This is a genomic window from Gordoniibacillus kamchatkensis, from assembly GCF_000829455.1.
Lineage (GTDB): Bacteria > Bacillota > Bacilli > Paenibacillales > NBRC-103111 > Gordoniibacillus > Gordoniibacillus kamchatkensis.
The window spans coordinates 1-56,759 of sequence record NZ_JXAK01000013.1 but is presented as its reverse complement, the minus strand read 5'-3'; the positions used below and the strand labels follow the sequence as shown (position 1 = coordinate 56,759).

At 58.8% G+C, this 56,759-nt stretch carries 57 protein-coding genes, 4 pseudogenes and 1 other annotated feature (1 of these 62 running past the window's edge); of the genes and pseudogenes, 6 read left to right on the top strand and 55 right to left on the bottom strand.

The features are described from left to right. From SD70_RS09560 to SD70_RS40270, 11 genes are all read right to left on the bottom strand, one after another. Positions 1-606, bottom strand: partial view of an FAD-dependent oxidoreductase gene (locus tag SD70_RS09560; RefSeq protein ID WP_041047397.1) — the 5' portion only. The gene continues 1,353 nt to the left of window position 1, outside the view; only the first 606 of its 1,959 coding nucleotides appear in the window; the start codon lies at positions 604-606; the stop codon falls past the left edge of the window. 389 nt (positions 607-995) lie between these two features. Continuing rightward, complete coding sequence (locus SD70_RS09555) at positions 996-2,531, bottom strand: coproporphyrinogen III oxidase (RefSeq protein WP_041047349.1); 1,536 nt, start codon at positions 2,529-2,531, stop codon at positions 996-998. Positions 2,532-2,659: 128 nt separating this feature from the next. Next, on the bottom strand, positions 2,660-2,839 hold the full coding sequence (locus tag SD70_RS09550; RefSeq protein ID WP_041047348.1) for a hypothetical protein: 180 nt from the start codon (positions 2,837-2,839) through the stop codon (positions 2,660-2,662). A gap of 86 nt (positions 2,840-2,925) precedes the next feature. Beyond that, positions 2,926-3,369: a D-aminoacyl-tRNA deacylase gene (dtd, locus tag SD70_RS09545; protein WP_041047347.1), complete on the bottom strand. Its 444-nt coding sequence runs from the start codon at positions 3,367-3,369 to the stop codon at positions 2,926-2,928. A gap of 19 nt (positions 3,370-3,388) precedes the next feature. After that, on the bottom strand, positions 3,389-5,575 hold the full coding sequence (locus SD70_RS09540) for a RelA/SpoT family protein (RefSeq protein WP_041047346.1): 2,187 nt from the start codon (positions 5,573-5,575) through the stop codon (positions 3,389-3,391). Positions 5,576-5,989: 414 nt separating this feature from the next. Beyond that, positions 5,990-6,505 carry an adenine phosphoribosyltransferase gene (locus SD70_RS09535; RefSeq protein WP_041047345.1) on the bottom strand — a complete coding sequence of 172 codons (516 nt, stop codon included), beginning with the start codon at positions 6,503-6,505 and terminating at the stop codon, positions 5,990-5,992. After that, entirely contained in the window at positions 6,502-8,973 is a 2,472-nt protein-coding gene (gene recJ / locus SD70_RS09530; protein ID WP_052487218.1) for a single-stranded-DNA-specific exonuclease RecJ, read from the bottom strand. The genes SD70_RS09535 and recJ overlap by 4 nt, the downstream gene beginning before the upstream one ends. Positions 8,974-9,164: 191 nt before the next feature. Further along, positions 9,165-10,118, bottom strand: coding sequence for a cation diffusion facilitator family transporter (locus SD70_RS09525; protein ID WP_041047344.1), 954 nt, complete (start codon positions 10,116-10,118; stop codon positions 9,165-9,167). A 70-nt stretch (positions 10,119-10,188) separates the two neighbouring features. Beyond that, positions 10,189-11,103 (bottom strand): protein translocase subunit SecF, encoded by a 915-nt coding sequence (gene secF, locus SD70_RS09520; protein WP_041047343.1) that lies wholly within the window; start codon positions 11,101-11,103, stop codon positions 10,189-10,191. Next, positions 11,093-12,337 carry a protein translocase subunit SecD gene (gene secD / locus SD70_RS09515; protein ID WP_041047342.1) on the bottom strand — a complete coding sequence of 415 codons (1,245 nt, stop codon included), beginning with the start codon at positions 12,335-12,337 and terminating at the stop codon, positions 11,093-11,095. The genes secF and secD overlap by 11 nt, the downstream gene beginning before the upstream one ends. A gap of 336 nt (positions 12,338-12,673) precedes the next feature. Continuing rightward, positions 12,674-12,919, bottom strand: coding sequence for a post-transcriptional regulator (locus SD70_RS40270; protein ID WP_394297948.1), 246 nt, complete (start codon positions 12,917-12,919; stop codon positions 12,674-12,676). A gap of 163 nt (positions 12,920-13,082) precedes the next feature. Here SD70_RS40270 and spoVB point away from each other — a divergent pair, with 163 nt between their 5' ends. After that, complete coding sequence (gene spoVB, locus SD70_RS09505) at positions 13,083-14,654, top strand: stage V sporulation protein B (RefSeq protein ID WP_041047341.1); 1,572 nt, start codon at positions 13,083-13,085, stop codon at positions 14,652-14,654. 202 nt (positions 14,655-14,856) lie between these two features. On the opposite strand, the gene SD70_RS09500 is transcribed toward spoVB, so the two are convergent. From SD70_RS09500 to SD70_RS36820, 3 genes are all read right to left on the bottom strand, one after another. Then, complete coding sequence (locus tag SD70_RS09500; RefSeq protein WP_041047340.1) at positions 14,857-15,561, bottom strand: DUF421 domain-containing protein; 705 nt, start codon at positions 15,559-15,561, stop codon at positions 14,857-14,859. Positions 15,562-15,661: 100 nt separating this feature from the next. Beyond that, positions 15,662-16,687 (bottom strand): ArsB/NhaD family transporter, encoded by a 1,026-nt coding sequence (locus SD70_RS09495; protein ID WP_041047339.1) that lies wholly within the window; start codon positions 16,685-16,687, stop codon positions 15,662-15,664. A gap of 41 nt (positions 16,688-16,728) precedes the next feature. Further along, the gene (locus SD70_RS36820) at positions 16,729-16,959 is read right to left on the bottom strand and encodes a hypothetical protein (protein ID WP_041047338.1); all 231 of its coding nucleotides are present in this window, start codon (positions 16,957-16,959) and stop codon (positions 16,729-16,731) included. 141 nt (positions 16,960-17,100) lie between these two features. On the opposite strand from SD70_RS36820, the gene SD70_RS09485 reads away from it, so the two are divergent. Next, positions 17,101-17,490: a TIGR04086 family membrane protein gene (locus SD70_RS09485; RefSeq protein WP_041047337.1), complete on the top strand. Its 390-nt coding sequence runs from the start codon at positions 17,101-17,103 to the stop codon at positions 17,488-17,490. Between the two features lie 113 nt (positions 17,491-17,603). Continuing rightward, the gene (locus SD70_RS09480) at positions 17,604-18,443 is read left to right on the top strand and encodes a phosphatase PAP2 family protein (RefSeq protein WP_041047336.1); all 840 of its coding nucleotides are present in this window, start codon (positions 17,604-17,606) and stop codon (positions 18,441-18,443) included. A 488-nt stretch (positions 18,444-18,931) separates the two neighbouring features. On the opposite strand, the gene yajC is transcribed toward SD70_RS09480, so the two are convergent. From yajC to SD70_RS09430, 11 genes and pseudogenes are all read right to left on the bottom strand, one after another. Further along, positions 18,932-19,342: a preprotein translocase subunit YajC gene (gene yajC, locus SD70_RS09475; protein ID WP_082053235.1), complete on the bottom strand. Its 411-nt coding sequence runs from the start codon at positions 19,340-19,342 to the stop codon at positions 18,932-18,934. Positions 19,343-19,360: 18 nt separating this feature from the next. Next, positions 19,361-20,506 carry a tRNA guanosine(34) transglycosylase Tgt gene (gene tgt, locus SD70_RS09470; RefSeq protein ID WP_041047394.1) on the bottom strand — a complete coding sequence of 382 codons (1,146 nt, stop codon included), beginning with the start codon at positions 20,504-20,506 and terminating at the stop codon, positions 19,361-19,363. Positions 20,507-20,528: 22 nt separating this feature from the next. Further along, positions 20,529-21,578, bottom strand: a complete 1,050-nt coding sequence (queA, locus tag SD70_RS09465) for a tRNA preQ1(34) S-adenosylmethionine ribosyltransferase-isomerase QueA (protein ID WP_041047335.1) — start codon at positions 21,576-21,578, stop codon at positions 20,529-20,531. Positions 21,579-21,582: 4 nt separating this feature from the next. Then, on the bottom strand, positions 21,583-22,440 hold the full coding sequence (locus tag SD70_RS33085) for a hypothetical protein (RefSeq protein ID WP_052487217.1): 858 nt from the start codon (positions 22,438-22,440) through the stop codon (positions 21,583-21,585). Next, positions 22,437-23,696, bottom strand: a complete 1,260-nt coding sequence (locus SD70_RS33080; RefSeq protein ID WP_052487216.1) for a SpoIID/LytB domain-containing protein — start codon at positions 23,694-23,696, stop codon at positions 22,437-22,439. The genes SD70_RS33085 and SD70_RS33080 overlap by 4 nt, the downstream gene beginning before the upstream one ends. A 48-nt stretch (positions 23,697-23,744) precedes the next feature. After that, on the bottom strand, positions 23,745-24,749 hold the full coding sequence (ruvB, locus tag SD70_RS09455) for a Holliday junction branch migration DNA helicase RuvB (protein ID WP_041047334.1): 1,005 nt from the start codon (positions 24,747-24,749) through the stop codon (positions 23,745-23,747). 17 nt (positions 24,750-24,766) lie between these two features. Then, entirely contained in the window at positions 24,767-25,408 is a 642-nt protein-coding gene (gene ruvA, locus SD70_RS09450; RefSeq protein ID WP_041047331.1) for a Holliday junction branch migration protein RuvA, read from the bottom strand. Further along, positions 25,405-25,908 carry a crossover junction endodeoxyribonuclease RuvC gene (gene ruvC / locus SD70_RS09445; RefSeq protein ID WP_041047329.1) on the bottom strand — a complete coding sequence of 168 codons (504 nt, stop codon included), beginning with the start codon at positions 25,906-25,908 and terminating at the stop codon, positions 25,405-25,407. Before ruvC ends, ruvA begins: the two co-directional genes overlap by 4 nt. Before the next feature lie 142 nt (positions 25,909-26,050). After that, positions 26,051-26,433, bottom strand: a pseudogene (locus SD70_RS37840) (BofC C-terminal domain-containing protein). Positions 26,434-26,819: 386 nt separating this feature from the next. After that, positions 26,820-28,262, bottom strand: a complete 1,443-nt coding sequence (locus SD70_RS33075) for a LysM peptidoglycan-binding domain-containing protein (RefSeq protein ID WP_052487215.1) — start codon at positions 28,260-28,262, stop codon at positions 26,820-26,822. 134 nt (positions 28,263-28,396) lie between these two features. After that, on the bottom strand, positions 28,397-30,091 hold the full coding sequence (locus SD70_RS09430) for an MFS transporter (protein ID WP_041047328.1): 1,695 nt from the start codon (positions 30,089-30,091) through the stop codon (positions 28,397-28,399). A 185-nt stretch (positions 30,092-30,276) separates the two neighbouring features. On the opposite strand from SD70_RS09430, the gene SD70_RS09425 reads away from it, so the two are divergent. After that, complete coding sequence (locus tag SD70_RS09425) at positions 30,277-30,861, top strand: TetR/AcrR family transcriptional regulator (RefSeq protein ID WP_041047327.1); 585 nt, start codon at positions 30,277-30,279, stop codon at positions 30,859-30,861. A gap of 953 nt (positions 30,862-31,814) precedes the next feature. Here the strand turns inward: SD70_RS09425 and ilvE are convergent. The 7 genes from ilvE to SD70_RS09395 all read right to left on the bottom strand — a co-directional run bounded on the left by ilvE (position 31,815) and on the right by SD70_RS09395 (position 37,681). After that, complete coding sequence (gene ilvE / locus SD70_RS09420; RefSeq protein ID WP_041047326.1) at positions 31,815-32,696, bottom strand: branched-chain-amino-acid transaminase; 882 nt, start codon at positions 32,694-32,696, stop codon at positions 31,815-31,817. Between the two features lie 8 nt (positions 32,697-32,704). Then, positions 32,705-32,902, bottom strand: coding sequence for a hypothetical protein (locus SD70_RS39750; RefSeq protein ID WP_331436759.1), 198 nt, complete (start codon positions 32,900-32,902; stop codon positions 32,705-32,707). Beyond that, positions 32,899-33,597, bottom strand: coding sequence for a prephenate dehydratase domain-containing protein (locus SD70_RS09415; RefSeq protein ID WP_331436758.1), 699 nt, complete (start codon positions 33,595-33,597; stop codon positions 32,899-32,901). Before SD70_RS09415 ends, SD70_RS39750 begins: the two co-directional genes overlap by 4 nt. After that, positions 33,594-34,574, bottom strand: coding sequence for a homoserine kinase (gene thrB, locus SD70_RS09410; RefSeq protein ID WP_041047325.1), 981 nt, complete (start codon positions 34,572-34,574; stop codon positions 33,594-33,596). The genes SD70_RS09415 and thrB overlap by 4 nt, the downstream gene beginning before the upstream one ends. After that, complete coding sequence (gene thrC, locus SD70_RS09405; protein WP_041047324.1) at positions 34,571-35,644, bottom strand: threonine synthase; 1,074 nt, start codon at positions 35,642-35,644, stop codon at positions 34,571-34,573. The genes thrB and thrC overlap by 4 nt, the downstream gene beginning before the upstream one ends. 74 nt (positions 35,645-35,718) lie before the next feature. Beyond that, a complete protein-coding gene (locus tag SD70_RS09400; protein ID WP_041047323.1) occupies positions 35,719-36,999 on the bottom strand; it encodes a homoserine dehydrogenase in 1,281 nt (426 codons plus the stop codon). Between the two features lie 235 nt (positions 37,000-37,234). Further along, complete coding sequence (locus SD70_RS09395; protein ID WP_041047322.1) at positions 37,235-37,681, bottom strand: ACT domain-containing protein; 447 nt, start codon at positions 37,679-37,681, stop codon at positions 37,235-37,237. Between the two features lie 175 nt (positions 37,682-37,856). Between SD70_RS09395 and SD70_RS09390 the strand changes: the two genes are divergently transcribed. Continuing rightward, the gene (locus SD70_RS09390) at positions 37,857-38,369 is read left to right on the top strand and encodes an NUDIX domain-containing protein (protein WP_041047321.1); all 513 of its coding nucleotides are present in this window, start codon (positions 37,857-37,859) and stop codon (positions 38,367-38,369) included. A 346-nt stretch (positions 38,370-38,715) separates the two neighbouring features. On the opposite strand, the pseudogene obgE reads toward SD70_RS09390, so the two are convergent. The 23 genes and pseudogenes from obgE to SD70_RS09285 all read right to left on the bottom strand — a co-directional run bounded on the left by obgE (position 38,716) and on the right by SD70_RS09285 (position 55,532). Next, positions 38,716-40,015: pseudogene (gene obgE / locus SD70_RS09385) on the bottom strand (GTPase ObgE). Then, positions 40,006-40,788, bottom strand: coding sequence for a Spo0B domain-containing protein (locus SD70_RS33070; RefSeq protein WP_156157947.1), 783 nt, complete (start codon positions 40,786-40,788; stop codon positions 40,006-40,008). The pseudogene obgE and the gene SD70_RS33070 overlap by 10 nt, the downstream one beginning before the upstream one ends. 119 nt (positions 40,789-40,907) lie before the next feature. Beyond that, entirely contained in the window at positions 40,908-41,219 is a 312-nt protein-coding gene (gene rpmA / locus SD70_RS09375) for a 50S ribosomal protein L27 (protein ID WP_041047320.1), read from the bottom strand. A gap of 6 nt (positions 41,220-41,225) precedes the next feature. Further along, positions 41,226-41,561 carry a ribosomal-processing cysteine protease Prp gene (locus SD70_RS09370; protein ID WP_041047318.1) on the bottom strand — a complete coding sequence of 112 codons (336 nt, stop codon included), beginning with the start codon at positions 41,559-41,561 and terminating at the stop codon, positions 41,226-41,228. 10 nt (positions 41,562-41,571) lie between these two features. After that, on the bottom strand, positions 41,572-41,883 hold the full coding sequence (gene rplU, locus SD70_RS09365) for a 50S ribosomal protein L21 (protein ID WP_041047317.1): 312 nt from the start codon (positions 41,881-41,883) through the stop codon (positions 41,572-41,574). A 15-nt stretch (positions 41,884-41,898) separates the two neighbouring features. Then, positions 41,899-41,999 (bottom strand) — a sequence feature (ribosomal protein L21 leader region). A gap of 110 nt (positions 42,000-42,109) precedes the next feature. After that, entirely contained in the window at positions 42,110-43,399 is a 1,290-nt protein-coding gene (locus SD70_RS09360; protein ID WP_052487213.1) for an Rne/Rng family ribonuclease, read from the bottom strand. Between the two features lie 17 nt (positions 43,400-43,416). Beyond that, complete coding sequence (locus SD70_RS09355; protein WP_231571136.1) at positions 43,417-44,337, bottom strand: M50 family metallopeptidase; 921 nt, start codon at positions 44,335-44,337, stop codon at positions 43,417-43,419. Continuing rightward, complete coding sequence (locus SD70_RS09350) at positions 44,327-45,211, bottom strand: M23 family metallopeptidase (RefSeq protein ID WP_052487211.1); 885 nt, start codon at positions 45,209-45,211, stop codon at positions 44,327-44,329. The genes SD70_RS09355 and SD70_RS09350 overlap by 11 nt, the downstream gene beginning before the upstream one ends. Positions 45,212-45,578: 367 nt before the next feature. Further along, positions 45,579-45,740: a hypothetical protein gene (locus tag SD70_RS09345; protein ID WP_156157946.1), complete on the bottom strand. Its 162-nt coding sequence runs from the start codon at positions 45,738-45,740 to the stop codon at positions 45,579-45,581. Positions 45,741-45,870: 130 nt separating this feature from the next. Next, positions 45,871-47,019, bottom strand: coding sequence for an FtsW/RodA/SpoVE family cell cycle protein (locus SD70_RS09340; protein ID WP_331436757.1), 1,149 nt, complete (start codon positions 47,017-47,019; stop codon positions 45,871-45,873). Beyond that, positions 47,019-47,812 (bottom strand): annotated as a pseudogene (gene minD / locus SD70_RS09335) (septum site-determining protein MinD). Before minD ends, SD70_RS09340 begins: the two are co-directional and overlap by 1 nt. Before the next feature lie 52 nt (positions 47,813-47,864). Next, positions 47,865-48,539, bottom strand: coding sequence for a septum site-determining protein MinC (gene minC / locus SD70_RS09330; RefSeq protein WP_041047314.1), 675 nt, complete (start codon positions 48,537-48,539; stop codon positions 47,865-47,867). 69 nt (positions 48,540-48,608) lie between these two features. Further along, positions 48,609-48,827 carry a hypothetical protein gene (locus tag SD70_RS37835; RefSeq protein ID WP_231571135.1) on the bottom strand — a complete coding sequence of 73 codons (219 nt, stop codon included), beginning with the start codon at positions 48,825-48,827 and terminating at the stop codon, positions 48,609-48,611. Further along, a complete protein-coding gene (gene mreD, locus SD70_RS37830; protein ID WP_231571134.1) occupies positions 48,824-49,144 on the bottom strand; it encodes a rod shape-determining protein MreD in 321 nt (106 codons plus the stop codon). The genes SD70_RS37835 and mreD overlap by 4 nt, the downstream gene beginning before the upstream one ends. Next, a complete protein-coding gene (mreC, locus tag SD70_RS09320; RefSeq protein ID WP_331436756.1) occupies positions 49,141-50,025 on the bottom strand; it encodes a rod shape-determining protein MreC in 885 nt (294 codons plus the stop codon). The genes mreD and mreC overlap by 4 nt, the downstream gene beginning before the upstream one ends. 24 nt (positions 50,026-50,049) lie before the next feature. Then, a complete protein-coding gene (locus tag SD70_RS09315) occupies positions 50,050-51,075 on the bottom strand; it encodes a rod shape-determining protein (protein ID WP_041047313.1) in 1,026 nt (341 codons plus the stop codon). 286 nt (positions 51,076-51,361) lie between these two features. Further along, complete coding sequence (radC, locus tag SD70_RS09310; RefSeq protein WP_041047312.1) at positions 51,362-52,054, bottom strand: RadC family protein; 693 nt, start codon at positions 52,052-52,054, stop codon at positions 51,362-51,364. 163 nt (positions 52,055-52,217) lie between these two features. Next, entirely contained in the window at positions 52,218-52,664 is a 447-nt protein-coding gene (locus SD70_RS09305) for an Rrf2 family transcriptional regulator (protein WP_041047311.1), read from the bottom strand. Between the two features lie 78 nt (positions 52,665-52,742). Continuing rightward, positions 52,743-52,877: pseudogene (locus SD70_RS34680) on the bottom strand (Maf family protein); the annotation flags it as partial. A 39-nt stretch (positions 52,878-52,916) separates the two neighbouring features. Continuing rightward, the gene (locus tag SD70_RS09300; protein ID WP_041047310.1) at positions 52,917-53,507 is read right to left on the bottom strand and encodes a Maf family protein; all 591 of its coding nucleotides are present in this window, start codon (positions 53,505-53,507) and stop codon (positions 52,917-52,919) included. Positions 53,508-53,562: 55 nt separating this feature from the next. Further along, positions 53,563-54,642, bottom strand: coding sequence for a hypothetical protein (locus SD70_RS36815; RefSeq protein WP_197080970.1), 1,080 nt, complete (start codon positions 54,640-54,642; stop codon positions 53,563-53,565). 77 nt (positions 54,643-54,719) lie between these two features. After that, a complete protein-coding gene (locus tag SD70_RS09290; protein WP_052487210.1) occupies positions 54,720-55,271 on the bottom strand; it encodes a Maf family protein in 552 nt (183 codons plus the stop codon). Positions 55,272-55,289: 18 nt separating this feature from the next. Then, on the bottom strand, positions 55,290-55,532 hold the full coding sequence (locus tag SD70_RS09285; protein ID WP_041047309.1) for a DUF4321 domain-containing protein: 243 nt from the start codon (positions 55,530-55,532) through the stop codon (positions 55,290-55,292). A gap of 148 nt (positions 55,533-55,680) precedes the next feature. Here SD70_RS09285 and SD70_RS09280 point away from each other — a divergent pair, with 148 nt between their 5' ends. Further along, complete coding sequence (locus SD70_RS09280) at positions 55,681-56,685, top strand: N-acetylmuramoyl-L-alanine amidase (protein WP_197080969.1); 1,005 nt, start codon at positions 55,681-55,683, stop codon at positions 56,683-56,685. Positions 56,686-56,759 lie beyond the last annotated feature (74 nt).

The window sequence follows — 56,759 nt, the reverse complement described above, 5'->3', positions numbered from 1 at the left end:
TGTTTGCTGCGAGCCGTCTGCTTTCGTCAGCTTCACACCTTGCACGACCGAAGCCGCATTGCCGCCGGAGGCCGGGGCCACCACCGGCTCGATGCTTTTCGCCTTCAGCAGCAAATCGATGTTCGGTTCTTTTTTGACCATGTCGTAGAACGCGTTAGCCGCCGTGGTGACGTCGAACGAGTCGCCCTCGATATGCTTGAACCATTCCGAGAACAGCCCTTTGTTCAGCGGCTCATGCTGGCCGAGACTGTTTTTTTCCGTTACCATATCGATGCTGTTCAGCCAGCCGAGCGTCATGAGCCCGCCGAGAATCGGCCGGTCGCGGCCGTCGACGAGCAGCGTTTTGAGTCCGTTGCGCGCCCCGGATACCGCCGCCGCGATTCCTTCCGGGTCGGTGCCGACAACGATCAGGTCGTAGCTGTCTTTGACGTTTTTTACCGATTGCACTTGCTCAAGCTTTTGCGGCACGCCCGGCTTGCTCACCGCATGCCTGTGGCTGTACCAGTAATACAAGGCCGCACAGGCTGCAAGCGCTGCAAGTAAGATGGCGATGAGAATAACTGTCCGCTGTTTCGATGTATTGCTGCTAGTCGACTCCGAGCCCATGATCCACCTGCCGATAAATGATATGAGGTCCCAATGCGCATGGAAAATGCCGTTTGGCGCAGCTGTACAGCGCATCTCCGCGAAAATCCCGGGAGGCATTTTCCACAGCCGCAATTACAGACGCCGATTGCCCACCCGAAGTTGCAGAAGCACTTTGCAATTGCACATGCGTTATGGCGCTTGTGTCATAAAAATGCTGCTGTAAGTGCGCCAATTGCAACTGCAGCGGGCCGTTGCCGGGAGAGCCGCTCTGCAGTTGCCCTCAGCGCAATTGCACGCGGCGGCACGGCCCGCCTAACCGTCCGAGATGCAGCGCCCGATTCCTTCTACTGCCAGCCATGCAATCACCGCACCGGCCGCCCCCGCTCCGGGCCGCCGCTGCGCCAGTCCTACACTCCGCTAAGCGCCGCGCCGTAAGCTTCGTCCAGCAGCCGCAGTTTTTTGTCCACGTACTGTTTGTACGCCTCGTTGTAGACGCTCGGCTCCTTCGGATTCGGGAACCGCTCGATGCGCTGCGGCCCCTCCTCCCCGCCGCGGACGGGAAACACCACTTTGGAGACGGCGCCGCAGCCGAGACCGATGACGGTCTGGCGCTCCTCCATCATCAAAATGTTGTACAGGCTTTCCCGTCCCTCCAACGCGTAGCCGATATTTTCGAGGTTGCCGAGAATGTTTTTTTGCCGGTACAAATAGTACGGCACATAGCCGTGCCGCTCCGTCCACGCCGTAGCTCGCGCCATCATCTCGGCGATTTCGTCGCGTTCCGCCACCTCGTAGGCGTCGCGGTTTTTCGTCATTTTCGAGGCGCGCTTGAACGATAGCGTGTGGACGGTGAGCGACTCCGGCATCAGTTTCTCCGTCTCGGCAAGCGACAGCTCCAGCTCCGCCAAGCCTTCGTTCGGCAAACCGATGATCAGGTCCATGTTAATGTTGTTCATGCCCATCTCGCGCGCCAGCTTGAACTTTTCGACCGTCTCCTTCACCGTGTGGTGGCGGCCGATCGCATCGAGCGTCTGCTGCGTGAAGCTTTGCGGGTTGATGGAAATGCGGCCGACGCCCCATTTGCGCATAACGTCCAGCTTCTCCGGCGTAATCGTGTCCGGGCGCCCCGCTTCCACGGTCAGCTCGCGGACGAGCGAAAGGTCCGGGAACGAATCGCGAATCGTAGCGAACAGCGCATCCATTTCGTGCGCTTCGATGCTCGTCGGCGTGCCTCCGCCCCAATAAATCGTCGTGACGGCCAGACCGGCTTGCTTCAGCCAGCGGCCCGTTTCGCGAATCTCATAATGGAGCCCTTCCAGAAACGCCGCCACCGAGCCGTTCTGGCCGCGAATGTCGTAGGCCGGGAACGTGCAGTACGCACATTTTGTCGGACAGAAGGGGATGCCGATATAAATGCTGACCTCGCGGTCAAGCGCGAACAGGTCGGGAATCACTTTGAGCTGGCGTTCGGCAATGTCTGTGAGCAGCTCTGCCTTGCGCTCGGTGACGAGGTACTCTTCCATCAGCATCCGCTTCGCTTCGGCGCGCCCGTGCTTTAGCAGCAAATTGTGCATCAGCTTGGTCGGCCGGACGCCCGTCAAAATGCCCCACGGCTGCTCGATTCCGGTAGCGTCCTGCAGCGTTTGCAGCATCGCCGAGCACACCGCTTTGCGGAACGCCCGTTTGCGGCCGTCGGCCTCCGTACCGACCGTCAGCTTGGACGTACGCTCCCATGCGCCGGCGGGCCCGCCAACGCGCTCGAGCTTGGCTGCGGCTTCAATTAAGTCCTCTTCGTCCCGAACCCGAATATCCCATCTATAATCGACCGGCGCCTCCGCCGAATCGTCTTCCACCAGCGTGACGTCTTCAAAAAAGAGCTTATGCAAATGAAACATTTCCGGGGAAATAGTCTCGAATCCGACGCGCGACAATAATATGTTCAAATCGTTTCACTCCTTACCGGCCTGGCCGTTCCGCGGCAAGCCTACCTAAGTGTAACACAACCGCACCCGCAGGAAAAAGCCCTTTGCCGTTCGGACAAGACGGCAAAGGGCTTCTGTTCGCTGCATGATTAAGGCCGAAACGACTTGTTCGGCGTCTGCTTCAATTGCTCGCTTACGGACGTGTATGCCGCGCCCAGCTCGGCATCGCCCAAAACGGGCGAAGCCAATGCTATAGCCTCCGTATACGAAGGCTGCAGCAGCTGCGTATCAAGGTTAGTCAGCACATGTTGTTTCGCGGACCGGCGCATGAGGGACAAATCTCCTTCTGTAATAGACTGTCTGACTCTAGACTGCCTACTTCCAGCATGGCCAAAATCCGCGCAATATATGCCGTTTATGCCCGGCTGTCCACGATGAGCGTAACCGGACCCCAGTTCGTAAACGAAACGCCCATCATTTCGCCGAACGCCCCGGTCTCGACGACAAGCCCATGCCCGCGCAGCAGCTCGTTAAATCGCTCATACAAAGGGAGGGCATGATCGGGCTTCGCTGCGGCCATAAAATTCGGGCGCTTGCCTTTTCGCGTATCGCCGTAAAGAGTAAACTGCGACACCGACAGCACCGCGCCCCCCACATCAACAACCGACAAATTCATTTTTCCTTCTTCGTCCTCGAAAATGCGCAGCCCCGCCACCTTGTCGGCGACGTACTTCGCATCCTGCTCCGTATCGTCGTGCGTAATGCCGACAAGCAGCATAAGACCGTGCCCGATGCGGCCGACAACGCGGCCGTCCACCGTCACTTGCGCTTCCTTGCTTCGCTGCACCACTACCCGCATCGCTTTCCGCTCCCGCCTTCTATGTCTGCATAATGCGCTGGACGGAATAAACGTCTTTGACGCGCTTGATTTTCTCCACAACCATATGCAGATGATCGATATTTCTGATGAGAATCGTCATATGAATTTGCGCCATCTTGTTTTTGTCAGAGCGTCCGGACACCGCCGACATGACCGTCTTCGACTCGGATACGGCCTGCAGCACCTCGTTGAGCAGCCCGCGCCGGTCGTGGCCGGTAATCTCGATTTCGACATTGAAGCTGGCTTCGACCGAATCCGCCCACTCGACTTCGATGACCCGGTTGCCCTCCTCGCCGTCAGCAGGTGGAATGTTGGTGCAGTCGGAGCGGTGCACGGAAACGCCGCGGCCGCGCGTAATATATCCGATAATGTCGTCGCCCGGCACCGGATTGCAGCAGCGAGCAAAGCGGACAAGCAAATTGTCGACGCCTTTGACGGTAACGCCGCTCGCCTGGCGCGACTTTTTCTCCGCAGAAGGGGCCTTGGCTTCCTTCTTCTCCGCCGTAAGCTGCTGCAGCGTCAGCGCTTCCTCCGCCTCGCGCCGCAGCTTCTCCGTCAGCCTCGTGCATATTTGCGCTGCCGTTATGCCGCCAAAGCCGACGGCAGACAGCATATCTTCGATGTCGTTAAAATTGAACTTTTTGGCGGCTTCCAGCATTTTTTCGTCCGCCATCAGCTCCGCGGCGTCGTAGCCGAGCCGCTTCAGCTCGCGCTCGATCGCCTCGCGGCCTTTTTGCACGTTTTCTTCGCGCTTCTCTTTCTTGAACCATTGCCGTATTTTGGAGCGGGCGTGCGAAGACTGGGCGATTTTGATCCAGTCCGTGCTAGGGCCGTACGAATGTTTGGAAGTGAGAATTTCCACAATGTCGCCGGTCTTTAACCGATGGTCAAGCGGCACGATGCGGCCGTTCACCTTGGCGCCGATCGTGCGGTTGCCGACTTCGGTGTGAATGCGGTACGCGAAGTCGAGCGGCACCGACCCGGCCGGCAGCTCGATCACTTCCCCCTTCGGCGTAAACACGTAAACGAGGTCGGTGAAGAAATCCATCTTGAGCGATTCCATGAACTCGGCTGCATCCGTCGTTTCCTTTTGCAGCTCGAGTATTTCGCGGAACCAGTTCATCTTGTCCTCGAACGAGCCGGACGGCACCATCGCGCCTTCCTTATATGCCCAGTGGGCGGCGATCCCGTACTCGCTCGTGCGGTGCATTTCCCATGTCCGGATCTGCACTTCGAGCGGCTCCCCGCTCGGGCCGATCACCGTCGTATGGAGCGATTGGTACATGTTCGGCTTCGGCATCGCGATATAGTCTTTGAACCGGCCCGGCATCGGCTTCCACAGCGTATGGATGATGCCGAGCGAGGCGTAGCAATCCTTCATGTTTTCCACGATGACGCGTATCGCCAGCAAGTCGTAAATTTCGTTGAATTGCTTCCCTTTCGACGTCATCTTTTTGTAAATCGAGTACAAATGCTTCGGCCGGCCGGAAATGTCGCCGTGAATGCCCATCTCTTCCAGCTTCTCGCGAATGGTGCGGATGCAGTCCTCGATGTACTGCTCGCGCTCGGCCCGTTTTTTCTGCATCATATTGGCGATGCGGTAATACTGCTGCGGGTTCAGATAGCGGAGGCAGATGTCCTCCATCTCCCACTTGATCGCCGACATCCCGAGCCGGTGCGCAATCGGGCAAAAAATTTCCAGCGTCTCTTCGGCGATGCGGCGCTGGCTCTCCTCCGACTGGTATTTGAGCGTGCGCATGTTGTGCAGCCGGTCCGCCAGTTTAATGAGAATGACGCGAATGTCGCGGGCCATCGCCACGAACATTTTGCGGTAATTTTCGTTCTGCTGTTCTTCTTTCGACTGGAATTGGATCCGTTCGAGCTTCGTCAGTCCGTCGACCAGCATCGCGCAGGTGCGGCCAAAATGCTCCTCCACCGCCTCCAGCGATACGACCGTATCTTCCACAACGTCGTGCAGCAGCGCGGCGATAATCGAGGTGGCGTCCATCTGCATGCTGGCAATAATATCAGCCACGGCCAGCGGATGCAAAATATACGGTTCGCCCGATTTGCGGACTTGGCCGGAGTGCGCCCGATCGGCGAACTCGTACGCTTCGCGGATGCGCGCGAGCTCGGCTTCTTTCAAATACGTGCCCGCCTTCTCCAGCAGCTGCTCAATTCCCATGGATGTTTCCTTTCCGTTAGTCGATTTTTATTCATTATGCGCCTGAATCGTGCTTTGCGTCAAGGTTTGGCGGGTCGTGCGGCGTATCTTGACCTCGAATTATGTCGAACGAAGTCCGGCAACATCGCAGCGAGGATAAGCGGTTTGCGCCGCTCTTATGGACGATTGCGTTTGCCCGCGTAAGCCGGCTGCGAGACGCCCGGCACGCTGCTCGCCGTTACGCCTCCAGCTTAACGCCCTGGCGTTAAGCCGGCTGCGGGGAGCCAGGCACTCTGCTCGCTTTTACTCCTCCAGTTAAACCCCTGGCAGCAGGTTCAGCAGACTATAAACGCAGCTAGAACTCCCTGGCGGAGCAAAAAAGCCAAAGTCCCCGCGTTGAGCAGGGGCCTTTGGCTTTATGCGTGATGCGCCGTATTACGAATACTGAATGAGCGAAACGACGTCGATCCCGTCCAGCTTGCGGCGGCCTTCCAAGTACGTCAGCTCGATCAGGAACGCCGCCCCGACGATTTGTCCGCCGAGCTGGCGAACGAGGTTGATCGACGTCTCAATCGTGCCGCCGGTGGCGAGCAAATCGTCGGCGATCAGCACCTTTTGTCCCGGGCGGATGGCGTCCTTATGCATCGAAAGCTTATCTTTGCCGTATTCCAGCGCGTAGTCCGCTTCGATCGTTTCGCCGGGCAGCTTGCCGCTTTTGCGGATCGGCACGAAGCCTACGCCGAGCGCATACGACAGCGGAGCGCCGACGACGAAGCCGCGCGCTTCCGGGCCTGCAATCAATTCGATCTCGTGATGCGCGACGAGCCTTTTCATCTCGTCGATCGCCGCGCGGTAGGCGGCGCCGTCCTTAAGCAGCGTTGTAATATCTTTAAAGCGGATACCCGGCTGCGGAAAGTCGGGGATGACGCGAATATAATCTTTGAAATTCATATAACTTCCTCCCATGCGGAATCGGTAGATTTGGTTTTGGCGTCTAGCAAAGGTTCAGCCGCGCCGGACGCAGCGCTTCCCGCTCCGAGTCTGGCGACGATCCAGGCTTCCAGCTCCTTCGTCGAAGCGTACGTGCAGAAGCGCTCGGCTTCTTCCTGCAGCTGCCGCTCCTGGTACAGGCGCGAAGAAGCCAGGTCGCGCTTGGCCGGCGACGGCACGGCCGCGTACGCGTCCGATCCGGCGGCGCGAACGAAGCCGAGCTCCTCGAACACACGCAAAATGAACTGTACCATGTGCGGCGACAATCCGGTGCGGCGGCTCAGCTCGCGCACTTCGCGCGGCGGCGCGGCGCCCCCCGCCGTTTGCTGCAGCAGCGTGGCGTACACGGCCTTGAACATGTCCCGCCCCGGCATGGCACCGAGCGCTTCTGACGGGTCATCGTGCCAGACGACGTAACATCGCTTAACGCCGCGCAGTTGGGAAAGGACGGCACTGAGCGTGTCAAGCCGGTGCGGCATGTCGTACAGGACGACGTCGCTCAGCGAAGACGGATCCGGTTCGCCTGCGGAGGCGGGCTCATTCCATGGCGCAAGCCGGCCGATCGCCGCCTCGTATCGCCATACCGGTACGCCTGCAGGCATGCCGCCGAAAACATCGCGCGCCTGCAGCAGCACAATCGCCGGCTTCAGTCCGGCTGCCGCCGTCTCCTGCAGCTTGCTCTCCAGCCGCTGCCCCGCACCGCGCCAGTCGAACACTTGCACGTGCGGAATGCGCAAGTCGTGCAGGATAAGCTGCGGCTTGCGCCGCCCGTTCCATTCGTTGATCGACACTTCGCCGATCGCATCGAGCCGGGCCGTAGCCGACATGGCCGCAAGCAGCGCGCCTTTGCCGAAGCCGACCGCGTCGACCGCCGCTCCCCCCTCCATCCCGTCTTGCGTGACCGTCAGCTTCAAATGCTGCTTGTCTTTGCCGATCAACCGCTGCTCCTCCATCCGCAGCTCCTTGAACAGAAACCGCGGCATCGGATTGCCCATGCCGAACGGGGCGAGCTTGTTCAATTGTTCGATGAGAGGCACCGTCACGTCGCTGAGCGAGCATGCCAATTCGGCCTTGGCCACAGGTACGAAATCGTCCGGCTGCAGCCAGCATCGCGCCAGCTCGTCAAGCTTTGCGGCGAACGCCGCGATCCGGCCTTGGTGAAGCGACATGCCGGCCGCCCCTTGATGCCCGCCGTAATGGTCAAGCCACTCGCTGCAATGCGTGAGCGCTTCGTACAAGTCGAAGCCGGAGATCGAGCGCGCCGACCCTTTGGCCATCCCCGTCTCCGCGTCGATGCCGAGAATGACGGTCGGACGGTAAAACGTCTCCGTCACCCGCGAGGCGACGATGCCGATGACGCCGACGTTCCAGCCTTCCTTCGCCAGCACGATCGCCAGCCGTCCTTGCTCGTGCTGTTCGGACGCCATTTGCATCGCTTCCTTCGTCATCTCTTCGACGATGCGCTGCCGCTCTTTGTTCAGCGCATCCAGCTCGCCGGCGAGCTGCTGCGCCTCCGCAGCGTCGCCTGCAGTGAGCAGCTTGACGGCCGCATCCGCTGCCTCCAGCCGGCCGCTGGCGTTGATGCGCGGGCCGATGGCGAAGCCGATGTGCCCTGCGCTCACTTCCTTGCGGTCGATGTCCGCCACATCGAGCAGCGCGGCGATGCCCGGGTAGGCGGTGGCACGCATCCGTTCGAGGCCCAGCTTCACTATGAGCCGGTTCTCGCCGGTAAGCGGCATGAGATCCGCAACCGTGCCGATGGCGGCGATTTCCAGCAGCTCCTCGGGGAGCCGCCCAAGCAACGCGTGGGCCAGCTTCAGGGCGACGCCGACGCCTGCCAAATGCTTGAAAGGGTACGGGCAGCCGGGCTTTTTCGGGTTAATGACGGCGAGCGCGTCCGGCAATATTTCCGGCGGCTCGTGGTGATCGGTTACGATAACGTCCATGCCGAGCGTGCGGATATAGGCCACTTGCTCCACGGCGCTGATGCCGGTGTCGACGGTTACGATCAGCGAAACGCCGCTGCTTTTGGCATGGTCGGCAGCCGCGTCGTTCAAGCCGTAGCCTTCGCGCACACGGTGCGGTATATATGTATCGAAATTAGCGCCCAGCTGTTTCATCAAATGGACCATAAGCGATGTTGAGCTGACGCCGTCAGCGTCATAATCGCCGTAGATGCGTATTTTCTCGCCGCTGTCCAGCGCTTTTCGAATTCGTTCCACCGCCGGCTGCATCCCGTCCAGCAAATACGGATCGTGAAAATCGTCCTTCCCGCCTTGCAAAAACAGGGTGGCCGCTTCCGGCGAACCGATGCCGCGCTGCACAAGCAGCCGGGCGATGAGCGGCCCTACGCCGAGCGCGGCGCAAATCGCCTCGGCGGCAGCTTCGTCCGCTTCGCCGACGAGCCAGCGTGCTTTAGATTCGAGCAATAGGATTCCCTCACCTTACAGTCAGTTTGTTACTCTAGTTGTGCTGCGGCGGTACGTAGGATGGAAAAGGGGATGGAGAAGCGACTTTTGAACTCGTGTTCCTTCCACTTCATCAATTCTCGGGAACACGAGTCGGGCGGTGCCGGAATCCCCTTTTCCAATCCGTAGTACCGCCGCCCCCCTGCTTCGGATCAATGGAGAAGCGTAGGCGCGTCGTCCTGATCCGAATCGACGTTGTTTTTGTAAGGATAGCCCGGGTCATAAGGATTGACATGAATGAAGACGTCGGAAACGTGCACAAACCGGTCCATCAGATGCTGCTTTACCGTCTTGGCGATATCGTGTCCTTCCATGACGGTAATGCGCGGGTTGACGCTGATTTTCACGTCGACGATGACATAATGGCCGTGTTCCCGCGCGCGCAGATCGTCGACTGTGATGACCCCCTTCACGCGCTGCACCGCCTGAACGAGCTCTTGCGCGTCTTCCCGGTGAAGAACGTGGTCCATCGTATTATGAATCGATTCCATGATCAGGCCGTAACCCATTTTCAGCACGAGCGCCGACACGACGAGGCCGGCAACCGGATCCAGATAATAAAACCAGGGCAGATCAAGCGCTTGCCCGAGCATCGCTCCGCCTACGCCGACGACAGCGGCAAGCGACGAATACACATCCGAGCGGTGCTCCCAGGCGTTGGAAATAAGCGCTTGGCTGTTCAGTTTGTTCCCTAGGCGGTATTTGTACTGGAACATCGCCTCCTTGGCGACGATCGAGATGAGCAGCGCAACGAGCGCCGGCCAGCGGGGCGGTTCGGCGACGCCATGGGCAATAGCCTTAATGGACGAAATGCCGATTTCCACGCCGACCACCATGAGTAAAACGGAAACGATAATAGCAGCAATCGGTTCGGCCTTGCCGTGGCCGTACGGGTGGTCGTCGTCGGGCGGAAGCTTGGCGGCTCGGATGCCGACCAGCACGGCAAGCGAGCCGGCTACATCGGAGGCGGAATGCACGGCGTCGGCGAGCAGCGCTTTACTGTTCGCGAACCAGCCGATCGCCCCTTTCAGCAAGGCTAGCGCGATATTGCCGACGATGCCGACCCAAGCCGCGAATTCCGCTTTGCGAAAACGATCGTCTGTCAATGAAGGCCACTCCTCTGTGAAGTGAATAAAAGCTGGAAAGCCGCGGCAAACGAGTCGCGCGGCTCACTTATTATTTTTCTACGGCAGGTTTGGCGGCTTTAGAACCTAGCGTTCGGTTCTTCAGCAGCAGCCAGATCGGGCTGGCGATAAAGACGGACGAGTAAGTGCCGCTCACGAGCCCGAAGATCATCGCCAACGAGAACAGGCGAATGGCCGGGGAACCGAAGATGAACAAGCAGAGCGCGGCGATAAGGACGGTGATGACCGTGTTGATCGAGCGCGTCATCGTCTGCCAAATGCTGCGGTTCACGAGCTCGGCCAAATCGTCGAACGTCTTCAGCTTGGCGAAGCGCAAGTTTTCGCGGACCCGGTCGAAAATAACGATCGTATCGTTAATCGAATAGCCGATAATCGTCAGTATGGCAGCGATGAACGGCAAGTCGACCTCGAGCCGGAAAATCGAGAACAGGCTTACGACGATGAACGCGTCGTGCAGCAGCGAGATAATCGCGGCGATGGCGAAACGCCATTCGAAGCGGATGCTGACGTAGATGACGATTCCGATCGTCGAGGCCAGCACGGCGTAAATCGCTTTGACCGCAAGGTCTCGGGCGATTTCCGTATCGACGGTGTTCACTTCCATCGAAACTTTGTCGCCGTAAACGGCTTTGAATGCCGCCTGCACCTTGGTCTCGTCCGCCTGTCCAAGCACTTTGTCGAAACGGGCGGTGACGCGGTCGTTGTTCGTTCCGCCGACCGTAAGCGTAGACGGATCGTAGCCGGCATTTTTGAAGATATCGGCCGCTTTCGCCTGGTCGGTCGCCTGGCCGACGGTAATATCGAAGTTGGTGCCGGCACGGAAGTCGACGCCGTAATTCAAATTAAAAATGGCGAGCATCACGATGCCGATCAAAGTTATCGCAATGGAGACTGCGAAAAACTTGCGCCGGTGCCTGACGATATCGAACTTGAAATTATAGCGCATGAATTTCGGACTCCTTTACCCCGTAGTATCCCGGCTTCTGCGCCAAATTGCTGCGAACGATCATGTGCAGCAGCCATCTGGAGAAAAAGACGTTCGTCAAAATGTTCAGGACGATACTGAGCAGAAGCGTGAGCGCGAAACCTTTGATCGAGCCCGTACCGATAATGTAAAGCACGATGCCGGCAAGCGCGGTCGTCACGTGCGCGTCGATAATCGTCCGGAACGAGTGTTTCGAGCCCGACTTGAGCGAAGACAGGATGCTTTTGCCGCTGCGCATTTCGTCCTTGATCCGTTCCGCCATAATGATGTTGGAGTCGACGGCGATGCCGACGCTGAGCACGAACGCGGCGATACCCGGAAGCGTCAGCGTCGCATGCATCAGGACGGAGACGGCCAGCAGCAGCCACGTGAACGAGATCAGGGCGATAGAAGCGACGATGCCCGGCACCCGGTACCAGATGAGCATGAACAGCAAAATGAGCACGGAAGCGATCGCCGAGGCGATGCCCGTTTCCTTCAGCGACTGCTGGCCGAGCGATGCGCCGACCGATTGCGTGTACTTCTCCGTCAGCTTCAGCGGCAGCGCGCCGAGGTTGATCGTATCCCTGATTTTGTTCGCTTCGGCGAGCGTATAGTTGCCCGTAATGACGGCTGTGCCGCCGGATATTTCACCGCTGACGTTCGGCGCCGACAGCAGCTCGTCGTTCAAATAAATCGCCAGCGGCTGATTCGTCAGACGCTTCGTAATGGCTTGAAACTTGGCCGGATCCTTCACTTTGATTTGCACCATCGGCCGGTTCGTGCCTTGCTCGAAGCCGACGGTCGCGCCGTGCTCGACGAAGTCGCTGCCGCGCATTTCGATCGTTTTGAAATCCGGGGGGCCGCTGCGGAACGTGAGCTGGGCAGGCTCCTGAAGAATTTTGCGTAACTCTTCCTGGTTGGCTACGCCGGCGAGCCGGACGCGAATGCGGTTTTTGCCCTCCGTCGTGACGTCGGGCTCGGCCACGCCGCTCGCGTTCGCGCGCTGCGCGACACTTTCGGCCGTTCGTTTCAGCACATCCGGCGTAACGGCTTGTCCCGCTTCAAGCGGTTCGGCCACGTACAATATTTCAAAGCCGCCTCGCAAATCGAGTCCCAAGCGGACGTTTTTCAATAACCATGGGGTTGTGGCCCCGATGATGCCGAACGTAATGACTACCACTAGCAAAAAAGCGGTAAAGCGTTTGCCGTTCATCTGCGAGCAAGTCTCCTCTCGATACTCAATAGTAGTATTATACCTACCCGTGAAAATCGAGTCAATTTAAGGCGAAAACTGCGAAAACCGCCGTTTCGAGATAGGCGGCGGTACTGCGGATTGGAATATGGGATTCCGGCTCCATTGAACTCGTGTTCCCGTGAATTGAACAAAAGGCAGGAACACGAGTTCAAAAGTCGCTTCTCCATCCCATATTCCATCCTGCGTTCCGCCGCAGTCAAAAACGAAGCCCGCGCCGTTACGGCTGGGCTTTCTTGTAAATGCTCATCGTCATATAGTTCATCAGCTGCGTCACTTTGAGCGACAAAATATCGTTCACGATTGGTGCAGCGGCGGATAACCTTTCTTCCCGTATTTGTCGCTGACGCACTCCCACACTTCGCGGCCTGTCACGTGCTCGTAGCCGAGCATGCGGAACTCTTCCGCCTTGCTGTGGCACAAGCCTTCGATCATTTCGTTCAGCTCGTTTTCGTCAAGCGCCGTTTCGCCGTCCCCGGCTTCTTGCTGCGCCGCGGATTCCGCTTCGTCTGCGGCCGGAACGCCGTCCTCATGTTCGCTCATGCGCCTTTCTCCTCCGTTCCTGTCCGTACGTATCAGCTACATTCGCCATGGTCCGCCCTTTCTCCTGCCGCAGCGCCGCCTTGTCCGCAAAATATGTGCATGAGCTCGTACATCTTTCGCATATGGTGGTACAAGACTGTTTTCGACGGAAGAGGGATGACGTTTGAGCAAGCAATCGTTTATTAAAGGGACGATGATACTGCTCGCCGCAGGTCTCATCAACCGCCTTCTCGGCTTCATACCGAGAATTACGCTGCCGCGCGTCATCGGGGCCGAGGGGGTCGGCCTGTATCAGATGGTATGGCCGTTTCTCATCGTCGTGTTGACGATCATTACCGGCGGCATCCCGGTCGCCGTCGCCAAGCTCGTCGCGGAGGCGGAAGCGGAACGGAACGAGCGCCGCATCCACAGCGTGCTGAAGCTGGCGATGGCGCTCACCTGCTCGCTCAGCGTCGTTTTCTCGGCGCTTTGCCTGTTCGGAGCCGAGTGGATCATCGGCCGCCTGCTGACGGACAAGCGCGTCTACTCGACGTTCATCGTCATGACTCCGATCATTCTGATGATCGGCGTTTCGTCCGTGTTCCGCGGCTATTTCCAAGGCCGGCAAAATATGATCCCGACAGCTACATCACAGACAGCCGAAACGATCGTCCGCATCGTCATGGTGCTGGTCTGCTCTTCCGCGCTGCTTCGTTACGGAATCGAGCTGGCCGCCGCCGGAGCGATGCTCGGCGTCCTCGCGGGAGAACTGGCGGGCATGCTCTTGCTGCTGTTCCATTACCGGCAAAATCGCAAGCATCGCCCTGCCTCCGTTCACGCAAGCATCGGCTCGTCGCAGGCCCCCCGCCGCTTGTCGGGCCTGCGCCGAATGCTCCGCATCTCCGTGCCGATTACGGGCAGCAAGCTCGTCGGCGCGACGTCGTACTTGCTCGAATCGATTTTCATCGCCCAGGCTCTTGCTGCCGCCGGCATTTCAACGGCTATGGCGACTGCGCAGTACGGTGCGCTGCAAGGCATGGTAATGCCCATTTTGCTGCTGCCGAGCGCCCTCACTTCGTCTCTTTCCGTATCGCTCATTCCGTCGCTGTCCGAAGCGGCGGCGCGCAAAGACATGCTGACGATCCACAAGCGGCTGCACCAGTCGCTCCGCCTCGCCCTTGTCGCCGGAGCCCCGTTCGCCGTGCTTATGTTTGTGCTGGCCGATCCGATCTGCCTGTATATGTATAACCAGCCGGAAGTCGGAGTGCTGCTCAAAATGATGGCGCCCGTCGCGATCTTCATTTATTTTCAGGCGCCGCTGCAAGCCGCGCTGCAAGCGCTCGACCGCCCCGGCTCGGCGCTCGTCAACACGCTCATCGGCTCCGTCGCCAAGCTCGCGCTCATTGCGTTTCTCGCCAGCAAGCCGGAGCTCGGCATCCGCGGCGCCGTATTCGCCATCAACATCAATATCGTGCTCGTCACCTTGCTCCATTGGAGCAGCGTCGTGCGGGCGCTCAAGTTCTCGATGAACATGGCTGATTTCGTTAAAATCGGCGGCTCTATGGCTGTCAGCGGCTTGTGCTGCTACGTCGTCATGGCCGTTCCGTGGCACGACAGCAATTTGCTCCGGTTCTTCTCCGCATCCGCCATCGCCTTGCTCGTGTATTTGTTGTTCGTCTTTCTGCTGCGGCTCATCGATCTCGACGATATGCAGCGGCTTCATCGCTGGTCGCGGAAAATATGGCGGCGGACGTAACTTACTGGGACAGGTTGAGAAATGCCCAGGCTCCGCTGCGGTGAAATACGGGGCTCCGGTCGCTCTTGAAATCGGGTTGTCCAATTGTACCTTGGCGGTAACAACCCGATTTCAAAGGCGACGCGTAAACTCTCCGCTCCCGTATTTCATCCTCCGCTCCGCAAGGATTTCACCGCATCGGAGCCACGGCATTTCCTCCCGCTCACCGCTTTTTGTCCAGAAACACTCTCCCCCGGTGGTCGATCGAGCAAAAAAACACGTCCTTGAACTCCCGGACGCCTTTGGCCTGAATTTCGTTTTTTAGCCAAAATCTCGTCTTGCCAAGCTTCTTCAAATTGTCGTCCTGCACCTTCCCGTCCATTATGAGCGGCAGCGGCAAGCCTTCGTATCGAAACTGCGGCGGAGCTTCCGTCTGTTTCGTCCGCGCCGCATCGGGAGCCTCTTCCGCCGTCCCGGCCTGCTCTTTCGTCACTGTGGTCAGCTTGCCCGACGGCTCGAGGATGGCAAACTCGACGTCGGCGACGTTGACGATGTTGTTTTCCCGCAGCTGCAGCAAAAGATCGTTCAGATTGTAACGCTGGCGCGCCATCTCTTCCCGGTTCAGCTCGCCTTTATGAATGAGGACGCTCGGCTTGCCGTCGATCCAGCCGCGCAGCTTTTGGCTTTTGAGGCCCGCAAAGGCGAGCGTTACCTGGATCGCAACGAGCGTGAACATCGGCAGCAGCCCGTCCAGCATCGGCCGGTGGACGTCCTCCAGCACGAAGACGGCGATCTCCGCGATCATGATCGAGATGACGAGGTCGAACAAGGACAGCTTGCCGATTTCCCGTTTCCCCATTATGCGCAGCACCGCAAACACGGTAACGTAAATGAGCACGGTACGCAAAATAACGGTCAGATGTTCCAATTGGACCCGCCTCCCGGAAAGGTTTCGAGTTCACTGGTATTCTGACCGCGCTTTTCCCGCGCCATGCGGCGCTTTGCTATTGAAATGCTGGCAGCGTTCCCTAAACGAGGAGCGCATACCAGGTAGCCAGCACAAGGCCGACAAAGGCTGCCGGCACTCCCCAGCGGAGAAAGTCGGCGACTCCCGCCGACTCTTTGGCGCGTGCCGCCAAAGTGAGGGCGACGACATGGCCGGGGCTGCCGAGCGGCGAGGCGGCGGCGCCTATGGCGCTGCCGAGGGCGAGCGACCACCAGAGCGGATGCAGCTGCAGCCCGCCCGCCCCCGTAGCGGCGCCGATCGCCGGCACGAGCTGCGTTAACAGTGCCGCGACCGGCAGCGGGCCGATCGCCGCCGACAATACGGCGCTCAGCCATAGCAGCAGTGCGGCCAGCAGCGGCAGCGAGCCGCCTGCCAGCTCGGCCGCGCGCTGCGCGAGCCCGGCGGCGGCGCCTGTGTCGGTCAGCGCGCCGGCGACGACGAACAGCCCGAGCAGCGCTCCTAGCGTACGCCAGTCGACGTCGTCGACGAGCTCGCGCGGGTCGTAACGCTTGCGGCTAACGGCGACGAGCAGCACCGCGGCAATAAGCGCAATCCAGCCGGGATGCACGCGAATCCAGTGATGCAGCGCAAAAGCGAGCGTAACCGCGCCGAGCGCGACAGCGCTGTTTCGCATCAGCACCGGGTCGCGAAGCCAGGCGCGCGCTCGCCACTCCGGCGCTACCTCCACGAGCTTCGGATTAGGGCGGCCGCGATAAAAGAGCGCCATCAGCCCGGCAAGCAAAAGCAGCAGCGCGAGCGCCGGGATGCCGATATGCAGCAATATTTGCACGTATGTGAAAGAGCCGGCGGCAGCGACCAGCATGTTGACAGGCGATCCGGTCAGCGTCATCGCCCCTCCAAACGAGGCGGCGAGCATTTGCCCGAATAGCAAAGGTCCCCGTTGCAGACCTAGCAATGACCCTAGCTGCAGCCCGACAGGCACGAGCGTTATTGCCGCCGCGAGCGGATCGAGCAGCGCGCCGGCGGCGCCGGTCGCGAGCAGCAGCACCCCTGCCGTGCGGCCCGGACCGCCGCGGGCGAACCGCATGAGCCGGACTGCCGCATAGGCGGGCAAGCCGGATTTTTGCGTTACCCCGCGATCGCCGTCATTCCGATCACCAGCGCGAGCGTCGGCCAGTGGATCCACACGCCGAGCCGGGACAGCTTGACCGCCCCGAGCAGCGCAACGAGCAGCGCCCCCGCAAGAGCCGCATAAGCGCGGTTCCACCGTTCCCATACGAAGCCGAATGCGACCGCCGCAAAAACAAACGACGCCGCTGCCGTCTGCCAGACGGCCGCCTGTGTATATGTGCCGAACATGGTGCCAACCCCTCTCTTGTCTTGGTGAAATTATACAAGACGAACGGAAAAGTCGTCTATAAAACTTGTACTATTTTTATGTGCCAAGCCATAAGATGATGACAAAACGAGTCCCGGTCGAAAGGAACGGTGGTTGCTCTTATGAACCCGATAAATAAGGTAAGCCAAGTTCGCATCTCCTCCCCGCTGCTGTCCGGACTGCTCTACTCCCTGCTCATGATGGCGCTAGGCACCGTCATCGTATCGCTCTTGCTCGTCTGGACGGGCGTGCAGGAAAGCTCGCTGCCGACTTACGGCAAAATGATCCACGGCCTCTCCGTGTTCGTCGGCGGCTGGGTGTCCGGCAAGCGGGCCGGCAGCCGCGGCTGGTACCACGGCGGCATACTCGGGGCGCTGTATGCCATCGTTCTCGGCATCGTCGGCTTTCTCGCCTATGACAACGGGCTAAGCCTCGCTTCGTTGGCGCTGCTCGGCGGAGCGTTTGCGTCCGGCGCTCTCGGCGGCATGCTCGGCGTCAACTCGCGCAAATAACCGAACCGGCAGCTCGTATGAAACTCCCCCCTGCGAACCAAATTAAGCAATAAGGCCTGCAGCTTACCAATGAGGCGAACGTTTAGTTTGCCAAACTCGCAGGGGGCACACCGATGAATCCTTTTCAATCGATGACTCATGCCATCGCATATATGGCTGTTACCGTTTTTTTGCTGCTGTGGTACGCACTGCGCGCAAATCCGCTTGCGGCGGCGGGAAGCTTCGTCCGCGAGTTGGCGGCGACGCGCAAATATTTGCTGCATTTTATCGTCATGATGGCCGTCCTGTACATGAACAAAATCGAGCTGCGGCTCGAGGAGCGAATGGCCGCCAAACCCGATTTCACCCCGTTCATCGCCCGTCTGGACGGCGAGTTCATAGCCTTTGTCCAGCATGCGTTCTACCACCCGCTCCTGACGTACGCAGCCGTCTACGCTTATGTCGTCATGTTTCCGGCCTTTATCATTGCCGCGGTTGCCATCTATACGCATTCAAAGCAACCGAAGCTTGTTTGCGCTATTTGTTACGCGCTCATTTTCAACTACACGCTGGCGATTCCGTTCTATCTGTTTTTCCCGGTGAGCGAAGTGTGGGCGTACCATCCGCATGTGAAGTTTTTGATGCTGGACGCATTCCCGCGCTTCGAAGCCGAATATCGCCCGCTTTCCGGTTTGAACAACTGCTTTCCGAGTCTGCACACGTCGATTTCCGTCTCGATGGCGCTTATCGCGTTCAAGTCGAACAACAGCCGCTGGAGCGGGCTTGCTGCGGCCGTAACGGTTTGTATCGTTTTCGCGATTTTTTACCTGGGCATCCATTGGCTGCTCGATATGTGCGGCGGCCTGCTGCTCGGTTACGGTTCTGCTGCGATGGCTTTGCGGCTTAGCGAGGGCAAGTTTCCCATTGGCGAATATACAGTGCCGTGGCGCAAGCAGCGTATGATGCTGAAGTGAGCTTCGGTATCAGCCCGCAGCCCCCTTACCCGGCGATTAGCGGAAATCTGTTCCGTTATCGGCTAATTTCCCGGTTATTTCCCAAAAATAGCGGAACGGGAGTTCGTTATTCCCGCATTTTGAATGACAGTCGCACGTATTTCAGTCCGATAACGGAACCGTGTTCCGTTAAGATGCAGCCGATGCCCGTCTATCCGTACTTTAACGGAACTACGTTCCTTTAAGTCAGCCCCCGTTCCGCCTTTTTAGCGGTTATTGGCCGATAAGACGAACGCCCCGCGACATAGCGAATTTCTTGACGCTGGCCAGAGGCAATTTTACCGGAATTATCTTTTAGCGAACAGAGATTCCGTTGATGCACATCTGGCCATGAAGACGCATCACCCGCACACGGCCAATTTCAACTTGCACGATGCTCCTCCGGCCTTTCAATAGACAAAAAAAGCAGGCGCCCATGACGGGCTGCCTGCTTCTCTATTTGGGACTTATTAGCTCTTAACTTCGCCTTCCGCCTTCTCGGCAGCTTTATCGGCTTTGTCGCTCTTCTCCGCCTTTTCCGCTTTTGCGGACGCCGGCGCCTGGGCGGTGACGGAATTGATCGCCGAGCGGTCGAACGTCATGCGGGTGACATCGTTCACGAGCAGCACGACGGTGTCGTCGGTAATTTGCTGAATCGTGCCGTGCAAGCCGCCGATCGTGACGACTTTGTCGCCTTTTTTCAAATTGGAGAGCATCAGGTTGCGCGTTTTTTGGCGCTTTTGCTGCGGACGAATAAGTAAAAAGTACAGCACGACGAACATCAGAACGAGCGGTCCCCAAGTGTAGAGCATGCCTGCTCCGGAGTTTGCGTTAGCGGCCGTACCGTCGGCAGCCAAAAGCAGCGTGTTAAACGTGTTCATGAACCCAACCCTTTCCCCTTAAAATCCTTTGTCGTTGTCGAATAGCCCGTAGCGGGCGAAAAACTCGTCCCGGAAATCGAGCAGGCGGTCGTCCATAATCGCCTGCCGCACCTGCTTCATCAGCTCCAGCAAAAAATGCAGGTTATGATATGTAGTGAGCCGGATGCCGAACGTTTCCTCCGCTTTGATCAAGTGACGAATGTAGGCGCGGCTGTAGTTGCGGCAAGTGTAGCAGGAGCATTCCGGATCGAGCGGACCGAAATCGTCCGCATGCTTCAAATTGCGGATGACGAGCCGCCCTTGCGACGTCATGCATGTCCCGTTGCGGGCGATGCGCGTCGGCAAGACGCAGTCGAACATGTCGATGCCGCGGATAGCGCCTTCAATCAGCGCGTCGGGCGAACCGACCCCCATCAAATAACGGGGCTTGTTCGTCGGCAGCAGCGGCGTCGTGTATTCGAGCACTTCGTACATCATATGCTTCGGCTCGCCGACGCTCAGTCCACCAATAGCATAACCCGGGAAATCCATGGAAGTCAAATCGGCGGCGCTTTGCTTGCGCAAGTCTTCATGCATGCCGCCCTGCACGATCGCGAACAGCGCCTGGTCACGGCCGCGCGCGTGGGCGGCCAGGCACCGTTCGGCCCAGCGGCTCGTCCGTTCCGTCGACTGCTTCACGTAGTCATACGACGCCGGATACGGCGGGCACTCGTCGAACGCCATCATGATATCCGAGCCGAGCGCGTTCTGGATTTCCATCGCTTTCTCCGGCGACAGAAACAGCTTATCCCCGTTCAGATGCGACCGGAACTCGACGCCTTCCTCGCTGATTTTGCGGTTTTCGGACAAACTGAACACCTGAAAGCCGCCGCTGTCGGTCAGGATCGCCCGGTCCCAGTTCATAAACTTGTGAAGACCGCCCGCCCGCCGAATCAGCTCGTGACCCGGCCGCAAAAACAGGTGGTACGTATTGCTCAAAATGATGCCCGCGTTCATCTCTTTCAGTTCCTCGGGGCTCATCGTTTTGACGGTCGCTTGCGTGCCGACCGGCATGAACGCCGGCGTGTCGAACGACCCGTGCGGCGTATGGACGCGGCCTAGCCGCGCCCCCGACTGCTGGCACGTTTTGATATGTTCATACGTTACTGCTGCCACTGTGGTCATCACGTCCGATCCAAATCTCTTTTTAATGAATGAACATCGCGTCGCCGAAGCTGAAAAAACGGTAGCGCCGCTCCACCGCTTCGCGGTATGCCGCGAGCACCCGCTCCCGCCCGGCGAGCGCGCTGATCATCATGATCAGTGTCGATTTCGGCAGATGGAAATTCGTCAGCATCGCATCGACGAGCCGGAACGTATAGCCGGGATAGATGAAAATGCTCGTCCACCCTCGCATTTCGTGCACTTCCGAGCCTTCCTCCTCGCAGCGCTGCGCGACCGTTTCCAGCGTCCTTGCCGACGTCGTGCCGACGGCAATGACCCGCCGCCCGTTTTGCTTCGTCTCGCGAATGAGCGCCGCCGTCTCCTCCGGCATCGTATAAAATTCGGCATGCATCTCATGCTCCTCGACCGTATCCGCCGACACAGGCCGGAACGTGCCAAGACCGACGTGGAGCGTCACGAACGCGATCCGTACGCCCTTGTCCTTCAGCTTGTCCAGAAACGCCTCGGTAAAATGCAGCCCCGCCGTCGGCGCCGCCGCCGAACCTTCATGCTTCGCGTATACGGTCTGATACCGTTCGCGGTCCGGCAGCGTCTCCTTGATGTACGGCGGGAGCGGCATCGACCCGAGCCTGTCCAATATCTCGTTGAATATTCCCGCGTACTCGAAACGGACGACGCGGCCGCCCATGTCCCCCTCTTCTTCGACAACCGCCGTCAGCACCGGCTTGCCGGGCTCGCCGCCGAAATCGATGACAGTGCCTGCGCGCAGCTTTTTTGCAGGCTTCGCCAGCGTCTCCCAGCGGTCGCCTCCGAGCGCCTTGAGCAGCAGCAGCTCCGCCTTCGCCCCGGTATCCCGTTTCACGCCAAAAAGCCGGGCGGGAATGACTCGCGTATCGTTCAGCACGAGTAAATCGCCGGCTTGTATGTATGCCGCCAAATCTTCGAATTGCCGATGCTCCGTCTCGCCTGTCTCCTTGTTCAGCACAAGCAGCCGCGACGAAGTCCGATTCGCCAGTGGCGTCTGCGCGATGAGCTCCTCCGGCAAATCGAAATCAAACAAGTCCACCTGCATCGTATCAAGAACCGTCCTTCACGATCGAAACGCCGCTGTAGTACGTTTGCAAAATTTTCCGATAGTCGTAGCCGAGCTCGGCATAGCCGCGCGCGCCCCATTGCGACATGCCGACGCCGTGGCCGTAGCCGGTGCCGGTCATAACGTACTGCGGCTTTTTCGTCAGTACGCGGACCTGACCGTCTGCGGACATCGCGACCATATTGTCGCCAAGCGGCGCGGGGCCGGACGATCCGGCGCCAAGCGCGTACAGCGGTCCGCCGGCATCAGGCAGCTCGCGGGTCGCCCCGTCTGCCCCGACAATAGTATACCGTCCCGTTTGTTCAATTTCAAACCGCGTGCTGGGTAAGCCGCCAAGCGCCGTGCGGATCGTATCCGGATTCGGCAAGGACAGCGGCTGGCCGTTCGCCTTCAGCTCCGTGACCCTGCCGGACGGGCCGCGCTGCGAAACTTCAAGCGTCGCCAGCGGCCCGCTCAGGCCGTAAGCGCTGAGCTTGCTTTGCAGCGCAGCCGCGTCCAGCGGTCCGCGCTGCCACGAATACGCATTCGATTCCTTCACCTGTCCGATGACGGTGACGAGGTCGCCGGCATTCAGCTTGCCGAGCGGAACGCTCGACGCGTCGGTAGACGGCGCCGGCCGGATGTTGACGCCGTCCTCCGTACCCGCATAGACGGGGAGGCCGGCGGCGTTCTTCGTTCCCGTATCCCGCAAATAATCGGAACGGACGTAGCCGAACGTGCCGTCCGCCAGCGCCACGCGGCACCACATCAGCTTGGATGCGGCCGCGCCATCGTCGGGGCTCGGCACGCTTTTCAAATAAGAAACCGGTTTGCCCCATGCTTCCGTCGCGTCCGCTGTCATTCCGCCGGCGTTGGACGAATAGTACGGCGTAATGAGCCGGATGCGTCCGCCAGCAATTCGCCCTGCGTCGCCGCCGCCGCAGCGATGGCATCCGCCGATTCGGAGGAAATGCCTTTGTACGCCTGATCGAGCGTCGAATCGGTGACGTTCGCCACCTGGTATTTCATCCCTTGCTTGAGCGCGTAAGTGCGGGCGGCGACGGCTTGCGCCTTGAGCGCCTCCGTCGGCCAGCCGGCGCCCATCTCCGCGCCTGTGACGGAAGCGACGTACGACTCGAACGGCACTTCGTTGATAACGGCCAGCGAGTCGCCTTGCTGGCTGAGCTCGATCGCGCCGCGGTAGCTGCGTTCGAACCGTTCCTTGACGGTGACGCCTGCGGCGTCCTTCGGCTGCGCCCACAGCTTGGCGCCGGCGCCGCCGAGCACGTAGTGGGCAGTGGCGGACGCCGCCGAAGCCGCCTCGGTGCGACGCACCACGTACGGCGCCGCCGCCGCTGCCGGCTGCAGCTGCACGCCCGGCAGCACCGCAGCGGCCTGCTGTTGCAGCGCCGTAAGCGCCTGCTGCGTCGGCTCGCTGCCGATCCAGACGGCGTAGCTGACTTTGCCGGCCGCGTCAGCCTGCAGCACGACGTCGGCGGTAAGCCCGGCTTGCGCCGCCGCGGCCTGCTGCTTCACCGCGTCCGCCTCGGCGGCGAAAGTGCCGGCGCTCAGCCGATACGGACCGACGAGCGGCAGCGAACCGGGCTTGATCAAACCCGCCAGCTGCGGGTTAGCGGATAGCTTGGCCTGCATCGCCGTCGCCGTGCCGACGTCGGGGAACGTGCCGAACGTGACCTGGTATACAGTTTTGCCCTGTTTGGAGCGAGTCCATACGACGGCCTGCTGTTGCCCGTCCGCAGGCAGCTTGTCCGCCGCAAGGCGCGCCTGCGCAAAGTCGGACGTCTCCAGCACGAGCACGGCGAATTGATCCAGAGAGAAACGCGTATTCGCTCCGGCTGCCGTGCTGAACAATGCTTGAACAGCTGATGGTGTGCGGAGGCCGATGTCGAGCCCTTGCGGCGCCGACAGCGTCACGTACGGGATGCCTCCGCCGGCTTTGCCGTCCAGAAACAGCGCGACCCGAATTTGGTCGAGCTTCGGAACGGCGGCGGCATAACCGGCGGTGCTATACGGAGATGCGGAGATAAGCAAGGCAGCCGCAGCCAGCGCTGCGGCGGTCTTTTTCCAATGAGTGCGAGAGAACAAGCTGCGTACCATGCTGCCATTCCTTTCGTAACCGGGCCGGAGCCGAGCCAAGCGTGAGGCTTAGCGGCGGTCCGGCATCGGGAGATTCAAGTGTTGATACGCCTGAGGCGTGACGATGCGTCCGCGCGGACTGCGCTGAAGGAAGCCGATTTGCAGCAAATAGGGCTCATACACGTCTTCAATCGTCTGGCTTTCTTCGCCGATCGTAGCGGCGATCGTATCGAGGCCGACAGGGCCGCCTTGAAAATTGGCGATGATAGCGCGCAGCATTTTGTGGTCGATTTCGTCGAGACCGAGGTCGTCCACCTGAATGAGCTTCAGCGCCGCTCGTGCGATGTCGAGCGTAATGATGCCGTCGCCGCGCACTTGCGCATAGTCGCGCACCCGTTTCAGCAGCCGGTTGGCGATCCGCGGGGTACCCCGCGAGCGCATGCCGATTTCCCGCGCCGCTTCGCCGACGATGTGCACCTGAAGAATGTCGGCCGCCCGCGTTACGATATACGTCAGCTCGTCGATCGTGTAGTACTCCAGGCGGCTGACGACGCCGAACCGGTCGCGCAGCGGCGCGGAGAGCAGCCCGGCGCGCGTCGTGGCGCCGACGAGCGTGAACTTCGGCAGGTCGAGCCGCACCGAGCGGGCGCTCGGGCCTTTGCCGATAATGATGTCGAGCGCGTAATCCTCCATCGCCGGATACAGCACTTCCTCCACCGTGCGGTGCAGGCGGTGAATCTCGTCGATGAACAGCACGTCGCCTTCCTGCAAATTGGTCAAGATCGCCGCCAAATCGCCGGGGCGTTCGATCGCCGGGCCGCTCGTCGTGCGGATGCCGACGCCGAGCTCGTTGGCGATAATGTTGGACAGCGTCGTTTTGCCGAGCCCCGGCGGTCCGTACAGCAGCACGTGGTCGAGCGCTTCTTTGCGCAGCTTGGCCGCTTCTATGTATACTTTGAGGTTTTCCTTGGCCTGCGACTGGCCGATATATTCCGCCAAATAACGGGGACGGAGGGAAAACTCGACCGCCTGATCCTCCATCATGAACTGTGCCGAAATGAGCCGGTCTTCCACCCTTGTCACCTACCCGTCTATCCTTGATAGAGCGCCTGCAGCGCCAGCTTCACCAGCGTGTCGGCGGAAGCGCCGTCCGCCTTCGCCTGAACGCGCGCCCAAGCGCGGTCCGTCTCAGCCTCCGTATAGCCGAGGGCCAGCAGCGCTTCCTTCGCTTCGCCCCAAGCTCCTGTACCTCCGCCGGCCAAGCCGCTGCCGTCCGCCGCAGCCAAACCGGCCGCGCCGAGCGCCGCCGCCGCTTCCAGCCCGCCGGCCGAAGCGCCGGCCAGCTTGTCCTTCAAGTCGAGAATGATGCGCTGCGCCGTCTTGCGGCCGATGCCCGGCAGCTTCGTGAGAAACGCGACGTTTTCCTGCTGGATGGCCGCCACGATCGTCTCCGGCCGGCCTCCGGCCAACACGCCGAGCGCCACCTTCGGACCGATGCCCGTTACTTCCAGCAGCTTGCGGAACAGCGACTGCTCCTCGCGCGACGGGAAGCCGAACAGCAAGTGCGCGTCCTCGCGGACGTGATAATGAATGTAAAACGTCGTCTCTTCCCCGTCTTTAAGCGGCGCCGCAAAAGGGTTCGGGCAAAAAACCCGGTAGCCGATGCCGTGCACGTCCAGCACGATATAATCCAATTCCCGGGCGACGAGACGCCCGCGCAAATAATCGATCATCGCAACGCTTCTCCATTCAATTTGCTCAGCAGGACCGCCGAATGCGCGTGGCACACCGCTACCGCCAGCGCGTCGGCGACGTCGTCCGGCTTCGGTATGGCGGCCAGCTTCAGAAACATCCGGACCATTTCCTGCACTTGCTTTTTCTCCGCTTTGCCGTAGCCGACGATCGCCTGCTTCACTTGCATCGGCGTATATTCCGCAACCGGTATGCCCCGCTGCACGGCGGCGAGAATGAGCACTCCGCGCGCCTGACCGACGGTGAACGCCGTCGTCACGTTGCGGTTGAAAAACAGCTGCTCGATCGCCACCGCATCCGGCTTGTACGTCTCCAGCAGCTGCACGGCCGAGTCGTACACCTGCTTCAGCCGCAGGCCGGGATCGGTGTGCGCCTCCGTCGTGATGCAGCCGTACTGCACCGGCGTCAGCTTGCTGCCGAGCTTGTCGATAAAGCCGAAGCCGACGATCGCAATGCCCGGATCGATCCCCATAATGCGCAAAATAAGTCCAACTCCCAGCGCCAACCGGCCTCGCACGGCCGATAAGCGAACATATGTACACGTCCCATTATAGCAGATGTGCGGAGCGTCGGCTACGCTGTCTTGGCGGCACAAAAAAAGAGATAGCTTCGGGAATTCCCGGCTACCTCTCGCTAGGCTGCGCCTTCATCGCTTTCTGCGTCTCTTCGACCGCATAATCGCTGAACGTGGAAAGCACGCTGTTGTATTCCGCCAAATCTCTCACGCGAATGCCGCTGTACAGCTGGCCCACGGCATCTCGCGGCAAGCTGCTTTCCAGGTGGCGAATGTTGAGCTGGAAAAAGGTGCGAATCACATTGTCCTTGCCCGGCACCCGTCGAACAGCGTCAGATTGCCTTTCTCGTCGATGCCGAAAAACGCCGTCTGCTTGCACGCCGGGGACAAATCGTCGATGCTCTGCGTGAACACGACAGTCCCGTCGCCGCCGAGCCGCAGCGCCCATTCGGGATGCTCCTGATGCAGCTTCCGCACGCCATCCGGCTTCATCAGGCCGAGCTTCTGCTTCTCTTCGCCGCATACATACGATTTCAGCAAAACGGTTTCGCGCTCCTTCCCGTTGCGCTCAATCGTCTCCATCACATCCGCCTGCCGTATCGCGTCGCCGCTTTGCGCAGCCGGCGCGAACGTGCTCCGCGCAGCGGCTCCGTTCCAGTCTTCGCCCGCATCGCGCGGGCCGCGGACTGCGGACGCGGCGGCGATTCCGGCTGCCGCCAGCACGAAAACGCCGAGCGCCAGCCAGCGCCTTCTCGTACGCAGCCGTTTCTTCAGCTGTTTCCATAGGGTCATCATCAGCAAGCGAATCCCCTCCACCGTTGGTATTTTTTCAATAGTTTTACCAAATGGGGAGGGGTTATACGCGCTATGTCAAAGCGTCATACGTTGATCCACGGCGTGTTCGGCCGGTGCTCGAACCTTGCGCCCGTCCGCTGCCGTTCCGACCGCAAAAAGGCGGCGATCCGCTCGCGCTGGCTCGGCTGCTTCGCGCGCTTGCCGGACGAAACCGTTTTTGCCCGCACGGCAGCTTTTTCTTCGTCTACGGAAATATCCACTTCCTCTTGCTTCTGTTCCAGCGCCACCGCTCCGGTCCCTTCCGGGTACTTTGGAATGTCCGGGTACGCCGCATAAGGCTCATGCATCGGCATATACGGCATCATCGGCATGAAGGGAGCCTCTGCCGCCCCCGGCCAACCGGACGTATAAGCCATTGAAGGATCGGCTCCTTCGGGCGCTCCCTGTCCGTAACTGGGGGCGCCCGGCATGGCGTAAGCCGGATAAACGTATCCCGGGACAAACAGCGGCATCGACGGAGCTGCGTACGGCAGCGTGCCCGGTCCGTAAGCGCCGTAGCCGCCCGGCATATCGAGCTTGGGTCCGGAGCAGCAGTCCGGCAAATGGCTGTACGGGTACGGAACCGGCGGCATATCGTGAGCCGGAGCCGCCGTCTCGGAGCCGGCCATGTATGGATACGATCCGTAGCCGTGCATATAATCGGCGAACGGCTGCTCCGGTATGGCAGGCAGTTCCGGCTGCTGCTGGGCGAACGCTTCCGTCGCGGGCACGTACGCCTGCGCGAACGGGTGCACCGCCTCCTGTCCTCCGTCGTGGACGCCGGCGAACGGCTCTGTGAGCGACGGCGCTTGCGGCATAGCCGGCATGAACGGCTCGTAAGCCCACGGGCCGGGCTGCGCTCCGGCTTGCTCCCCCGGCGCTTCGGCGCCGACCGGAGCTTGTTGCGGCAGCGGCGTATAGCCTGCTGGCGTTTCAGGCGCTTCTATCGGCCAGCCGGCATGCATCCCCGGCCATTCCGGCACGCCGCTTCCGGCATGCGCCCCGGGCCATTCCGGTACACCGCTTCCGATTTGCGGACCCGGCGCTTCAATCGCCCATGTCGGAGCCGGAAGCTCGTACTCGCCCAGAACGGCGTCCGGCATCGGCGACGTCCCGCTGGCGGTGCCGGCCGGTGCCGCATGTCCGTCGGCGGCCGTTTTCGGGATATAGACGATCTCGCCGGTGAGCAGCACGTTCGGATTTTTCAGCTGCGGATTGGCGGCGATCAAGTCCGCCAGCGGCACGTCCCACGCCTTGCCCAGCTTCCACAGCGTATCGCCCTGCTTCACGACGTGTTTGAATTTGTACGTTCCTTCCGCGGGTGCAAGCGGCTTCGGCGCCGTCGGAATTTTTACCTTCATGCCGATATCGAGCTGGTCGGGATTGACGATGTGCGGGTTGGCAGCGATCAGTTTATCGAGTTCGACGTTGTATTTTTTCGCCAGCTCGTATAAGGTATCCCCTGATTTCACAATATGGATTTTCAAGGCCAAACCTCCTTTGATATATGCGTTAAGCCTGACCATGGCGAAGAACGCGAGAACCGCTTCCGTCCCACGCGAGCAGCATCACAATACATCCTATGCGGAGATTAGGCGTTTGACCTCTTTTTTCCGAAAAATTAACGAGCGCTGCCTGACGTCTGCCCTGGCGCTCTCCTGCCTCGAAGCAAAACGAGCACAAGCGGAGTTAAAAAGGCGGTAAAAGCTCCCAGCGCATACAGGCACAGTTCGAAGGAAGCGGCGTAATTCAGCGAATTGGCGCGCTTCATACTTGCTGAAAACAAGCTTTTGACTTGTGCGCTGGCGCCGCCGCCGCTGCAGCTGGCCGGCAGAGCCGCCGGGTCGGTTGCGCGCGCATAATCGCCGTAACAGCTGCGGAACTGCTGCACGACAATTTCGCGCTCGCTGGCGGGCAATTGCGCCGCCGTCAAGCTTTGCCGCAGCTGCGGGGCGATTTCGCCGCTGACCGTATCCGCATGACGGCCGAGCGCACTGAGGAACACAACTCCAATCAAGGCGATGCCGATCGCGAACGCCACCTGCATCCCGGTTGCCAAAATCCCCGACGCGGAACCGACATCGCCGCTGCGGATTTTGGCCAAAATCGTGTTCGTGAGCGGAGCGGCGACCGTGCCTTGACCGAAACCGAGCGCGAACAGCGCGGGTATCCATTCGTATCCTGCGGCGGTAACACCGGTAACATGAACGGACCAAGCGAGGGCAAAATATCCGGCTGCCGTCAAAACCGCGCCGAACGTGAGCACGTGCGGCCCGAATTTGGCGACGGCTTTGGCGGAATACAGCGACGCCGCAAAATAGCCCATGCCCATCGGCAAAATGACGAGCCCCGCTTTGAGCGCGCTAAAGCCGAGCCCGATTTGCAGAAAATAGGCGGATACGAGGAAGTAGGCGGCCTGCGAGCAGAGCAGCAAAAAGACGATCAGCATGCCTACCGTAAACACCCGCTGCCGGAATAAGTCCACGTTCATGAAAGGAACGGCGCCCGAACGGGCCACTCTTTTTTCATGCCAGACGAAGCCGGCCAGCACCGGGAACGAAAGCAGCAAACAGGCGATGAGCGCGGGCGGCCAGCCTTCTTTCTGGCCCTGTACGAGCGGATAAATGAGCATCAGCAGCCCGCTGAGTGCGCCGATCGCCCCGATCCAGTCCAGCTTGGCGTGCGACGCATCCTTCGATTCCCGCACGAAAGGAATCAGCGACAGGATCAGCAAGCCGACAGGCACGCTGAAGAAAAATACCGTCCGCCAATCGAGTTCGAACGGATTCCACCGCAGCAAAAGGCCTCCGATGAGCTGCCCAGTCGATGCCGCCAGCCCCTGCGCCGCCCCGTACATGCCGAATACGGCGCCGCGCCGCTCCGGGGGATAATTGACCTGAATCAAGGAAAGCACTTGCGGTGCCATCATAGCTGCGGAAAGTCCTTGCACGATCCGGACCGCAACGAGCATCGCCACGCCGCCGGCCAAACCGCAAAGCAGCGACGCCAACGTGAAGCCCGCCACGCCGAGCAGCAGCATCCGCTTGCGCCCGAACCGGTCGCCCAGCCGGCCGCCGATGATGAGGGCGACGGCGTACGCGAGCGTATAGCTGGTAATGACGAACTGAACGCCGGAAAAGCTGGCGTGAAGGCTGCGCTGGATCGATGGAGTGGCCACGTTGACGATGAAAATGTTAGCCACCGACATAAACACCGTAAGCAGCATAACGGCAAGCATGATGCGCGGTCTGGAGCGGATCCGAACCTCGGTTGCGGCTTGCAGTGAGGAGGTTAAAGTTTTGCTGGACGCGGACATATTCTTGCATTCTCCTTTTCCCGAATGATCCATTGCCGGCGGGCAGCGGCCGCACCGATTGACACGGCGCAGCAGCTTTGGCTACAATGGATGAGACAGTTCTGTCTCGTTGCTTATGTATGATACAGACCGATCTGTCTCATGTCAACCTGGATTATGACATTTTTTCGAGGTGAGCCTTTGCTATGGAAAAAAGGGAGCCGGTCAAAGAACGCATTTTGCATGCAGCATCGGATTTGTTTTATCGGGAAGGCATTCGCGCCGTCGGCATCGACCGCATCATCGCCGAATCCGGCGTCGCCAAAGCGAGCTTTTACCGCAGCTTTGCGACGAAGGACGATTTGGTCGTCGCTTATTTGGAGCAAAAGTTTCAGCGCAGCTTGCAGCGGATTGAAGCGGCGCGGAGCCGGCATCCGGACGATCCGCTCGGGCAGCTGCGCCATTTGTTCGGGCAGCTGGCGCCGAGAATCGCCGAGCCCGATTTTCGCGGCTGTCCATTCATGAATGCGGCTGTCGAATTTCCCGACACGAGCCATCCGGGCTATGTCAAATCGACCGAATGCTGCAGGACGCTATGGAGCCACGTCACCGAAATCGCTCGGGAAGCGGGCGCGAGAGATCCCGAAGCGCTTTCCGCGCAGCTGGAGATCGCGTACCGGGGCACGATTATGACTTCGTATTTGTATAAAGGCGAGCGGGGGGCCGATCATTTTTTGCATATTGCCATGCTGCTGATCGAAGATCATATTCCGCATGGAACGCGCCGTTGACGGTTGGCCGATTCGCATTGTCGCGGGCTAAGAGGGGCGCTCCTTTTATAGGACGCAGCAGCTTCATTATCCCTTGCAGTCAGAATCTCGGCACCTGCGTGTTGTAGACAGTGTGCCTTGGTTGGCTATGCTTTGGTTGGCTGTGCCTTGGTTGGCTTTGCCTCGATTGGCTATACCTTGGTTGGCTTTGTCTTGGTTGGCTGTGTCTTGGTTGGCTTTGCCTTGGTTGGCTATGTCTTGGTTGGCCCATGCTTTGTTGTCGAGGCCACAGTCGGCCAGGCCTTTGTTGGCTATGCATTGTTGGCTTTGTTGGCTTTGCCTCGATTGGCTATACCTCCATGGCCGATAAGGCAAAAGGTTCGATGGAAGTCCGAAAAATCAGCCTCTGACCCGATGCCCTGTCCCAAACAACCCGACCTGATAATGCAACAGAGCCCATGTTCGCTAAACAGCGTCTTTACGGTCGTTGATTTTGAGCCAAAGTGGAAAAACTGGCCCTTAGCGCCTCGAAGGTCGCTCCGTGCGAATTTTCGTCGCTATGTTGCGAACAATTGGTCTATGCACCGTCCTTTCGTCAAATCGGTCTTTAACAACGACCCGCAAGACGCTGCATAGCGAATCGGTTCTTTAAACGGAGCAGAACTGGCCGGCCTGCCGAATCAAGCGCGAAAGGTGGAGCGGAGAATGGGGATGTGGTGCGGAGAGCTGAAAGTTTTGCGCAGCAAAACTCGCATCGTAACCATCAGCCTTTGAACTTGTGTTCCCACCATGTTTTAAATTCAAAGGAATACAAGTGTGGGCGAAGCCGGAGACACGCATCCCCAATCCGCAGCTTAGCCTTACTTTCGTCGTCATCCGGGACGCTTTTGCCACAACGAAAAACAGAAAAACCTCCGCACCCGCAAGCTGGCGGATTCGGAGGTTTTGTTCCATGACCGACTGCGACGCGGCGATTATGCGTACACCTTCACGCCGTCAATTTCAACGATTTTGCGGAACTCCTGCAGCAAATGCGTCGTCACCGGGCCGGCTTTGCCGGAACCGATAATCCGGCCGTCGACTTCGCGCACGGCGATAACCTCGGCGGCGGTTCCCGTGAAAAACACTTCGTCCGCCACGTACACGTCATGCAGCGTGAACGGCTCTTCCTTCAGCGTATAGCCCAGCTTCGCGCACAGCTCCATGATCGCGCCGCGGGTAATGCCTTCGAGCGCGCCGCAATAACAAGGCGGAGTAAAGACGACGCCCCGCTTCACGATAAAAATGTTGTCGGACGAACCTTCGGCGACGTAGCCCTGCGAATTGAGCATGATCGCTTCGCCGACTCCGGCGAGGTTCGCCTGGATTTTCACAAGAATGTTGTTCAAGTAGTTGAGCGACTTGATTTTCGGATTGAGCGCGTCCGGAATGTTGCGCCGCTGCGATACGGATACCGAGCGCAGGCCGTCGCGGTACGCTTCCTCAGGGTAAATGGCGAGCTGCTCGACGATGATGATGACCCACGCTTTCGGCGAGCGGCGCGGGTCGAGCCCGAGGTCGCCGGGACCGCGCGATACGACGAGGCGAATGTACCCGTCCCTGAGCTCGTTTTTGCGGATCGTCTCGACGAGCGCCCGCTCCATTTCGGCAGGGGCAAGCGGCACGTCCAGCATGATCGATTTCGCCGAATCGTACAGCCGGTCCAGGTGCTCCTTGCATTTGAAAATGTTGCCGTTATACACCCGAATTCCTTCAAAAATGCCATCCCCGTACAAGAACCCATGGTCGTACACCGACACCTTGGCGTTCTCCTTGGTTACGTATTCGCCGTTTAAATAAATCCACTGCTGTGCCATAACCGCCTTTACACCTCCGATTGTTGGTTGGCCGTTTCGTACGTATAGCTCGGGTAGCTGCCGAGCAGCCGCACCTGGCAGCCCATGGCGCGTATTTCCTCGAGCGCCGCCGGGATGAGCACGGAATCGAGCGCGCCTTCCACTTCAATGTAAAAATAGTAGCTGCCGAGCTTTTTCTTCGTCGGCCGCGACTCGATCCGCGTCAAGTTGATGCGGCGCCAAGCGAAAGCCGCCAAACTTGATTCAGCGCGCCCGGAAAGTTTTCCGCCAGCGTGACGAGCATCGTCGTTTTCGGCAGCGACGGCCGATTAAGCTCTATCTTCTCGCGTCCGATCAAAATAAACCGCGTCACGTTGTCGTCATGATCTTGAACGTCCGGCGCCAGCACGTTAAGCCCGTACAGCTTGGCCGGCGCGAGCGGGGAAATCGCGGCGATCGTCGGGTCCCCCGACTGCTTGACGAGCCGCGCCCCTTCCGCCGTGGAATCGACGATTTCGATGTCCGCGTGCGCGAGCTCTTTTTTCAAAAACAGGCTGCACTGAGCCGGCGCGGCGTGGTGCGTCAGCACTTTGCGGATGTGCGCGTAAGGCCGGCCGGGACTAGTCGCAGCGGAGCCGGCCGGCGGGGCGAAGCCAAGCAAATTCATCCTGATCGGATAAAGCCACTCCGCCTGAATCGGCAAATCCACTTCGTGCACAATCGTATCAAGATGGTGGCGAACCGTGCCTTCGAGCGTGTTCTCGATCGGTATGACGCCGTAATCGGCCTCCCCGTCAACCGTCATGCGAAACACGTCGTCGATCGCCCTGCAAGGCAAATAAGCGAACTGTTCCGTTCCGAAATAATGCTGGACCGACTCCTCCGAAAATGTGGCGGGGCCCAGCGTGGCGATCCGTTTCATGCCCGAACTTCTCCTTTGCGAATGGCGATTTGATCCAATGTACCGGAATCCGGGCCAAGTGTCAATACGCGAACGCCTTGCGCAGCCGGCTTCAGCCACATGGTCTCCGCCTCGACGCCGGCGGCGCGGAACGTCTCGCGCAAAAACCGTTCGAGCCCGTCCTTGTCCGGCTGCGGCGCGTCCCCGTCGACCAGGGCCAGCATCGTCGGGCCCGCGCCGCTGAGAGCGACGCCGAGCGCGCCGTGCTCCGTCGCCTCGCGCAATATCGTTTCCATTCCCGGCACCATTGCGGCCCGGTACGGCTGATGGAGCTTGTCCTTCATCGCATGCCGGATCATGCCGAGATTGCCTGTGGCCAGCGCGGCGACGAGAAGCGACGAATGGCTCAGGTTGAACACGGCGTCGCCGGTCGTTACTTGCTGCGGCAAAGCGTGGCGCGCCTTCTCCGTCGACAGCTGGAACGACGGAATGGCGACGAGCGTTTCGAGCCGCGGGTCGGGCTCGAGCCGGATCGCCTCCGCCCGCTCGCCGTCCCAGAAAGCGACGACGATGCCGCCGAACAGCGAAGCCCCGACGTTGTCGGGGTGCTTCTCCAGCCGCGAGGCGATCTGAAACAGCTCTTGCTGCGACAGCTTGCCGCCGATCAGCGCATTCGCTCCCGCCAGCGCGCCGACGATAGCCGACGCCGACGAGCCGAGGCCGCGCGTCAACGGGATGTCGCTGTACATCGCAATGTCGAGCTCGCGCTCCGGCTCTCCTGCCGCTTCGAACACGAGCTGGGCTACTTGATAGACGAGGTTGCTTTTGTCGGCAGGCAGGCCGTTCGTCTGCTCGCCGTAACCGCGAACGTGCGTCGCCGAAGCGAAGCCCATGTCAATCCATAAGTACAGCTCGAGCGCCATGCCGAGCGAGTCGAAGCCGGGACCGAGATTGGCGGTGGAGGCAGGCACTTGCACCCGCACCCTGGCGGGGTTCATCGCGCTTCACCTTCCAGCTTGGCGATCGCTTCCATGACGGCGGCTTCGTTGTCCTTCACGACGAGCGGTTCGCCGCCTGCCACGCTCTTGATGGCGATATTCGGATCTTTCAGGCCGTGTCCCGTCAGCACGCAGACGACGGTTTGCCCTTTGCTGAAATAGCCTTCCTTATGCAGCTTCATGACTCCGGCGATCGACGCCGCCGACGCAGGCTCGGCGAAAATGCCTTCCTTGGCCGCGATCGTCCGGTACGCATGCAAAATCTCGTCGTCGGTCACAAAATTGATTTGCCCGCCGGATTCGCGCGCCGCGTTTACCGCGCCGTCCCAGCTTGCCGGGTTGCCGATTCGGATCGCCGTCGCCACCGTTTCCGGCTCGCGGATCGGCTCGCCCTTCACGATTGCCATCGCGCCTTCGGCCTCGAAGCCGATCATTTTCGGCAGCTTGGACGATTTGCCCCGCTCCTTGAATTCTTTGAAGCCTTTCCAGTACGCCGTAATGTTGCCCGCGTTGCCGACCGGAATCGCGAGGAAATCCGGAGCGTTCCCGAGCTGTTCGCACACTTCGAACGCCGCCGTCTTCTGCCCCTCGATGCGGTATGGGTTTACGGAGTTGACGAGCGTGATCGGATGCTTGGCGGTAATTTCGCGCACGATTTCCAGCGCCCGGTCGAAATTGCCCTCGATAGCAATGACTTTGGCGCCGTAAATGATCGCCTGCGCCAGCTTGCCGAGCGCGATGTTGTTGTTCGGGATCAGCACGATGCAGTTCAGGTTGCCGCGCGCCGCATAGGCAGCCGCAGCCGCCGACGTGTTGCCCGTCGAAGCGCACATAATGGTTCGGGAGCCTTCCTCCATCGCTTTGGCGACGGCCATCACCATGCCGCGGTCCTTGAACGAACCTGTCGGATTGAGGCCCTCGTACTTGAAGTAAATGTCAAGCTGCAGGTCGTCGGACAGCTTCTCGGCCCGCACGAGCGGCGTATTGCCTTCCTGAAGCGTAAGGAGCGGCGTGCGCTCCGTCACCGGCAAATAATCTTTGTACGTTTGCAGCAAGCCCATATAACGCATGGTTCGTGTCTCTCCTCTATATTGTGGTCATCCTCTGGCCATCGGGCCCGGCTTCCGGCCTCCGGCCGTTAGTCTCAGCCTTCGACGCGGTAAACGCTTTTGATCGCATGAATGACGTCCATCGACTCGAACTGCTTCAGCACCTTTTTCATGCTCGCCCGGTTGGCGTCGTGCGTAATGATGATGATTTCCGCCTTCGGATTGTTCGGATTCGGATGCTGCAGCACCGATTCGAGGCTCACTTCGTACTGGGCGAAAATTTGCGTAATTTGCGCCAGAACACCCGCCTTGTCCTCCACATGCAGAAGAATAAAGTTTTTCGAAGCGATCTGCTCGTCGCTTTTCAGCTTCTTTTCCTTGTAAGGCACGAACGTCTCGCGGCCGTTGACGCCGAGCTTCAAGTTGCGCACGACGGCCACCAGATCGGCCACGACCGACGTCGCCGTCGGCAGCTCGCCGGCTCCCGGCCCGTAAAACATCGTCTCGCCGACCGCTTCGCCGTACACGTAGACGGCGTTGAACACGCCGTTCACCGAGGCGAGCGGATGCGAGTGCTTCACCATCGTCGGCTGTACGCTGACGCTGATATGGTCGTCCTGGCGCTCGGCGATGCCGAGCAGCTTGACGGTGTAGCCGAGGCGGCTGCCGTACAGGATGTCTTCTTTCGTGATTTGGCTTATGCCTTTTACTTCGACGTCCTGCAGCGACACTTGGGCGTGGAAGCCGAGCGTGGCGAGGATCGTCATTTTGCGGGCGGCGTCGAGCCCTTCCACGTCGGACGTCGGGTCCGCTTCGGCGTAGCCGAGCGCTTGCGCTTCTTTGAGCACTTCTCCGTACGCCGCGCCCTCCTGGCTCATTTTCGTCAAAATGTAATTCGTCGTGCCGTTGACGATGCCCATAATTTTCGTGATGCGGTCGGACGAGAACCCTTCCACCAGCGTGCGGATGATCGGAATGCCGCCGGCAACGCTCGCCTCGTAAAACACGTCGCAGCCTTTTTCCGCCGCCTTGGCGAGAATTTCCGCGCCGTGCATCGCCATCAAATCTTTATTCGCCGTGACGATATGCTTGCCTTTCTCGAGCGCGGCGAGAATGTACGTTTTGGCCGGCTCGATGCCGCCCATCACTTCGATCACGACGTTGATGCCGGGGTCGTCGATAATATCGTACGCGTGCTCGGTCAGCTTGGTCGGATCGACGCTGACGGTGCGCATTTTGGCGCGGTCCTGCACAAGGATTCGCTCTATCGAGATCGGGGAGCCGGTCTGCCTCAGCAAATCTTCCTGGTGGCCCTCCACAATCCGCACTACGCCTGTCCCGACCGTGCCGAGACCTAACAATCCTACTTTGATCATATGGTGTCTCCCTCCTGTAATCTAGCGTGTCAGGCAACCGCGGGCTTCGCTGCGGACGGTCCAGGGGCGCTCCGGCCGCTCTTGAAATTTCGTTACCTGTTCCCCCGCTTGCGGCAGAAACGCGATTTCAAAGGCAAGGCCTCCGAAGCGAGTTTTGCTGCCCAAAACTTTTAGCGCGTAAACTCTCCGGCCCCTATTCTCGTTTTCCACTGCGCAGCGGCTGCCGCTGTAACATTTATCCGCCTTGTCCAATCATAACGGCGCGCTTGACGCCGTCTTGCCGGAGCAGCATCGCCAGCAGCTCGGCAACGCTCTCGCTCATGTGCGACGTATCGACGGAAATGACGACGTTGGCCATTCCTTGCAGCGGAATCGTCTGGTGAATCGTCAGCACGTTGCCCTCTTGCCCGGCGATAAGCGCCAGCACTTTCGACAAAATGCCCGAGCGATGCTCCAAATCCATCGAGATCGTGACGAGCCGCTCCCGCTCCAGCTTGCTGTACGGAAAAATGCCGTCCTTGTACTTGTAATAAGCGCTGCGGCTAAGCCCCACATGCTCGACAGCGTCGTGGATCGTCCTCGCTTCTCCCCGCGCCAGCAGCTCTTTCGCTTGCGCCGCCTTTAGCACGCCCTCCGGAAGAATGTCCTCGCGAACCAAATAAAATTTGTCCTGAGCGGCCATAACGAGTGCATCGTCCTCCTTGGGGAGACTGTTGTACTCCCATAGGGGACATTCTAACAGGAAACCGGAGCCACGGCAATAGGCAAAATACTTCCGTCTGCGCCGGCAGCAACGGTTCGCATCGCCGGCGGTTTTATGGGATACTGGGAATATGAATCCGGAGAGGACGTAAGCTATGATTCGCACACGCATGATCGCCGCTGCACTGCTGTTCAACGCGCGGGACGAGCTGCTGATGATGAAGCGTTCGCCGCAGCGGACGTTGTCGCCGGGTCTGTGGGGCGCCGTCGGCGGACATATGGAACCGTACGAGCTGAGCGAGCCTTATGCGACTGTCGTTCGGGAAATTCGGGAGGAGACAGGCATCTCTGACGAACAGCTGCACGGGCTTCGCTTGCAGTACATCCTGATCAGGCTGAACGGCGAGGAGATCCGGCAGCAATTCATCTATGTCGGGCGGACGGACGCGGAGCCTTCGATCCATACCGACGAGGGGGAGCTGCACTGGATTAGCCGCGATGCGGTGCTGGACCGGCCGCTGCCGTTCATTTTCAGGCGCCTGCTCGAGCACTATTTGACGTACGGCGACGCCAGCCATCCATGGATGGCTGTAGCCGGCCGCGACGACGGCGGGCCGGTCGTACGGTTTACGCCGCTGCTCGATCCGCTGCCGCCAGGGAAGGCTTGAGGGTGAGTCTCCCCCGCCGCACACCCGCATAGCGGAACACCGTTCCGCTATGCGCGGTATTTCCCGCTATTTCCCAAAGTTAACGGAACAGCCTTCCGCTATTTGCCCCCGATAGTCGTGCAAAAAGAGGTTGCGGCGAGTTCCGGACCTCGATAGCGGAACAGTATTCCGCTAAGTTGCCGGAATCACAACGATTTCGGCGAATAGCGGAACGCTGTTCCGTTATGACCCGCCGGCCGCCCGCGATTGGACAAATTTCCCCCGTCTATGCGAAAAAGGCTGCGATTCCCCGCTCGTTCGGAAATCGCGGCCTTTTTGCCTAAAGTAGTAGCCCGCGCCACGTCTGCTATGCTTTCTCCGTAAACTCGAACTCCAGCTCGCCGATGCGGATCGTCGACCCGTCGACCGCGCCGCGCCTGCGCAGCTCTTCGTCGACGCCCATTTTGCGCAAAATGTTGGCGAACCGGACGGCGCTGTCGTACCGCGTGAAATCGGTGCGCTTCGCCAGCCGCTCGACGGCTGCGCCCTCGACGACGAACGCATCGTTCTCGCGGCGCACCGTGAACTCGTCGTCTTCTTTCTCCAGCCGGTAAATTTTCCGCTCGGCCAGCTGCGGCAGCTCTTCCACAGGCGGCGCCGCCGGAATCGCATCCAATGCATCGGCCACCGCCAGCAGCAGCTCCCTTACCCCTTGCCGCGTAGCCGCCGATATCGGAAAATGGGGCGGTCTTCGCCGCCGTCAGCGGCAAGCCGCTCACGGAACGAGCGCAAATGCTCCTGCGCCTCCGGCACGTCCATTTTGTTAGCGGCAATAATTTGCGGCCGTTCTTCCAGCCGGTAATTGTATTGCCTCAGCTCGTCGTTGATTTTTATGTAGTCTTCGTACGGGTCCCGGCCTTCCGAGCCCGACATGTCGACGACGTGCACGATAATTCGGGTGCGCTCGATATGCCGCAAAACTCGTGGCCGAGCCCGACGGCGAGGTGCGCTCCCTCGATCAATCCCGGTAAATCGGCCATCACGAAGCTGCGGCCTTCCTCTACGTCGACGACGCCGAGATTCGGCGTCAGCGTCGTGAAGTGGTAGGAGGCAATTTTCGGCCGGGCCGCAGATACGACCGACAGCAGCGTCGATTTGCCGACGCTAGGGAAGCCGACCAAGCCGACGTCGGCCATCACTTTCAGCTCCAGCACGACCCAGCGCTCCTCGCCTTCCTCGCCCTTCTCGGCGATTTCCGGGGCAGGATTGGCGGGAGAGGCAAAGCGCGAATTGCCGCGCCCGCCGCGCCCGCCTTTGGCGATGACGACTTCCTGACCGTTCACGGTCAAATCGGCGAGCACTTCCTGCGTGTCGTCGTCAATGACGACGGTGCCCGGGGGTACCCGCACGACCATATCTTCGGCGTTCGCGCCGTGCATGTTTTTGGTTTTACCCTTCTCCCCGCGCGGCGCTTTGAAATGCTTCTGGTAACGGAAATCCATCAGCGTCCGAAGTCCTTCGTCAACGCGGAAAATGACGTCGCCGCCTTTGCCCCCGTCGCCGCCGGCAGGCCCGCCGAGCGGCACGTGCGCCTCACGGCGGTACGAGACGAGGCCGTCGCCGCCGTCGCCGCCTTTAACGAATATTTTGGCTTTATCTACAAACATGTCGGCACCTCATTCATTGTTCGAAACCGGCTCCCGATACGGCAAGCGGACAGCGAGCGAGACGAGGCCTTCCCCCAACTCGCAAGCTCGATCTCGATTCCGGGCGCGGCTGCAGGCAGCTGATGTTCCAGCTCGCTTTGCAGCGGCGCTTTGTCGTATTCGCCATTGTAAGCGAAATCCAGCAGCAGCCCGTCGTCCTCGCCGGCGAATTCGAGCGACAACGCGTTCGGCTCGCCCGTATGCTCCAGCGCATGGCGGCGAAACGCTCCGAGCGTTAGACGCACCGCCAGCTCCACAGCCTCCGTATCGACGGGAAGCTGCGCCAGGTTGACTTCCTGCGGGAACTCGAGTTCCAGCTCGAAGGAGCGGCATTCGGTGCGGAACGTGAGCAAAAACGCCACAAGCGTTGGCACCCCGAGCTTCGCCAAGCTGCTTTCGTTTTGCAGTTTAAGCCGTATTTTTTCCATGTAGGGCGGTAAATAGTCGTATTTTTTCAGCTGGATATAGCCGGACAGCACTTGCACGTCGTTCATCCAGTCATGACGCATATGGCTGACCGTTTGCAGCAATTCTTGCAAATAGGCGTCCCGCTGCTGGGCGAGGCGCGCGTCGAGCTGCGGCGATTCGGGCGCGGCTGAGCCGCCGGCGGCACGGCAGCTTCCGCCCCGCCGCCGGGCCGCGCGCGCCTTCCCGCGGCATAGCCGATCGCCGCCATAACGGTCGCCCCCACAATGGACCATACGATGCTTTCCATAACCACGCTCCGTTCCCACTAACCAAAGCTCCTGTTCGGAGCATTCTCCGCGATAATGACAGGAAGATTCCTCGTTCCGATTCTGTAACGCAAAAAGTCCCCGGCGACGAAAATTCATCGCCAGGGACTGGAGTTCGTTTACACTTCTGCTGTAGCGGCAACCGGAGCAGCTTCCGCCGGATACACGCTTACTTTTTTGCGATCGCGGCCCCAACGCTCAAACTTGACAACGCCCTCGACTTTCGCAAACAGCGTGTCGTCGGAACCGATGCCTACGTTCGTCCCCGGGTGAATCTTCGTGCCGCGCTGGCGGACGAGGATGCTGCCGGCCGTAACTTGCTGGCCGTCGGCGCGCTTCACGCCGAGACGCTTCGAGATGCTGTCGCGGCCGTTTTTCGTCGAGCCTACGCCCTTCTTGGACGCGAACAGCTGAAGGTTCAATTGCAACATGGTCGGTTAACCTCCTTCTGTATCAATTTGAATATATTCGCCGTACGACGTTTCGATCGTATTTAGCATGACGACCATCGCTTCGAGGAGGAGCTGCACGCGCTCGGCCTGCCGCCCGTCTAACTCCAGCGGTACGCTGGCATCGATCAGCCCATCTTCCATTTCGCAAGGGAGCATGGCCCCGGCCACTTGTTCGACGGCGTTCACGGTTCCGACGGAAATCGCCGACACCGCGGCGCAAACAAGATCTTTGCCCGGTTCGTCGTAAAACGCGTGCCCTTCGATGCGAAAAAAGCTGATGGTGCCATCAGAGGGTCTACGCCCTATCGTGACGCGGATCATAGAGAGCCTCTTAACCTTGGATTTTGCCGATGACGACTTTCGTGTAAGGTTGACGATGGCCTTGCTTGCGGCGGTAGTTTTTCTTCGGCTTGTATTTGAAGACGATGATCTTCGCCTCTTTGCCGTGCTTCTCGACCGTACCGGTAACCGAAGCGCCGGATACGAGCGGAGAACCTACAACCAGACCGCTTTCCTTGGAAACAGCCAAAACCTTGTCGAACGTTACTTGCTCGCCTTCGGAAGCATTGAGCTTCTCGACGTAAATAACGTCGCCTTCAGCAACTTTATATTGCTTGCCGCCAGTTTCAATAATTGCGTACATAGTGTGTCGCACCTCCTCATGTCTCAGACTCGCCTATCTGCCAGGTGACGGCGCGGGCCGGGGAAACCGGACGCTTGCCGTGCTTGCGAACCCGCTTCGTGCGGTTGCAGCATGACGAAGCAGCTTGCTTTCATGCCTACAAGATTGTAACACATCCGATTGTCCAAAGCAATTCTCATTTTTGGGCATTAAGCTGGCTATGCAGCGCCCTGCACGTTGCTCGCCGTCACTTCTCCAGCTTAACGGCTTGGGCAGCGGCGGGACGGGGTTCCGTTTCGTCGAGCTCCGGCATCATCCGGCCTTTGCCTTGGCAGTGCGAACACGTCTGTATGAACAGCTCGCTCCAATTGTCGCGCGATTTGCGGCGGGTCAGCTCGAGCAGGCCGAGCTTCGTCCAGCCGACGACGTTCGTCTTGATCCGGTCGCGGTTGACGGCTTCGGTCATGCGCGCCAGCACCGCGCTGCGGTTCGCATCTTCCGCCATATCGATAAAATCGACGATCACGATGCCCCCGATATTGCGCAGCCGCAGCAGCCGGGCGATCGCATCGGCGGCTTCCAGATTGATGTGAAGCACCGTTTCTTCGAGCGCTACCGTACCCGTATATTTTCCCGTATTGACGTCAACGACAGTGAGCGCCTCCGTCTGGTCGACGATCAGATAGCCGCCGCTCGGCAGCCATACTTTGCGGCGAAACGCTTTTTCCAGCTGCTCGTTCACGCCGTACGCTTCGAAAATCGGCGCCGCGCCGTCGTGGACGCGGATGAGCGGCACCGATTCGGCGGCATGCGGCAGCAGCAGCTCGCGCAGTTTGTCCGCCGCGGCGGCGGAATCGACGACGATGTCGTCGACGTCTTGCCGAATCAGGTCGCGAAACGTGCGCTGCAATAGGTCGGCGTCGCGGTACAGCAGGCTCGGCGCCTTGGCGGTTTGCGCCGCCGCCAGCACCGCCTGCCACTTCTCGCGCAGCAGCGAGAGATCGCCCAGCAGCGCTTCGACGGACTGCCCCGCCGAGACGGTGCGGAGTATAATGCCTTCGTCGCCTTGGCGCATTTGCTCGCCCAGCGTTTTCAGCCTGCGCTTCTCGTTATCCGGCTCGATTTTTCGCGACACCGCAACATAGCTTGCTTGCGGCATATAAACGAGCCAGCGGCCGGGAAGCGAGTAGTGCGTCGTAACGCGCGCCCCTTTTGTCCCGGACGGTTCTTTATCCACCTGAACGATAAGCGTCTGCCCGGGCTTCACCAGCTCGGTAATGCTCGGCTTGACGGCAGGCTGCTTCTCCAAATGAGCCGGCAGCAAATCGTCAATATAAAGAAAGGCGTTCTTTTCGAGACCGATATCTACAAAGGCCGCCTGCATGCCCGGAAGCACGTTGACGACGCGTCCCAAATAGACGCTGCCCGCCTGCTGCCGCTCCAGCGGCCGATCCATGTCGAATTCCATGACGAGCTCGTCCTCCAGGAGCGCCACTCGCGTCATATCCGCGCCGCTCTGCAGCACGATTCGCTTCATCCTAAACCACCTCGGAGTTATTTTAGCACGAAAAGCTCCGAGACGGCACTGCCTGGCGGCCGTTCGCGCAAATACCGCTCTACGATGCGCTGCTCCGGCATGACCGCCTGAATCGTGCCCCCCTCTCCGAGAACATAAATGAGATGGTATTTATCGCGCATAAGCAGCTTGACGATGTCCGCCAGCCGCCGCTGGCGGCTGACAACGATCGGCTGTGCCAGCGTGCCGCGGCCGATAAACCGCGCCGCCGCCGCATCGCGGCTCATCAGGAAGCGCAAAAACTGATACGGTGCGTTGCGCAGCAGCATCCAGTTCGAGCTTAGCAAAAACAGCCCGACCAGCAGCAAATTGAGCTGCAAATCGCCCGCCGCGATGCGCAGCGCGGCCAGTGCAACAAGTAGCGCGCTCAACGCAAGGCCCGCGTAGGTGCATATCGACATGGCGCGCCGATACGGCGTCCCGTAGCAAACGAGACACTGCAGCACGCGCCCGCCGTCGAGCGGCATAATCGGCAGCAGATTAAACAGGCCGATCGCCATATTGGCCTTTATAAAATATTCCCACCATACCGGATCCGCCACGCCGAGCTGTTTCATGAGCCAGGCAAACGCGATCATCCAGACGTGCTGAAGCGGTCCGGCCAGCGCAACGAGCAGCTCCTCGCGGGCGGGCACGTTGCCGTGCTCTTCCACTTCGGCGACGCCTCCGAACGGCAGCAACCGGATATGGCGGATGCGCCAGCCCAACCCGCGCGCCGCGGCCGCATGGCCGAGCTCGTGGATAAACACGATGACGAACAAGGTGGCCGTTTCCAGAAAATAACCCGTGACGACCGAGAGCACGAGCAGCACGACGAACAGCGGATGCAGCCGGATCGGCGCGCCGATCAGCCGCTGCGCCAGCGCAGACGGGGATATGGCTTGCAGTTTACGGTACAATGGCGACCACATCCGCAGGATTGACGTATCGGCCGTCTTTCTGGACCGCAAAATAGAGCTTGCCGCCGTCGCCGTCACGGCCCGCCTTGCCGATCGCCTCCCCTCCCTTGATCCAATCGTTCACCTCCAGCTTGCAATCCTCCACTTCACCGTACACCGTCTGCACGCCGTTCGGATGGCGGATGACGACCGTAAAGCCGGTCCCCTCCCTCTTGCCCGCGTACGTGACGAGTCCCGTATCCATCGCATATACCGGCGCATCAGCCTTCGTCTGCAGCAGCACCCCTTGCTTGCCTCCGGCAAACGGCGACGCGACGACGCCTTTGGCCGGCGCGAAATACGTCCGCTTCCCGCCCGAGCTTGCTTTCACGCTGTCGTCGCCGCTGCGGTGAAAGCTCGGCAATACGGACGGGGCCCCCCGGAACTTCGATTCGTACCATACGGCAAGCCGCTCCATGTTCATCGGCTCGGTAAGCGCTGCGGTCACGAGCTGCCGCCCCGTTTGCGCCCAAGATTGCGGCAGCCGAAACATCGTCCACACTGCGCCGAACAGCGCCGCACTGACAATCAGGCGCAAGACTAGCCGGCGCGCAGTCGGCGGCTTTTGGCCGTGCAGCTGCTCGTCCGAAGGCGCGGCAGCATATCCGGGCGATCGTTCAAACCGGTGCTTCCAAGCATATTCGGGATCGCTCCAGTTGCCGCTCTGCGAAGGCAGCTCGGCCGACGGCAGTGCTTGCCGCGGTTGTTCGGGCGCGCTTGGATACGGACCGTTCTCGCCCCGCACCCGCTCCGCTTCATATTCAACGCCCCGCTCGGCCTGCAGCCGCTTCAGCCGCTCGGCCCGGCGCTGCTTAACATTGTGCTTCGTCTCCATCCGCGCACACCTCAACTAATGGTAGCTTGTCTTCTTTCATCTTATGAAGTGGCGCCGGCGGATAGTACAGCTAGAGGCGGCAGAGGCATCCGCTATCGGGAGGCTTGGCGGGATATCAGGAGGACATTTGGAAACGACAGTCGACCATGACTCAAAATTCCTGTGTGGGCGCTGCATCGGGTTAACAGCAGATCGGCGCTTGGTAGACGACAGACGGAGCAGTAGACCCACTCGCTCGCCAATCCCCCTTGTAATGCTATTGGCAAACCGCCTCTCGAATGGGGCCGATGCAATTGCGAAGGAGCAATTAGAGCGGCAATCCAACGACCCGGAGGTTCCGGCGCTTCCGTAATTGCATATTGAGCAATTACGGAAAACGTTCTGCTGAAAAGAACTCCACAGTTGCTCGTAAAGCAAATACAGGCGCAATTATGCAGAAGAGTGCCTCCGCACCTTCCCCTAATTGCTTTTGCAGCACTTGCAGCAACCATTTTGCGGAAAATGCCCGCTGCAGTTGCTTTTGGAGCAATTGGAGCGATCCCCCCCTCCGAAGGGCACCCCCCATAGAGCGCTAAACGAAGAAAAACCTCCAGCCAGCCACTGTCACAGTGGAAGCCGGAGGTTTCGGCCATACGCCGAACCTATGTACTGCACCAAAGTCAGAACGTCAGCTCTTTCTCCTGATGCAATTTAACGCTCATGACGAGACCGATCGACAGCATGTTGATGAGCAGCGACGTGCCGCCGTAGCTAATGAACGGCAACGTAATGCCGGTCAGCGGCATGAGGCCGATCAGCATGCCGACGTTCTCGAAAATTTGAAACACGAACATGGAGATGACGCCGACGATGATGAACGAGCCGTTCACCGTGGTGGACTGGATCGCGATCAGGATCATCCGGTAAATGAGCCAAAAATACAGAAGCAGCAAAATCGCCGCCCCGACGAAGCCGAATTCCTCGCCGACGACGACGAAGATCGAATCCGAATAAGCGTAAGGGATGCGCGAGCTGTGAATCGAATTGCCCTTCATGAACCCTTCGCCGAGCAAACCGCCCGAGCCGATGGCGGTAATGGCGTTTTCCAGCTGATATTTCTTGTCCTTGTCGACAGAGCTCGGATCGAGGAACGTATCGATGCGGTCTGCCCAATGCTCGACGTGGTGCACGTACAAATAATGATAGATCGGGTCGTGGAAATGGGAATAGACGTAAAGAAACAGCGCGGCGCCCCCGACAACGGCTGTCGAACCGACAAGCACGTGCGTATATTTAATGTTGCCGATCCAGAACATGCCGAGCAAGATGACGAGGAAAATGATGGCGTTGCCGAGGTCCGGCTGAACGAGCACCATCGCAAACGGCACGAACACGATTACTCCGGTTGGCAAGACGTCGCGCTTCAGCTCCAGCTGCTCGCCGGCGCGGCGTGCGATCATCGCGGCTACGACGAGAATGAGGATCAGCTTCATCAGCTCCGCCGGCTGGAAATCGAGGCCTGCGGGCAGCTGATACCAGCCGCGGGCTCCGTTTTTCGGGGGGACGAAAAATAGTCCGGCCAGCATCGCCAGCCCCGCGCCGTACAAATAGGGCGATATTTTCAGCAGCCATTTAAAATCGAACAAGCTAGTGACGACGAAGGCGACAATGCCGACTCCGTAGAGGATGATGCTTTTCATAATGCTGATCTTGATTTTCGGGTCATCGACCGTAGCGCTGTGCACGAGGGCCGTGCTGAGCACCATAAAGATGAAAAGGATGACGAGTATTGCAGGATCCATCCGTTTCAGTTTGGACCAGATTGCCATTAGCCAATCCCCAGAAATTTTTTCATTTTGTGCAGCACGCCGGCCTTTTCTTCAAGCGGCATGAGCGGAACCGTATCGCCCAGTATGCGTCTGGCGATATTGCGGAAGGCGAGCGACGCCCGCGAGCCCGCGTTCATCACCGTCGGTTCGCCGGAGTTGGCGGCCTTGATCACGTACTCGTCGTCCGGCACGATGCCGAGCAGGTCGATCGCCAGCACCTGGCAAATTTCGTCGATGTCCAGCATGTCGCCTTTTTTCATCATGTCCGGACGAATCCGGTTAATGATCAGCTTCGGCGAGCCGAGGCCGGCTTTCTCCAGCAGCCCGATAATGCGGTCGCATCGCGCACGGCGGCCTGCTCCGGCGTCGTGACGACGATAGCCCGGTCAGCGCCGGCGACAGCGTTGCGGAATCCTTGCTCGATGCCGGCCGGACAGTCGATGATCACGAAATCGAACTCTTTCTTCAGCTCCAGCACGATTGATTGCACGTTCTCCGGCGAAATCGAGTCTTTATCTTCCGTCTGCGCTGCCGGCAGCAAGAACAGATGGTCGAAGCGCTTGTCCTTGATCAGCGCCTTTTGCAGGCTGCATCGGCCTTTGGCCACATCGACCAGATTGTAAATAATGCGATTTTCCAGCCCCATCACAACGTCCAGATTGCGCAAACCGATGTCCGTATCGACCATGCACACCTTTTTGCCGTTCAGCGCCAGCGCGGTCCCGAGATTGGCCGACGTGGTCGTTTTGCCGACGCCGCCTTTGCCCGAAGTTACGACGATTGCCTCTCCCATGCGTTTCTCCTCCTTCACCACGATGTCGTTACCCGATTGTGAAAAGCAGCTTTCAGCTCGTCAAAGGCTTCGCAATCGCGCTGTCCGGCCTGATACGAGCCAAATGCTGCAGCTTGTCGATCTCCATTCGGCCTTCTTGAATATAAGCGAACTCCATATACGCTTCATCGATCCCCCATTCGTCCGGGGGACGGCTGATGATGCCCGCGATGCGCAGCTGCGTCGGCCGCAAATACGAAGCCGCGATGACCGCCTCTTCGTCGCCTTCCGAGCCGGCGTGAGCCATGCCGCGCAGCGCTCCGAGCACATAAATGCTGCCGGTGCATTCGATCGTTCCGCCCGGATTGACGTCGCCGAGAAACAGCAAGTGGCCGTTGTGGCGGAGCACTTGTCCGGAACGAACGATGCCTTTCACCAGCTTGAGCGGCTGCCGGGTGCGATCGTCCTCCGTCTCGCTGCCTGTCTCGGATTCGATCGATTGAATGAGCAGGTTGCCCCGCGTGCCGATAATGGCCCGGATGCGCCCCTTTTCCTCCTCGGAAACGGCGCGCTTGCCCAGCTTGACGTGAACGTGGATGATCGGTCCCGTCAAAATTTGCTGATGCGTCTTCTCCAGCTTGTGCTGCAGCTCTTCGAGCAGCTCTTCCCAGCTGCACGAATCGTCGAGACGAAACACGAGACCGTCCTTGATTCCTTTTATCGTAACATGATGCTTGTCAGCCGTCATGGTTCGTTCCGACCTCCCAACCTATACGATTCGGCTCCGGGTCGGTATTCTCCTGCTTGCAGCCGCAATTTACTCGTCCGCCTCGGTACCCACGGCAGCTCTCGACCGCTCCAGCAGCTTGCGCATCGGAACATAGATCAGAAGCGCAAAGGCGAGATTGAACAGCAGGCTTGGCAGCATCTGCAGCATGAGCGCCTCCTCGAACGTCCAATGCGTAATGTTAAACAACCGGTTGAGGCCGTAATTGATCGCATCGAACAGAAATTGGCCGAGGGCGATCATCATCATGCTGTGCAGAAGGCCGCCCCCAAGCCGCCGCTGCAGCAGCCCCGCCATATACCCGGTGAGCCCGAGCCGAACGAATAGACGCCAAGCATCGTGCCGTAGAATAAAAAGTCCTGCAGCAAACCGAAAATAATACCATAGACGAGCGCCGCATGGCGTCCCGTGAACAAACCGATGAAAAGGACCGCCGTCAGCGTAAAATGCGGCACGACGAACGTCGAGCTCTGCCAAGCGGGGGGAAGCACCCACGGCATGACCGTCCCTTGCACCAGCAGCAGGCCGAACAACAGCAGCCATGTGTAATGATTTTTTATCGTCATTGCTGCACCGGCGCTTCCACAACGAATACTTCCTGAATATGAGTGAACGAAGCGAACGGCTCGACGAGCACGCGCGGGGTAATGTTAAATTCCCCGACGCCGATCGACGCCACTTTGCCGACCATAAGTCCAGGCGGGAACACTTGGCCGAGACCGGACGTGATGACCGTGTCGCCAACGGCAATCGCATGCGTCGGGTCGGCTTGCTCGACCTTGGTCATGACAAGATAGTCTTTGCCGCTTTGCTTGTCCTGCTCGTAGCTTTCAATTACGCCGAACGACGACGTCTCTTTGCCGCGCACCGTTACGGAAATCGCCTTCGTATTGTTGTCGGTATCGTTCAGGTTAGTAAGCAGCTGCACGTCGGAATGGAACGGGGTGACCGTCTGGATGCGGCCGATCAGCCCTTGCGGGGTAACGACCGCCATGTTCGGCTTGATGCCGTCCTTCTCGCCGAGATTGATCGTAATCGTATGATTGTAAGCGTCAGGACTGACGGCCACAACGTCGGCGATATGATACTTGTAATTGTTCGACTGCTTCTGCTGTTCGGTAAACGCCAGCGCAATTTTGAGCCTTTTGTTCTCGGCTTCAAGGTCGTTGAGGTGCTGCGTATCTTCGGCGTAGTGGATCAGCGTCTTTTTCAGTTCTTTGTTTTCGCGGTAAATGACTTGCAGCTCCCGCAAATCCCGAAAGAAGCCCGCTATCGAGCCAGCGGGCTTGTACAACCATCCTTGCGCCGTCGAGATTGTATCCTTGACGAATTTTTCCGGCCAGGTCAGCCCTGTCCGTCCTCCTAACGTCAAGCCCATCAACGTAATAAACAAAATCATCCCCAGGAGCAAAAAAAACAACCGCTTATTCCCCATGATTTTCAGCAAACGATCAACACCTCTAGGCCGGGATCAGCGCTTGGCGCGGCTGGTCGGTCCGGATTTCGTTCGAAACAAGTGAATATTCTCCAGCGCCCGACCCGTCCCGATGGCCACGCAATCCAGCGGATTGTCGGCCACCAGCACTGGCATCCCGGTTTCGCGCGCCAGCAGCTTGTCCAAGTTGCGCAGCAGGCCGCCTCCGCCCGTAAGCACGATGCCGCGGTCCATAATGTCGGCGGCCAGCTCCGGCGGACAGCGCTCCAGCGTTACTTTCACCGCGTCGACGATGGCGAACACCGTATCGGTCAGCGCCTCGTTAATTTCGTTGGACGAGACGCTGATCGTCTTCGGCAGGCCGGACAGCAAATCGCGGCCGCGAATTTCCATCGTCTCGACGTTTTCCGTCGGCATTGCGGAGCCGATTTCCATCTTCAGCGTCTCAGCCGTCCGCTCGCCGATCGCCAAGTTATAAGTCCGTTTAATGTACTGCATGATCGCTTCGTCCATCTCGTCGCCGGCGATGCGAATCGAACGGCACGTCACGATACCTCCGAGCGAAATGACGGCGACTTCGGTCGTGCCGCCGCCGATGTCGACGACCATCGATCCGGTCGGCTCCCACACCGGCAAATCGGCGCCGATCGCTGCCGCGAACGGCTCTTCGATCGTATATGCTTCCCGTGCGCCGGCCTGCTTCGTAGCGTCCTCGACGGCCCGTTTCTCCACCGCCGTTATGCCTGACGGGACGCAAACCATAACGTTCGGATGGCGGCCGAGCAATGAGCGCTTATGCGCCTGGCGCATAAAGTAGCGGATCATCGTCGAAGTCGTCTCGAAATCGGCGATTACCCCGTCCTTCATCGGGCGGATGGCGCGAATGTTGCCCGGCGTGCGGCCGATCATTTTTTTGGCCGCTTCTCCTACGGCTTCGATCGTCTTCGTATCGGTGCGGATGGCGACGACGGACGGTTCGCGCAAAATGATGCCCCGTCCCTTCGCATAAACGAGCGTATTGGCGGTTCCAAGGTCTATGCCCAAATCTTTCGTACCAAACATGATGTTACTCCTTCCAAAATAAAAAGCTGCGTGGCCGGTCATACGCCGGCCGAACCTAGCGCGACATAGCAAAAGGAAACGTCTTACGTCGTCCGGGGACGAACGCGTTTCCCGTAGCGAAATCGGTCGAAGCATAGGCGAGCACCGCGCGTTCCAAACAGCGGGAGTGGCGGTAATATCGTTTATTGTACACTAAAATAACCAATCGATACAATGTTACCATAGACGCACAAAGGAGACCGAAACAGCTCGGTCCCCCCGTGTTGCAGACAAATTTCCACATTTTTCACAATAAGCCTTGTTCCTTTAAACTGATCCAGCGTGAATCGCCAATGACGATGTGGTCGAGCACTTCGATCCCGAGCAGCCGGCCCGCCTCGTCCAGGCGCGCGGTCAGGTCGATGTCCTCCCTGCTCGGCGTCGGGTCGCCGCTGGGATGGTTATGCAAGCAAATAATGGAAGCCGAGCCGCGCTCGATCGCCGCCCGAAACACTTCGCGCGGATGCACGATTGAGGCGTTCAGCGATCCGATGGACAGCGTCTCCTTGGCGATAAGATGATTTTTCGTATTGAGAAAAAGGCACACGAAATGCTCCTTGCGCAAAAAACGCATCTCGTCCATCATCAGCTCCGCAGCGTCTCGCGGCGAGCGGATCGTCAGCTTGTCCCCCGCAGCGGACCGGGCAATCCGCCTGCCGAGCTCGATGCCGGCCTGCACCTGCAGCGCCTTTGCCGCCCCGATGCCGCGAATGCGCATAATCCGCTCGGCATTCATGCCGACAAGGCCGCGCAGGCCCCCCGCTTCGGCGAGCAGCTTCTCCCCGAGCCGAACAGCTGACTCAGCCACCGTGCCTGTGCGCAGCAAAATAGCGAGCAGCTCCGCGTTGCTGAGCGACTCGGCCCCGGAGTTCAGCATCCGCTCGCGCGGCCGCTCCTCCGGCGGCACCTCGCGAATTCGCAAATTCAGCGCTTCTGTCATCTGTTCCCCTCTTTCGACTGTTTCGACGTTTGGTGCCTCCTAGTATTTTCCAGTGTATCACAGTTCGGCGGAGATGGGTACCCGGGATTTCGGGCATGCGGCTTTCAGCGTAAAGAAAAAGCGGCGCCCCCGGGGAACGGGGACGCCGCTTGCGGTTCGGCTGTTATTGGTTTTGCGCCTGCGGCTTCAACCTTTCTGCGGCCTGGAGCTGCTCCAGAACGCCGGCGATCGTTTGCCCTTCCAAATAACGCTCCATGTTGAGCTCCGCCTCGAAAAAGATGCTGTCCATCACCGGCTTCATGTTGGCGGAAACCGGGCATTCCTTCCCGGGATCGCCCGAGCACCACGAGGGCTTCAGCGTGCCTAGCGAGGTGAGGCGGTAAATTTCCGCCAGCGTGACTTTCGCCGGATCGCAGCTGAGCGTGAAGCCGCCGCCGATCCCTTCTTTCGTCCGAACGTAGCCCTGCTTGCGGAGCAGGCTCATCACCTTGCGGATGCGGGCCGGATGCGTCGCTACATTCATCGCGATGTAATCGCTGGTCGCCATGTGATCGCTCTTGTACGCCAGCAGCACCAAGCTGTGGACGGCAATCGTGAATTCGCTGTTCATCGGTATGTGTCCCCCTTTCCGCTACTACTGTTAGTCTAACCATTACAGATCTGCACCGTCAAGGGAAAACCGTCCCGGCTACAGCACATCGATGCCGAATTCGGCCAGCATGTCGGCGAGCAGCGACACCGGGAGCCCGACGACGTTGAAGTAATCGCCTTCGATCCGGTCGATCAGCGTCGCTCCGATGCCTTGAATCGCATAAGCGCCGGCTTATGTTCGTAGGTTCATTTTTACATTATTTGGAATGAATCAAAACACATTCACACCAAATTCAGAAAGCATATCGCTAAGTAAACCCACTGGCAATCCTACAACTGTGAAATAATCACCATTTATCTTTTCGACTAAAGTTGCACCAATGCCTTGAATTGCATATGAACCGGCTTTATCATCTGGCTCACCTGTTGCAATGTAACGCCTAATTTGGTCATTTGTTAATGATTTTATTTTTACTTCGGTACTATTATAGCTTACTTTCGATTGTCCGCTTTTCGCGTTTACTATTGCTAAACCTGTGAACACGGTGTGCAACTGTCCCTGCAACTTTGAAAGCATGTTAAAAGCATCATTATGATCTTTTGGTTTACCTAATACATCATTTTCTAAGACCACTATTGTGTCGGAGCCAATTATTAATCCGTTTTCGTAATGTGAAGCAACAGACTTTGCTTTTCTCAAAGCCAATATTTCAACAATTTTTTGAGGAGGTGTACCTTCAGTAACATCTTCATCTTCAGCGCTAGGATGAGTGATGAATGGAATCTTTAGTCCACTCAACAATTCCTTTCTTCTAGGAGAAGATGATGCCAGTATAATTTGATCATGTGTGATTCTACTCATATTCTCATCTCCAACGAAGGTATTAAACCTAGTTAGTTTTTACAACTGTTTATTGCTAAATACTTATCTGTCCCTCTTCCAAAATTCCCTTTATCGTTGCAGATAGTTTTTCTTCAAATAGTTGGGCTCCCCTAGTTGTATTCACGTAAAAAATGGTCCTTATATGTCTTATATCAAAAGGTATGTCTCCTTCGTCTTGTGATATCAGTATCACTTCTTTCCCCAACGTATGAGCTATTCCTAATTCGTAAAAAACATTTGGATTCCTATGAGTAAGATCAGCCACTATGATTCTGGCTTCGTTAATATTTCTCCAAATGTCCTGCATAATTGATTTATTATTAAAAATATCATCAGCTCTTAAGCAGTGCATATCCAATGCTTCTATACAAGTTTTAATGTGATCTTCATAAAATTCATTCAACGAAGTGTCACTAAACGGCATCAACATAAATACTTTTCTAGGATTAATCTTATACTCTATTTCACCAAAAAATGGCTTTATTCTCATGAGTTTATTTTTCCTCTCGAAATTTTCAATTTCAAACTCAATTAAGCCTTTAGCTTCTTTTTTTATTTTTTGCATATTTTCGTCTTCTTCAGGATTATCGATCAAATTTCTTGGAATGTCACATGAGATTGCTTCACCATCAAGATCAAATCCACAAGCGGCTGCGAAAAATCCTGTTTTTTCTATATCAATATAAGTTCCTTCGTTTATCATAAATACGCTCGTTCTTCCTTTGATGGCGAAACTGGAAGATAACACAAAATATAGAGTGTCATTGTATGTACCGAAAATCATGTGATGAGGTCTATTTAAAATGAAATTCACTGGATGATATCTTTGAGTACTGGCATAATCGTTATAAAATTTGTGGAAAACCCCAAAAAATTTCGAGAGTATTTGTCTTTCTTTCATTCCTTTTTCTGAACGGAAAAAGGATGGGTATTTAGACATATCAAAGTTCAGGTCAAAGTAATCGTTTTCTTCTACCATCTTAGCACCTTCGATTATTTTAAATATGGTTTCCATAATTATACACTCAGCAGATATTAATGCAAAAACCTTCAATTCTAAAGAATTGAATTGATGCGAATTAATCCCCCTTTCACTTTCTGTCATTCGAGTCATCTTTCACTTTCCAAATTTGAAAATAATGTCCTGCTCGTATGATTGAGTTGATTATACTAAGCAAATTAAGTAAGCATCTAATACAGGTACATTTTGTTGTCGTAATCACCGGCTTTGTCCATAGGTTCTCCGGTGGCGATGTAGCGGCGAATGCGCGAATCGCCAAGCGGCTTCATATACACGGTTGTCGCTTTGTGGGCGACGGAGCAGCGGCCTGTCGCCGCGTCGAGGCAGGCCACGCCGGTATAGACGGTGTGCGGCCGCCCTTGCAAAGCAGACAGCATTCGCAGCGCGTCGCCTTCGTCCCGCGGCTTGCCGAGCACATTGCCGTCCAGCACGACGATCGTATCGGAGCCGACAATGACAGCGTCTCCGCGCCGATCATCGCTGCCGAGCGATTCGTATACGGCCGACGCCTTGCGGCGCGACAGCGTCTCGACGATTTGTTCAGGAGCAAGTCCGGGCTCCGTCGTTTCGTCGGCGTTGCTCGGCCTAATGTCGTACCGGATGCCGAGCGACCGGATCAGCTCCTGCCGCCGCGGCGACGAGGAGGCGAGCAGAACGAGTTTGTCCGAGGTTTGGCTCGGCGATGGGGCAGGCGTTGCGGCTAAGTTTTCATTTGGGGTCAAGTGCAGGTCACTCCTTCGTTACAGCTTCTTATAGAGCCAGAATCCGCCAAGCAGGCCGAGAATGCTGACGATGTTTAGCTTGACCCGAAGCTTGATATCGTATTGAATCACTTGCCAATCGGCTTTCGGCTCCCACGAAAAGGGGACCGATTTCGTAAGGGCGGACAGCCCCTTCACTTGCGTAAGCAGTTCTCCGACAATAGTGCCTATGGCGATGCCGAGGATGAGAAATAAAACGAGAGTCCAATTGTTTTTTTTCATAAGTAGAATGCGCCGTCCTCTCCCGGGTGTCAACCAAGCTTATTATAAGCTCGCCTTCCTTGTACTGGCAATGGAGCTGGCGGACTTTTCCGGGTGACCCGCTACGAACTTGTTAGGTAGAATGAGGGATGGGAGAGGATTCGACAGCATGAATCGACTTTTGAGGACAATAGTTTTAGGTGGAGCGCTGCTGGCATCCATGCCGGGGCAGGCGCTGGCGACGAAGGTTGTCGTCGATCCCGGCCACGGGGGCAAAGACCCGGGTGCGCACGGCGTGAACGGCCTGAACGAAAAAGACGTAGCCCTGGATATTGCCGACCGCCTTCGGGACGAGCTCGTGCGCAGAGGCTATGAAGCCGTCATGACGCGTACGGATGATACATACGTGGCTTTGGCCGACCGCGTCGATTTTACGAATCGGCAAGGTGCCGATTTGTTCGTGTCGGTGCATGCGAACTGGTACAAAAATCCGGCCGCGAACGGCACGATGGTGCTGTATTACGACGATTCGGCACCGCAAGCCGATTACCCCGCAAGCGACAGCATGAAGGCGCTCACACCGGAGAGCCGCACGCTTGCGCAGGACGTGCTCGACTCTTTCGTCGGCAGCGTGGGCACCGCCAATCTCGGGCTGACGAAAAGCGCCGTCTACGTCGTTCGGATGGGTTCGATTCCGAGCATTCTCGTCGAGACGGCGTTTCTGTCGAACGCAAGCGACGCTTCGCTTTTGGCCGACCCCGGCGTGCGCGAGAAAATGGCGGTCGCCATCGAGCGCGGCATCGAAGCGTACAAGCCGCCGGGCTTCGCCGATCTCGCCGGGCACTGGGCTCGCGATGCCGTGCTCCGGCTCAAGGAACGCGGCATCGTGGAAGGCGTCGGGTCAAGCTTTCAGCCGGATCGGGCGATGACCAGGGCCGAGTTCGTGACGATGCTCGACCGCGCGTTTAAGCTGCCGGAGCCGTGCAAGGTCACGGCGAACGGCGGCGATGGTGCGGCAGTCGGCAGCCGGGAAGTGGTTAGCGGCGGTGGTGTGGCAGCTAGCGGCGGGACTGCGGGTAACGGCGGTGGCCTAGCTGCTATCGGCGGGACTGCAGGTAGCGGCGGTGGCGTAGCTGCTAGCGGCGGACTGCGGGTAGCGGCGGTGGTGCTGTAACCGGTGCGGTTTACGGTGGTGCTGTAACCGGTGCGGTTTACGGCGGCATGCAGCCGGCGAATGCCGCAGCAGGC

Excerpts from the sequence above, each read along its gene's own strand:
- SD70_RS09550 (WP_041047348.1), bottom strand. The coding sequence starts at position 2,839 with ATGCGCCGGTCCGCGAAACAACATGTGCTGACTAACCTTGATACGCAG.
- dtd (WP_041047347.1), bottom strand. The coding sequence starts at position 3,369 with ATGCGGGTAGTGGTGCAGCGAAGCAAGGAAGCGCAAGTGACGGTGGAC.
- SD70_RS09540 (WP_041047346.1), bottom strand. The coding sequence starts at position 5,575 with ATGGGAATTGAGCAGCTGCTGGAGAAGGCGGGCACGTATTTGAAAGAA.
- SD70_RS09535 (WP_041047345.1), bottom strand. The coding sequence starts at position 6,505 with ATGAATTTCAAAGATTATATTCGCGTCATCCCCGACTTTCCGCAGCCG.
- secF (WP_041047343.1), bottom strand. The coding sequence starts at position 11,103 with ATGCGCTATAATTTCAAGTTCGATATCGTCAGGCACCGGCGCAAGTTT.
- secD (WP_041047342.1), bottom strand. The coding sequence starts at position 12,337 with ATGAACGGCAAACGCTTTACCGCTTTTTTGCTAGTGGTAGTCATTACG.
- SD70_RS40270 (WP_394297948.1), bottom strand. The coding sequence starts at position 12,919 with ATGAGCGAACATGAGGACGGCGTTCCGGCCGCAGACGAAGCGGAATCC.
- SD70_RS09495 (WP_041047339.1), bottom strand. The coding sequence starts at position 16,687 with ATGCGGTTCGCCCGCGGCGGTCCGGGCCGCACGGCAGGGGTGCTGCTG.
- SD70_RS36820 (WP_041047338.1), bottom strand. The coding sequence starts at position 16,959 with ATGTTCGGCACATATACACAGGCGGCCGTCTGGCAGACGGCAGCGGCG.
- SD70_RS09485 (WP_041047337.1), top strand. The coding sequence starts at position 17,101 with ATGAACCCGATAAATAAGGTAAGCCAAGTTCGCATCTCCTCCCCGCTG.
- SD70_RS09480 (WP_041047336.1), top strand. The coding sequence starts at position 17,604 with ATGAATCCTTTTCAATCGATGACTCATGCCATCGCATATATGGCTGTT.
- yajC (WP_082053235.1), bottom strand. The coding sequence starts at position 19,342 with ATGAACACGTTTAACACGCTGCTTTTGGCTGCCGACGGTACGGCCGCT.
- tgt (WP_041047394.1), bottom strand. The coding sequence starts at position 20,506 with ATGACCACAGTGGCAGCAGTAACGTATGAACATATCAAAACGTGCCAG.
- queA (WP_041047335.1), bottom strand. The coding sequence starts at position 21,578 with ATGCAGGTGGACTTGTTTGATTTCGATTTGCCGGAGGAGCTCATCGCG.
- SD70_RS33085 (WP_052487217.1), bottom strand. The coding sequence starts at position 22,440 with ATGACAGCGGACGCGACGGAAGCATGGGGCAAACCGGTTTCTTATTTG.
- SD70_RS33080 (WP_052487216.1), bottom strand. The coding sequence starts at position 23,696 with ATGGTACGCAGCTTGTTCTCTCGCACTCATTGGAAAAAGACCGCCGCA.
- ruvA (WP_041047331.1), bottom strand. The coding sequence starts at position 25,408 with ATGATCGATTATTTGCGCGGGCGTCTCGTCGCCCGGGAATTGGATTAT.
- SD70_RS09430 (WP_041047328.1), bottom strand. The coding sequence starts at position 30,091 with ATGTCCGCGTCCAGCAAAACTTTAACCTCCTCACTGCAAGCCGCAACC.
- SD70_RS09425 (WP_041047327.1), top strand. The coding sequence starts at position 30,277 with ATGGAAAAAAGGGAGCCGGTCAAAGAACGCATTTTGCATGCAGCATCG.
- ilvE (WP_041047326.1), bottom strand. The coding sequence starts at position 32,696 with ATGGCACAGCAGTGGATTTATTTAAACGGCGAATACGTAACCAAGGAG.
- SD70_RS09415 (WP_331436758.1), bottom strand. The coding sequence starts at position 33,597 with ATGAAACGGATCGCCACGCTGGGCCCCGCCACATTTTCGGAGGAGTCG.
- thrB (WP_041047325.1), bottom strand. The coding sequence starts at position 34,574 with ATGAACCCCGCCAGGGTGCGGGTGCAAGTGCCTGCCTCCACCGCCAAT.
- thrC (WP_041047324.1), bottom strand. The coding sequence starts at position 35,644 with ATGCGTTATATGGGCTTGCTGCAAACGTACAAAGATTATTTGCCGGTG.
- SD70_RS09400 (WP_041047323.1), bottom strand. The coding sequence starts at position 36,999 with ATGATCAAAGTAGGATTGTTAGGTCTCGGCACGGTCGGGACAGGCGTA.
- SD70_RS09395 (WP_041047322.1), bottom strand. The coding sequence starts at position 37,681 with ATGGCCGCTCAGGACAAATTTTATTTGGTTCGCGAGGACATTCTTCCG.
- SD70_RS09390 (WP_041047321.1), top strand. The coding sequence starts at position 37,857 with ATGATTCGCACACGCATGATCGCCGCTGCACTGCTGTTCAACGCGCGG.
- rpmA (WP_041047320.1), bottom strand. The coding sequence starts at position 41,219 with ATGTTGCAATTGAACCTTCAGCTGTTCGCGTCCAAGAAGGGCGTAGGC.
- SD70_RS09370 (WP_041047318.1), bottom strand. The coding sequence starts at position 41,561 with ATGATCCGCGTCACGATAGGGCGTAGACCCTCTGATGGCACCATCAGC.
- rplU (WP_041047317.1), bottom strand. The coding sequence starts at position 41,883 with ATGTACGCAATTATTGAAACTGGCGGCAAGCAATATAAAGTTGCTGAA.
- SD70_RS09360 (WP_052487213.1), bottom strand. The coding sequence starts at position 43,399 with ATGAAGCGAATCGTGCTGCAGAGCGGCGCGGATATGACGCGAGTGGCG.
- SD70_RS09350 (WP_052487211.1), bottom strand. The coding sequence starts at position 45,211 with ATGGAGACGAAGCACAATGTTAAGCAGCGCCGGGCCGAGCGGCTGAAG.
- SD70_RS09340 (WP_331436757.1), bottom strand. The coding sequence starts at position 47,019 with ATGGCAATCTGGTCCAAACTGAAACGGATGGATCCTGCAATACTCGTC.
- minC (WP_041047314.1), bottom strand. The coding sequence starts at position 48,539 with ATGACGGCTGACAAGCATCATGTTACGATAAAAGGAATCAAGGACGGT.
- SD70_RS37835 (WP_231571135.1), bottom strand. The coding sequence starts at position 48,827 with ATGATGATGATCGCCCTCGGCCAATTTCTGTTCGATGCGATCAATTAC.
- mreD (WP_231571134.1), bottom strand. The coding sequence starts at position 49,144 with ATGACGATAAAAAATCATTACACATGGCTGCTGTTGTTCGGCCTGCTG.
- SD70_RS09315 (WP_041047313.1), bottom strand. The coding sequence starts at position 51,075 with ATGTTTGGTACGAAAGATTTGGGCATAGACCTTGGAACCGCCAATACG.
- radC (WP_041047312.1), bottom strand. The coding sequence starts at position 52,054 with ATGACAGAAGCGCTGAATTTGCGAATTCGCGAGGTGCCGCCGGAGGAG.
- SD70_RS09305 (WP_041047311.1), bottom strand. The coding sequence starts at position 52,664 with ATGAACAGCGAATTCACGATTGCCGTCCACAGCTTGGTGCTGCTGGCG.
- SD70_RS09300 (WP_041047310.1), bottom strand. The coding sequence starts at position 53,507 with ATGAGTAGAATCACACATGATCAAATTATACTGGCATCATCTTCTCCT.
- SD70_RS36815 (WP_197080970.1), bottom strand. The coding sequence starts at position 54,642 with ATGACTCGAATGACAGAAAGTGAAAGGGGGATTAATTCGCATCAATTC.
- SD70_RS09285 (WP_041047309.1), bottom strand. The coding sequence starts at position 55,532 with ATGAAAAAAAACAATTGGACTCTCGTTTTATTTCTCATCCTCGGCATC.
- SD70_RS09280 (WP_197080969.1), top strand. The coding sequence starts at position 55,681 with ATGAATCGACTTTTGAGGACAATAGTTTTAGGTGGAGCGCTGCTGGCA.